This window comes from Micromonospora zamorensis (assembly GCF_900090275.1).
Classification (GTDB): domain Bacteria; phylum Actinomycetota; class Actinomycetes; order Mycobacteriales; family Micromonosporaceae; genus Micromonospora; species Micromonospora zamorensis.
This window is the reverse complement of sequence record NZ_LT607755.1, coordinates 978592-1036262: the sequence shown is the minus strand read 5'-3', so window position 1 is coordinate 1036262 and position 57671 is coordinate 978592. Positions and strand designations below refer to the sequence as shown.

44 protein-coding genes, 5 tRNA genes and 1 pseudogene (2 of these 50 only partly in view) are annotated in these 57671 nt (G+C 71.6%); 28 read left to right on the top strand and 22 right to left on the bottom strand.

Translation table 11 applies throughout. The annotated features are described in order from the left end of the window. Positions 1–2018, top strand: partial view of a glycerophosphodiester phosphodiesterase family protein gene (locus tag GA0070619_RS33265; RefSeq protein WP_231927265.1) — the 3' portion only. 25 nt of this gene lie to the left of the window's left edge; 2018 of the gene's 2043 nt are visible here — the last part of the coding sequence; the start codon falls outside the window, past its left edge; it ends in the stop codon at positions 2016–2018. Between the two features lie 178 nt (positions 2019–2196). Beyond that, the gene (locus tag GA0070619_RS04720) at positions 2197–2574 is read left to right on the top strand and encodes a hypothetical protein (protein WP_088946929.1); all 378 of its coding nucleotides are present in this window, start codon (positions 2197–2199) and stop codon (positions 2572–2574) included. 72 nt (positions 2575–2646) lie between these two features. On the opposite strand, the gene GA0070619_RS04715 is transcribed toward GA0070619_RS04720, so the two are convergent. From GA0070619_RS04715 to GA0070619_RS04705, 3 genes are all read right to left on the bottom strand, one after another. Continuing rightward, on the bottom strand, positions 2647–3591 hold the full coding sequence (locus tag GA0070619_RS04715; RefSeq protein ID WP_088946928.1) for a sporulation protein: 945 nt from the start codon (positions 3589–3591) through the stop codon (positions 2647–2649). 145 nt (positions 3592–3736) lie between these two features. Next, positions 3737–4513, bottom strand: coding sequence for a DeoR/GlpR family DNA-binding transcription regulator (locus GA0070619_RS04710; protein ID WP_088946927.1), 777 nt, complete (start codon positions 4511–4513; stop codon positions 3737–3739). Positions 4514–4550: 37 nt separating this feature from the next. Next, positions 4551–6554: a beta-galactosidase gene (locus tag GA0070619_RS04705; RefSeq protein WP_088946926.1), complete on the bottom strand. Its 2004-nt coding sequence runs from the start codon at positions 6552–6554 to the stop codon at positions 4551–4553. Between the two features lie 282 nt (positions 6555–6836). On the opposite strand from GA0070619_RS04705, the gene GA0070619_RS04700 reads away from it, so the two are divergent. The 7 genes and pseudogenes from GA0070619_RS04700 to GA0070619_RS04670 form a co-directional block, all read left to right on the top strand. Continuing rightward, a complete protein-coding gene (locus GA0070619_RS04700; RefSeq protein ID WP_088946925.1) occupies positions 6837–8165 on the top strand; it encodes an ABC transporter substrate-binding protein in 1329 nt (442 codons plus the stop codon). 21 nt (positions 8166–8186) lie between these two features. Continuing rightward, complete coding sequence (locus tag GA0070619_RS04695; protein WP_088946924.1) at positions 8187–9149, top strand: carbohydrate ABC transporter permease; 963 nt, start codon at positions 8187–8189, stop codon at positions 9147–9149. After that, a complete protein-coding gene (locus GA0070619_RS04690) occupies positions 9146–10060 on the top strand; it encodes a carbohydrate ABC transporter permease (RefSeq protein WP_088946923.1) in 915 nt (304 codons plus the stop codon). Before GA0070619_RS04695 ends, GA0070619_RS04690 begins: the two co-directional genes overlap by 4 nt. Further along, positions 10057–12192: an alpha-galactosidase gene (locus GA0070619_RS04685; protein WP_088946922.1), complete on the top strand. Its 2136-nt coding sequence runs from the start codon at positions 10057–10059 to the stop codon at positions 12190–12192. Before GA0070619_RS04690 ends, GA0070619_RS04685 begins: the two co-directional genes overlap by 4 nt. Before the next feature lie 104 nt (positions 12193–12296). After that, positions 12297–12698: a YciI family protein gene (locus GA0070619_RS04680; RefSeq protein WP_088946921.1), complete on the top strand. Its 402-nt coding sequence runs from the start codon at positions 12297–12299 to the stop codon at positions 12696–12698. A 3-nt stretch (positions 12699–12701) separates the two neighbouring features. Continuing rightward, on the top strand, positions 12702–14003 hold the full coding sequence (locus GA0070619_RS04675; protein WP_088946920.1) for an RNA polymerase sigma factor: 1302 nt from the start codon (positions 12702–12704) through the stop codon (positions 14001–14003). A gap of 105 nt (positions 14004–14108) precedes the next feature. After that, a pseudogene (locus tag GA0070619_RS04670) lies at positions 14109–14441 on the top strand (DMT family transporter); the annotation flags it as partial. Between the two features lie 72 nt (positions 14442–14513). Here the strand turns inward: GA0070619_RS04670 and GA0070619_RS04665 are convergent. Together GA0070619_RS04665 and GA0070619_RS04660 are read right to left on the bottom strand one after the other, a co-directional pair. Continuing rightward, positions 14514–16313 carry a trypsin-like serine protease gene (locus tag GA0070619_RS04665; RefSeq protein ID WP_157743900.1) on the bottom strand — a complete coding sequence of 600 codons (1800 nt, stop codon included), beginning with the start codon at positions 16311–16313 and terminating at the stop codon, positions 14514–14516. 418 nt (positions 16314–16731) lie between these two features. After that, on the bottom strand, positions 16732–18090 hold the full coding sequence (locus tag GA0070619_RS04660; protein WP_088946917.1) for a cellulase family glycosylhydrolase: 1359 nt from the start codon (positions 18088–18090) through the stop codon (positions 16732–16734). Positions 18091–18465: 375 nt separating this feature from the next. Between GA0070619_RS04660 and GA0070619_RS04655 the strand changes: the two genes are divergently transcribed. Together GA0070619_RS04655 and GA0070619_RS04650 are read left to right on the top strand one after the other, a co-directional pair. Further along, a complete protein-coding gene (locus tag GA0070619_RS04655; protein ID WP_088946916.1) occupies positions 18466–19428 on the top strand; it encodes a TIGR03557 family F420-dependent LLM class oxidoreductase in 963 nt (320 codons plus the stop codon). After that, the gene (locus GA0070619_RS04650; protein ID WP_231927263.1) at positions 19425–20294 is read left to right on the top strand and encodes an alpha/beta fold hydrolase; all 870 of its coding nucleotides are present in this window, start codon (positions 19425–19427) and stop codon (positions 20292–20294) included. Before GA0070619_RS04655 ends, GA0070619_RS04650 begins: the two co-directional genes overlap by 4 nt. 179 nt (positions 20295–20473) lie before the next feature. Here the strand turns inward: GA0070619_RS04650 and GA0070619_RS32145 are convergent, their stop codons facing one another. From GA0070619_RS32145 to GA0070619_RS04615, 7 genes are all read right to left on the bottom strand, one after another. Next, a complete protein-coding gene (locus GA0070619_RS32145) occupies positions 20474–21451 on the bottom strand; it encodes a hypothetical protein (RefSeq protein WP_157743899.1) in 978 nt (325 codons plus the stop codon). A gap of 31 nt (positions 21452–21482) precedes the next feature. After that, positions 21483–22304, bottom strand: a complete 822-nt coding sequence (locus tag GA0070619_RS04640) for an endonuclease/exonuclease/phosphatase family protein (RefSeq protein ID WP_088946915.1) — start codon at positions 22302–22304, stop codon at positions 21483–21485. A gap of 8 nt (positions 22305–22312) precedes the next feature. Continuing rightward, complete coding sequence (locus GA0070619_RS04635; protein ID WP_088946914.1) at positions 22313–23803, bottom strand: phosphatase PAP2 family protein; 1491 nt, start codon at positions 23801–23803, stop codon at positions 22313–22315. Positions 23804–23870: 67 nt separating this feature from the next. Continuing rightward, the gene (locus tag GA0070619_RS04630) at positions 23871–24872 is read right to left on the bottom strand and encodes a YihY/virulence factor BrkB family protein (protein WP_088946913.1); all 1002 of its coding nucleotides are present in this window, start codon (positions 24870–24872) and stop codon (positions 23871–23873) included. Beyond that, complete coding sequence (locus GA0070619_RS04625; RefSeq protein ID WP_088946912.1) at positions 24865–25869, bottom strand: diacylglycerol/lipid kinase family protein; 1005 nt, start codon at positions 25867–25869, stop codon at positions 24865–24867. Before GA0070619_RS04625 ends, GA0070619_RS04630 begins: the two co-directional genes overlap by 8 nt. A gap of 94 nt (positions 25870–25963) precedes the next feature. Beyond that, entirely contained in the window at positions 25964–26542 is a 579-nt protein-coding gene (locus tag GA0070619_RS04620; protein WP_088946911.1) for a Clp protease N-terminal domain-containing protein, read from the bottom strand. Further along, positions 26542–26778: an HTH domain-containing protein gene (locus tag GA0070619_RS04615; protein ID WP_088946910.1), complete on the bottom strand. Its 237-nt coding sequence runs from the start codon at positions 26776–26778 to the stop codon at positions 26542–26544. Before GA0070619_RS04615 ends, GA0070619_RS04620 begins: the two co-directional genes overlap by 1 nt. A 154-nt stretch (positions 26779–26932) precedes the next feature. Here GA0070619_RS04615 and GA0070619_RS04610 point away from each other — a divergent pair, with 154 nt between their 5' ends. Continuing rightward, positions 26933–27793 carry a universal stress protein gene (locus GA0070619_RS04610; protein ID WP_088946909.1) on the top strand — a complete coding sequence of 287 codons (861 nt, stop codon included), beginning with the start codon at positions 26933–26935 and terminating at the stop codon, positions 27791–27793. Between the two features lie 53 nt (positions 27794–27846). On the opposite strand, the gene GA0070619_RS04605 is transcribed toward GA0070619_RS04610, so the two are convergent. Further along, positions 27847–30453 carry a GDSL-type esterase/lipase family protein gene (locus GA0070619_RS04605; RefSeq protein WP_088946908.1) on the bottom strand — a complete coding sequence of 869 codons (2607 nt, stop codon included), beginning with the start codon at positions 30451–30453 and terminating at the stop codon, positions 27847–27849. Between the two features lie 581 nt (positions 30454–31034). On the opposite strand from GA0070619_RS04605, the gene GA0070619_RS04600 reads away from it, so the two are divergent. Continuing rightward, the gene (locus GA0070619_RS04600) at positions 31035–33428 is read left to right on the top strand and encodes a phosphoketolase family protein (RefSeq protein WP_088946907.1); all 2394 of its coding nucleotides are present in this window, start codon (positions 31035–31037) and stop codon (positions 33426–33428) included. An 11-nt stretch (positions 33429–33439) separates the two neighbouring features. Further along, a complete protein-coding gene (locus tag GA0070619_RS04595) occupies positions 33440–34297 on the top strand; it encodes a universal stress protein (protein ID WP_088951549.1) in 858 nt (285 codons plus the stop codon). Between the two features lie 48 nt (positions 34298–34345). Here GA0070619_RS04595 and GA0070619_RS04590 read toward each other — a convergent pair whose 3' ends face one another. Continuing rightward, complete coding sequence (locus tag GA0070619_RS04590) at positions 34346–36691, bottom strand: heavy metal translocating P-type ATPase (protein WP_088951548.1); 2346 nt, start codon at positions 36689–36691, stop codon at positions 34346–34348. 229 nt (positions 36692–36920) lie between these two features. Here GA0070619_RS04590 and GA0070619_RS04585 point away from each other — a divergent pair, with 229 nt between their 5' ends. Next, positions 36921–37916, top strand: coding sequence for an Acg family FMN-binding oxidoreductase (locus GA0070619_RS04585; RefSeq protein ID WP_406085371.1), 996 nt, complete (start codon positions 36921–36923; stop codon positions 37914–37916). A gap of 8 nt (positions 37917–37924) precedes the next feature. Here the strand turns inward: GA0070619_RS04585 and GA0070619_RS04580 are convergent, their stop codons facing one another. Beyond that, positions 37925–38917 (bottom strand): NAD-dependent epimerase/dehydratase family protein, encoded by a 993-nt coding sequence (locus tag GA0070619_RS04580; RefSeq protein ID WP_088946905.1) that lies wholly within the window; start codon positions 38915–38917, stop codon positions 37925–37927. Between the two features lie 261 nt (positions 38918–39178). Here GA0070619_RS04580 and GA0070619_RS04575 point away from each other — a divergent pair, with 261 nt between their 5' ends. The 4 genes from GA0070619_RS04575 to GA0070619_RS04560 are packed head-to-tail and all read left to right on the top strand — an operon-like array spanning position 39179 to position 46755. Beyond that, positions 39179–40111 carry an ABC transporter ATP-binding protein gene (locus GA0070619_RS04575; protein WP_088946904.1) on the top strand — a complete coding sequence of 311 codons (933 nt, stop codon included), beginning with the start codon at positions 39179–39181 and terminating at the stop codon, positions 40109–40111. Then, positions 40108–40830 (top strand): ABC transporter ATP-binding protein, encoded by a 723-nt coding sequence (locus GA0070619_RS04570; RefSeq protein WP_088946903.1) that lies wholly within the window; start codon positions 40108–40110, stop codon positions 40828–40830. Before GA0070619_RS04575 ends, GA0070619_RS04570 begins: the two co-directional genes overlap by 4 nt. Positions 40831–40837: 7 nt before the next feature. After that, entirely contained in the window at positions 40838–44005 is a 3168-nt protein-coding gene (locus GA0070619_RS04565) for an FtsX-like permease family protein (protein ID WP_088946902.1), read from the top strand. Further along, entirely contained in the window at positions 44002–46755 is a 2754-nt protein-coding gene (locus GA0070619_RS04560; protein ID WP_088946901.1) for an FtsX-like permease family protein, read from the top strand. The genes GA0070619_RS04565 and GA0070619_RS04560 overlap by 4 nt, the downstream gene beginning before the upstream one ends. A gap of 40 nt (positions 46756–46795) precedes the next feature. Here the strand turns inward: GA0070619_RS04560 and GA0070619_RS04555 are convergent. Next, positions 46796–46870 (bottom strand) — tRNA-Val (locus GA0070619_RS04555). Between the two features lie 26 nt (positions 46871–46896). Continuing rightward, positions 46897–46969 (bottom strand) — tRNA-Gly (locus GA0070619_RS04550). A 148-nt stretch (positions 46970–47117) separates the two neighbouring features. Between GA0070619_RS04550 and GA0070619_RS04545 the strand changes: the two genes are divergently transcribed. Further along, complete coding sequence (locus GA0070619_RS04545; protein ID WP_088946900.1) at positions 47118–47360, top strand: DUF6458 family protein; 243 nt, start codon at positions 47118–47120, stop codon at positions 47358–47360. A gap of 64 nt (positions 47361–47424) precedes the next feature. Here the strand turns inward: GA0070619_RS04545 and GA0070619_RS04540 are convergent, their stop codons facing one another. Further along, positions 47425–47676, bottom strand: coding sequence for a hypothetical protein (locus tag GA0070619_RS04540; RefSeq protein WP_197699589.1), 252 nt, complete (start codon positions 47674–47676; stop codon positions 47425–47427). Between the two features lie 350 nt (positions 47677–48026). On the opposite strand from GA0070619_RS04540, the gene GA0070619_RS04535 reads away from it, so the two are divergent. Beyond that, a complete protein-coding gene (locus GA0070619_RS04535; protein WP_088951547.1) occupies positions 48027–48485 on the top strand; it encodes a winged helix-turn-helix domain-containing protein in 459 nt (152 codons plus the stop codon). A 58-nt stretch (positions 48486–48543) separates the two neighbouring features. Here the strand turns inward: GA0070619_RS04535 and GA0070619_RS04530 are convergent. The 3 genes from GA0070619_RS04530 to GA0070619_RS04520 all read right to left on the bottom strand — a co-directional run bounded on the left by GA0070619_RS04530 (position 48544) and on the right by GA0070619_RS04520 (position 48809). Then, a tRNA-Val gene (locus tag GA0070619_RS04530) sits at positions 48544–48618 on the bottom strand. A 13-nt stretch (positions 48619–48631) separates the two neighbouring features. Beyond that, positions 48632–48702: transfer RNA gene (locus GA0070619_RS04525), tRNA-Cys, on the bottom strand. Between the two features lie 34 nt (positions 48703–48736). After that, positions 48737–48809, bottom strand: a tRNA-Gly gene (locus GA0070619_RS04520). A 388-nt stretch (positions 48810–49197) separates the two neighbouring features. On the opposite strand from GA0070619_RS04520, the gene GA0070619_RS04515 reads away from it, so the two are divergent. The 3 genes from GA0070619_RS04515 (at position 49198) to GA0070619_RS04505 (ending at position 53742) form a co-directional block, all read left to right on the top strand. Next, positions 49198–49800 carry a TetR/AcrR family transcriptional regulator gene (locus GA0070619_RS04515; RefSeq protein WP_088946899.1) on the top strand — a complete coding sequence of 201 codons (603 nt, stop codon included), beginning with the start codon at positions 49198–49200 and terminating at the stop codon, positions 49798–49800. A gap of 80 nt (positions 49801–49880) precedes the next feature. Next, the gene (locus tag GA0070619_RS04510) at positions 49881–50462 is read left to right on the top strand and encodes a TIGR03086 family metal-binding protein (RefSeq protein ID WP_088946898.1); all 582 of its coding nucleotides are present in this window, start codon (positions 49881–49883) and stop codon (positions 50460–50462) included. Between the two features lie 349 nt (positions 50463–50811). Continuing rightward, a complete protein-coding gene (locus tag GA0070619_RS04505) occupies positions 50812–53742 on the top strand; it encodes a M36 family metallopeptidase (RefSeq protein WP_172861975.1) in 2931 nt (976 codons plus the stop codon). 46 nt (positions 53743–53788) lie between these two features. Here the strand turns inward: GA0070619_RS04505 and GA0070619_RS04500 are convergent, their stop codons facing one another. After that, a complete protein-coding gene (locus tag GA0070619_RS04500; RefSeq protein ID WP_231927261.1) occupies positions 53789–54679 on the bottom strand; it encodes a hypothetical protein in 891 nt (296 codons plus the stop codon). A gap of 151 nt (positions 54680–54830) precedes the next feature. Here GA0070619_RS04500 and GA0070619_RS04495 point away from each other — a divergent pair, with 151 nt between their 5' ends. The 4 genes from GA0070619_RS04495 to GA0070619_RS04480 form a co-directional block, all read left to right on the top strand. Then, positions 54831–55499, top strand: coding sequence for a class I SAM-dependent methyltransferase (locus GA0070619_RS04495; protein ID WP_088946896.1), 669 nt, complete (start codon positions 54831–54833; stop codon positions 55497–55499). A gap of 9 nt (positions 55500–55508) precedes the next feature. Further along, positions 55509–56687: a cytochrome P450 gene (locus GA0070619_RS04490; RefSeq protein ID WP_088946895.1), complete on the top strand. Its 1179-nt coding sequence runs from the start codon at positions 55509–55511 to the stop codon at positions 56685–56687. A 35-nt stretch (positions 56688–56722) separates the two neighbouring features. After that, on the top strand, positions 56723–57565 hold the full coding sequence (locus GA0070619_RS04485) for a polysaccharide deacetylase family protein (protein ID WP_231927260.1): 843 nt from the start codon (positions 56723–56725) through the stop codon (positions 57563–57565). Positions 57566–57654: 89 nt separating this feature from the next. Further along, on the top strand, positions 57655–57671 hold the beginning of the coding sequence (locus tag GA0070619_RS04480) for an ATP-binding cassette domain-containing protein (RefSeq protein WP_088946893.1). The gene runs 916 nt beyond the window's last position; only the first 17 of its 933 coding nucleotides appear in the window; its start codon is at positions 57655–57657; the stop codon falls past the right edge of the window.

The following is a 57671-nucleotide window of genomic DNA, read 5'->3' as shown; positions in this document are numbered from 1 at the left end:
TCGCGGCCCTGGTGGCCGCGACGGTGACGACCGGGTTCGCGGTGCCCGCCCAGGCGAAACCGCGCCCGGACCGGACATTCGACGTGCAGGCCCACCGGGGCGGCCTCGGGCTGCGGGTGGAGAACACCCTCGCCTCCTTCGGCAACGCCCTCCAGCTCGGGGTGACCACCCTCGAACTGGACGTGCAGATCACCGAGGACGGTCAGGCCGTCGTCACCCACGACCGGAAGATCAGTGGCGCCAAGTGCGTCGACACCGCCGCGGTGACGCCCGGCGACCCGGAGTTCCCGTACGTCGGGAAGTACGTCAACACGCTCACCGTGGCCCAGGTGCGCTCGCTGGACTGCGGCTCGAAGAGCCTGCCGGACAAGCCCGGCCAGCTCGCCGTCCCGGGTGCCCGGATGCCGTTGCTACGTGAGGTCTTCGCGCTCGTCAACCGCTATCGGGCGAAGGACGTGAAGCTCAACGTCGAGACCAAGGTGGAGGCGGGCGCGCCGACCGAGACCGCGCCCCGCGACCAGTTCGTCCGGGTCACCGCAGCCGAGATCCGCGCCGCCGGGCTGCTCAAGCAGGTCACCATCCAGAGCTTCGACTGGGGCGCGTTGATGCGCATGCGCCAGGTCGAACCGAAGTTGCCGCTGGTCGCCCTGACCAACTACGACTTCCTCCAGACCGGACAGCCGGGCGCCTCGCCGTGGCTGGGCGGGCTGGACATCGACGACTTCGGCGGCGACCCGATCAGGGCGATCCGCAGCTTCGGCGCGAGCGCCTTCTCACCGGTGCACGGCTTCCCGCAGAACGGCACTGTCACCGACCCCGGCTACCAGCCGTACGTCACCAGGGAGATGGTCGCCCAGGCGCACCGCTACGGGATCAAGGTGATCCCGTGGACCGTCGACGACGTGCCGACCATGGCGAAGCTGATCGACGACGGCGTGGACGGCATGATCACCGACTACCCGGACCGGTTGCGTGGCCTGCTGGCGCAGCGCGGCTACCGGCTGCCGAAGGCGTACACGGCGCCGTTCGACATCCAGGCGCACCGGGGCGGTCGGGCCACCCGTCCGGAGAACACCCTGCCGGCCTTCTCGAACGCGTTGTCCAACCGGGCCATCTCCACGCTGGAATTGGACACCGGCGTGACCGCCGACGGCAGGCTCGTGGTGCTGCACGACCGCACCGTCAACGGGTCGCACTGCGTCGACACCGCCCCGGTGCGCCCGGGAGACCGGAAATTCCCGTACGTCGGCAAGCCGGTGCACGAACTGACCCTGGCGCAGCTCAAGACCGTCGACTGCGGCACGAGGACGCTGCCCGAACTGCCCGCGCAGGTGCCCGCACCGGGTGCCCGGATCCCGACCCTGGACGAGGTCTTCGCCCTGGTGAAGGCGAGTGGTCGCACCGACATCGGAATGAACATCGAAACGAAGATCAGCCCGGTGGTGAACGACACCGAGCCGTACCGCAGCTTCACCCGCAAGCTCGTCGACGCCATCCAGCTCGCCGGCTTCACCAACCGGGCCACCATCCAGTCGTTCGACTGGCGCACCATCACGTACGCGCGGCAGCTCGACCGGCGGATCGGTACGGTCGCGCTGGTCTGGCAGTACGGCCCGGCCGAGTGCACGTCCCTCGCCGACGAGTGCTCGTTGCAGGCGGTGTACGGGAACCCGTCGGTGAAGAGCCCGTGGACCGGTGGACTGGACTGGTGGAAGCACCAGGACCTGGGCAAGCTGACCCTGGCCGCCGGTGCGGGCACGGTCTCGGCCAACTGGCAGGTGCACGACCCCAAGCAGGGCACTGTCGCCTCGGCGGACTGGTACCTGCGGGAGAACCCGGCGTACTTCCACGGACCGGACGTCCGGACCCTTCAGACGCGGGACGGCCTGAAGGTGATCCCGTACACCGTTGATGACGCCGCGGTCATGCAGCGGGTGATCGACCTGGGTGTCGACGGCATCATCACCGACGACCCGGACCTGTTGGTGAGCGTCGCGATCCGCAACGGCCTGCGCTGACCCGCCGTCCTACCTGATCGCCGGCCGGATTTTCCGGCCGGCGATCGGTGTTACCTGCTCCCGGGCCTCGGGTAGTCGGGGGTTGTCCCCGCCACGAAAGCGAACCGTGCCGTGGCCGAAACGCGGTAGCGGGGCGAGGGAATGCAGGTACGACTCATCGCATCCTGAGGAGGACCAGATGAGCACGCAGGCTGCTTCCACCCGGCCGATGAACCGGCCGATGAACGACCCGCAGAACCCCGCCTCGATGCGGGACATGCCCACCCAGCAGATGCCGGCCATGCGCGACGGACGTCGCAACGACATGCAGGCACCTGGTACGGAGACCAAGCAGGCGTTCAAGACCACCGAGTTCTGGATCTACCTGATCGCGGTGGCCGCCGTACTGGGCGCGTCGCAGGTCGTCGGAAAGAACTCCGCCGGGGTGGACATCTTCCGGGCCGACAACGCCTGGTTCCTGATCACCCTGCTGACGCTCGGCTACCTCGGTAGCCGGGGCCTGGCCAAGGCCGGCAGCAACTGGCGCAGCAGCGAGGAGCGCAAGGCCCGCCACTAAGCGGGTAGCGCGAGCACAGCGCACGATGGCCTCCGGGAGTACTTCCCGGAGGCCATCGTCGTGTCTGGACGACTACTCGTCGCCGCCGAAGTCGCCGCCGAAGTCACCCTCGAACGCATCCTCGATCATCTCGCCGGCGATCATGCCGCCCGCGACGCCGAGGGCCGCACCGGCCACCATGCCGCCCATCCCGTGCCCCCGGCTGTGACCGTGGCTAGGGCCGTACTGGGAGCGGAGGCTGCCGTAGCGGGAGGTGGTCTCGCGCAGCCAGCCGTCGACGACCTGCGCCCAGTCCACCCGGTCGGCGTCGGTGTGCGACACCTGGTAGCGGCCGAAGGCGTCGTGCCCGGCGCTGAGGAAACCGCCGCGCTTGTCGCACTCCAGGATGACCTCCACGCCGCGCTGACTGGTCACGAAGGTCAGCTCGGCCTCCCTGATCGTGCTCGCGTACTGCGGGGAGGCAAAGAACTCGATCTCCTGGTAGAACGGCAACGTCTGCTGGACACCACGGATGTGGCCCCGCTCCAGGTCGGCGTGCTTGAACCGGAAGCCGAGCCGCTGGAACGCCTCCAGGATCCGCTCGTGCACCGGCAAGGGGTGCACGGCCACCTGGTCCAGGTCGCTCTTGTCGACGGCGCGGGCGATCGCCAGCTCGGTGCGCAGGCCCATCGTCATCCCGTGCAGGCGCTGGCCGTACACATCGGTGATCGGGGTCTCCCACGGCACCGGCAGTTGGAACGGGATGGAGAGCTGCTGCTTCGGGGCGAGCTTGAGCGCTCCGCTGACCGCCATCCGGTGGAACTCCATCGTGCCCGCGTACTCGGTGTCGTGTCCTTCGACCTCGACCCGGGTGACCAGCCCGATGACCACCTGCTCGATGGCTGCCTCGGCGTCGCCGCCGACGAGGTTGACCTGCCCGTCGAGGGTCAGGCCGGGCCGGGTGTTGGGGTTGGTCAGCACGGTGTCCACACTGGGACCGCCGACACCGAACGCGCTCAACATCTTCTTGAAGACCATCGAAACTCCTGTGCGACGCCGACCGCTCCAGGCTGGAGTCGGACGTTGACTCGAACGGCACCCTATCCAGCACCCCTGTGAGGTGGCTGTGAAGCGCGGGCCCCTCGCGACGTCCGATGCCCGGACGACCCTGCCTGCGCGCGGCCTAGTCGGGTTCCACGATCACCAGCTCACCGACCTGCTCGCCGATCGCGGCACGCGCCTCCGCCGGCAGGCCACGGTCGGTGATCAGCACGTCGGCGGCCTCCAGCGGGGCGATGGTGGCGATACCGATGATCTCCCACTTGGTGTGGTCGGCGAGCACCACGAGCCGACGCGCCGCGCCGATCAGGCAGCGGTTGACACCGGCCTCCAGCAGGTTCGGCGTGGTGAGTCCGGTGCGGGGGCTGAGCCCGTGCACACCGAGGAAGAGCAGGTCGACGTTGAGCGCGCTGATCGCCGCCTCGGCCACCGGCCCGGTCAACGCGTCCGACGGGGTGCGGATGCCACCGGTCAACACGACGGTCTGGTCCGCGCGCGGGTTCTGGTAGAGCGCGTCGGCCACCGGGATGGAGTTGGTCACCACGGTCAGCCCGCGTACGTCGGAGAGCAGGGTGGCCAGCGCGGCGGTGGTGGTGCCGGCGGAGAGCGCGATGGCCATCCCCGGCTCCACCATTCTTGCCGCGCGCTCGGCGATGGCCCGCTTCTCCGCCTGCTGGCGGATCGACTTCGCCGCGAAGCCTGGCTCCTCGGCCGAACCCGGCCCGGCGAGCGTCGCCCCGCCGTGCACCTTGTCCACCAGACCGCGCTCGGCCAGCACCTCCAGGTCGCGCCGGATCGTCATGTCGGAGACACCGAACCGGCTGACCAGGTGGCTGACCCGCACGCCGCCGCGTTGGCGGATCAGATCGAGGATGGCGGTCTGCCGCTGCTGGGCGAGCATCTGGGGAACCTCCTTCGTGCCGTGGCTGTCGCCGGGGTCAGGCCGGGTCGTCGGCCCGATCCTCCCGGACGACCGCCACCTCACCGGCCGGCAGGGTCAGCTCACCGGCGCAGTGCGCCCCGGTCAGCAACTCCGTGCCGCGCACCGGGAGCCGCACCTCGGCATCGGTGTGGTTGATGACGAACAGCCAGCTCCGGTCGCCGTCGCGTCGACGGACAACCTCCACACCGGACGGCGCCGACGCGGCCGGGCGGACACCTGCCTCGTCGACGAGTCGGGCGACCAACCGGTCGGTGGCCGGCTCGTCCAGCCGGGTGCCGACATACCAGGCGGCGCCGTCGCCGACCCGGTGGCGGGTCAGCGCCGGCACACCCGGCAAGGGCCCATCGGTGTACGACGCCAGCACCTCGGCGCCCTCGGGGTGCAGCCACTCGGTCCACACGTCCGCGGTGCTCCCGTCGTCGAGCCGGACCTGTTCGCCCTCCCGCAGCGGGAAGAACTCCTCGGTCCGTACGCCGAGCAGCTCACGGAACGCGCCCGGGTAACCGCCCAGCCGGATGTGGTCGTTCGCGTCGACGATGCCGCTGAAGTAGGTGACGGCGGCGGTGCCACCGCCCTCGACGTAGCGGTGCAGCGCCTCGACGTCGGCGTCCCGCACCAGGTAGAGGGTCGGTGCCAGGACCAGTCGGTAGCCGCTGAGGTCCGCCGACGGGTGCACGATGTCGGCGGTCACGCCGGCCCGCCACAGCGCCCCGTGGAGGGCGCCCAGCCGGTCGGCGTAGGTGACGTCGGCGCTGGGGTGTGAATCCAACTCGACCGCCCACCACGCGTCCCAGTCGAACAGGACCGCCACCTCGGCGTCCACCCGACTGCCGCGCACCTCGGCCAGCGCCTTCAGGTCCGCGCCGAGCTGGCAGACCTCGCGGAACACCTTGGTGTCCGGCCCGGCGTGCGGCACCAGCGCGGAGTGGAACTTCTCGGCGCCGGCCCGGGAGGCGCGCCACTGGAAGAACAGCACGCCGTCCGCGCCCCGGGCGACGTGCGCCAGGCTGTTGCGGCGCAGCTGTCCGGGAAGTTTGGCCACGTTGCGCGGCTGCCAGTTGACCGCGCTGGTGGAGTGCTCCATGAGCAGCCACGGGTCACCGCCGGCGACGCCCCGGGTGTGGTCGGCGGCGAGCGCCAGCCCGAGATGTCCCTGCGGGTCGGCTGCGGTCAGGTAGTGGTCGTTGGAGACGAGGTCCACGTCGTCGGCCCACGAGTGGTAGTCCATGTGCTTGACGCCCATGCCGATCATGAAGTTGGTGGTGACCGGCTGCTGGACCAACGTCCGCAGCACCTCCCGTTCGGCGCGGAGCTGGGCGCGCTGCTCGTCGGAGGAGAAGCGCAGGAAGTCGAGTTGCTGCGTGGGGTTGGCGAAGGTCGGCGCGGTACGCGGCGGGTTGATCTCGGCCCAGTCGCCGTAGCGCTGGCTCCAGAACGCGGTGCCCCAGGCGTCGTTGAGCTGGTCCAGGTCGCCGTAGCGCGCCCGCAGCCAGCCGCGGAACGCCTCGGCGCTGACGTCGCAGTAGCAGTGCACGTTGTGGCAGCCCAACTCGTTGGAGACGTGCCACATCACCACGGCCGGGTGCTCGGCGTACCGGCCGGCGACCGCTCGCACCAGCTCCAGCGACCGCTCCCGGAACACCGCTGAGCTGGGGCAGTACGCCTGTCGTCCGCCGGGCCAGAGGATCGCGCCGTCGGCGCGGCGGGGCAACGTCTCCGGGTGCGCGCGAGCCAGCCACGGCGGTGGGCTGGCGGTGGCGGTGGCGAGGTCGACCTGGATGCCGCCGTCGTGCAGCAGGTCCAGCACCCGGTCCAACCATCCGAACTCGAACCGGCCCGGTGTGGGCTCCAGCAGGGCCCAGGAGAAGATGCCGACCGAGACCAGGTTGACCCCGGCCCGGCGCATCAGCTCGATGTCCTCGGACCAGGTCTGCCGGGGCCACTGCTCGGGGTTGTAGTCGCCGCCGAAATAGATGCCGTCACCCTGCCATCGCCGCATGAGAGCTGAGGGTGCACCGGCCCGGACACGCAAGTCAACAGGTTCCAACATGGATTTTTTTCCAACGTTTACCTCGTAACAGCCATGTCACAACTGGGTTAGCGGAGGCGGAACGCCCTCTTGACAGCGCCCCTCGGAGCGGTACTTTGAGCCCCCAATGGCCGTTCGTGTTCGTCAATGTGGGTTCTCGGTGAATCCCGATCGCTGACCACGACGGCCGCTCTGCCTTCACCACCCTGATGACGCTTGGGCGTAGCACCTCTTCACCCGCAGGAGGCACAGATGTCCCGTCCCCAATCCCAAGCCGAGTACCTGGCTCGGCTCGTACCACCCTCGGTCGCCGGCCTCAACCGACGCTCACTGCTGGCCGGCGCTGCCGGCACCGGTGCGCTGCTCGGCACCGGCCTGCTCGCCGGCTGCGGCGACGACTCCGGTTCCGGGTCGGACTCGAAGGACGTGTCAGTCGGCTCGAACCAGTCCGACCCGAAGCCCAAGGACGTCACCGCCAAGGTCATGGACGGGTTCAAGACCGCGTCCGGCATCACGCCAGCGATCAACACGGTCGACCACAACACGTACCAGGAGAACATCAACAACTACCTGCAGGGCAAGCCGGACGACGTCTACATGTGGTTCGCCGGATACCGGATGCGCTTCTTCGCCGCCAAGGGCCTGGCCAGCGACATCAGCGACGTGTGGGGCAAGCTCTCCGGCTTCTCCGACGCCTTCAAGAAGGCGTCCACGGGGGACGACGACAAGCAGTACTTCGTGCCCTCGTCGTACTACCCGTGGGCGATGTTCTACCGCAAGTCGGTGTGGCAGCAGTACGGCTACCAGGTGCCCACGACCCTGGACCAGCTCACCGCGCTCAGCGCGCAGATGAAGAGGGACGGCCTCACCCCGATCGCGTTCGCCGACAAGGACGGCTGGCCGGCGATGGGCACCTTCGACATCCTCAACCTGCGGATCAACGGCTACCAGTTCCACATCGACCTGATGGCCGGCAAGGAGGCCTGGACCTCCGACAAGGTCAAGAAGGTCTTCGACACCTGGGCCGGTCTGCTCCCCCTGCACCAGCCGGACAGCCTCGGCCGCACCTGGCAGGAGGCGGCGCAGTCGCTTCAGCAGAAGAAGAGCGGCATGTACCTGCTCGGCCTCTTCGTCGGCCAGCAGTTCAGCAACGAGGAGCAGAGCGACCTCGACTTCTTCACCTTCCCGGAGATCGACCCGGCGATCGGGGCCAAGGCGCTGGACGCGCCGATCGACGGCTACATGATGGCCCGCAAGCCCAAGAACGAGGCCAACGCCAGGAAGCTGCTGGAGTACGTGGGCGGCAAGGACGCCGCGAACATCACGGTGAAGAACGACCCGGCCACCCTCGTCGCCAACAGCAGCGCCGACGTCAGCGGCTACACCGCCTTGCAGAAGAAGGCCGCCGAGCTGGTCGGCTCGGCCACCGAGATCGCCCAGTTCCTCGACCGCGACACCCGGCCGGACTTCGCCTCGACGGTGATCATCCCGGCGATCCAGCAGTTCATCAAGAACCCCAAGGACATCAGCGGGCTCACCTCGTCCATCGAGAACCAGAAAAAGTCGATCTTCACTGACTGACGGCGGAAAGGGGAGGACATCGTGTCCGACCTGCCCCTGATCCAAGCGGATCGCGCCGTGCCGCCGCCGGCCGCGACCACCTCCACGGGTGGTCGTGGCCGTCGTCGGCGGCTACGGCTCCTGTCCCGCACCGACCGCGTGGTCATCACGCTGATGGTGCTCGTCCCGCTGCTGCTCGTCACCGGGTTCGTCTGGCTGCCGGCGGCGGCCACCGTGCTGCTCTCCGGCACCAACTGGGACGGCATCGGCCCCCTCAACGAAATCGAGTTCATCGGCGCCCGCAACTACAGCGACGTGGTGAACAACTATCCGCCGTTCGTGCCGGCGGTCCAGCACAACCTGCTGTGGTTGGCGGTCCTGTTCGTGATCGCCACCCCGTTCGGCATGTTCCTGGCCGTCCTGCTCGACAAGGAGCTGAAAGGCAGCCGCTTCTACCAGACCGCGCTCTACCTGCCGGTGGTGCTCTCGCTGGCGCTCATCGGCTTCGTCTGGCAGCTGCTGTACTCCCGCGACCAGGGCCTAATCAACGCGGTGTTCGGCAGCAACGTCGACTGGTACGGCGACTCCAGCGTCAACATCTGGGCGGTCATGGTCGCCTCCGGCTGGCGGCACGTCGGGTACATCATGCTGCTCTACCTGGCCGGGCTGAAGGGCGTCGACCCGTCGTTGCGGGAGGCCGCGGCGGTCGACGGCGCCTCGGAGAGCCGCACCTTCTTCCGGGTCGTCTTCCCGGTGCTGCGGCCGATCAACATCATCGTGCTGGTGGTGACGGTGATCGAGTCGCTGCGCGCGTTCGACCTGGTCTGGGTGGTCAACAAGGGCCGCAACGGGTTGGAGCTGATCTCGGCGCTGGTCACCCAGAACGTGGTGGGTGAGGCGAGCCGGATCGGGTTCGGCTCGGCGCTGGCGACGATCATGCTGATCGTCTCGCTGGTCTTCATCACCATCTACCTGGCGACCGTGATGAGGGAGAACCGGGAATGAGCACCGCGACCGTCACCCGGCCCACCGAGGGCGAGCCCGAGGCGCCGGCGCGCCGCCGCAAGCTGACCCCGCTGCGGCTGTTGCTGCACGGCTTCCTCATCGTCGTCGCGCTGGTCTGGCTCTTCCCGATCGCCTGGGCGGTGCTGACCTCGCTGCGCTCGTACGACTACACCGCCGCCAACGGCTACGTCTCGTTCGGCGGCTGGACCTTCGACAACTACGTCACCGCATGGCAGACGGCGGAGTTCGGCCAGCACTTCCTCAACTCGGTCTACATCACCGTGCCAGCCGTGCTGCTGACCCTCTTCCTCGCCTCCTGCGTGGCGTTCGTGATCGCCCGGTTCAGTTGGAAGCTCAACATCGTGCTGCTCGGGGTGTTCACCGCGGCCAACCTGCTGCCCCAGCAGGCGCTGCTCATCCCACTGTTCCGGGTGTTCACCGAGGTGCCACTGCCGGAGTTCATGAGCGACTCGGAGCTGCTGTACGACAGCTACTGGGGCCTGATCCTGATCAACGTCGCCTTCCAGTGTGGATTCTGCGTCTTCGTGCTCAGCAACTACATGAAGGCGCTACCGCGCGACCTGTACGAGGCGGCGATGGTCGACGGGGCGAGCATCTGGCGGCAGTACTGGCAGGTCACCATGCCGCTGTGCCGACCGGCCCTGGCCGCGCTGGCGACCCTTGAGGTGACCTGGATCTACAACGAGTTCTTCTGGGCCACCGTCCTGATGCGCACCGGCGACAAGTTCCCGGTGACCAGCTCGCTGAACAACCTGCGCGGCGAGTTCTTCACCGACAACAACCTGGTCTCGGCGGGCAGCGTGCTCGTCGCGATCCCCACCCTGGTGATCTTCTTTATGCTCCAGCGGCACTTCGTCCGGGGCCTGACCTTGGGAGCCTCGAAGGGATGACGATCCTGCACCTGCGCCGCGCGCGGACCAGCCTGGTGCTCGACGCGCGCGGCCCGGGGCTGCCCCGGGTCGTGCACTGGGGCGGCGACGTCGGCGACCTCGACGACGACGGCCTGCGCGAGCTCGTGGACGCGACAGTGCCGCCGGTGGTGCCGAGCAGCTTCGACGAGCCGCCCGTGCTGTCGCTGCTGCCGGAAGCGAGTGCGGGCTGGAGTGGCCGCCCGGGGCTGGCCGGGCACCGCGACGGACGGGACTGGTCCACCTCCTTCCGCCTCGACGGGTTGGACGTGCGCAACGACGGGCCCGGAGCGGCGCTGCTGACCGTGCGGGCGTCGGACCCGGCCGCCGGGCTGACCCTGACCAGCGAGATCATGCTCGACCCGCACGGCCTGCTGACCGTTCGGCACCGGCTGCGCAACGACGGCGACACGGCCTACGAGCTACGGGAGCTGACCCCGGTGCTGCCGGTGCCGGCGGTCGCCACCGAGCTGCTCGACCTGACCGGCCGATGGTGCCGGGAGCGGTCCCCGCAGCGGCACCGGTGGCAGCAGGGCGCCTGGGTGCGCGAGGGTCGACACGGTCGCACCGGTCACGACGCCACACTGCTGCTGGTGGCGGGCACCGCCGGGTTCGGCTTCGGCCACGGCGAGGTGTGGGGGGTGCACACCGCGTGGAGCGGCGACCACGTCACCTTCGCCGAGCGCCGGCCCACCGGCGAGTCGACCCTCGGTGGCGGCGAGCTGCTCACCCCCGGTGAGATCCGGCTCGGCCCCGGCGAGTCGTACGAGTCTCCGTTGCTCTACGCGGTCTGGTCCGACATCGGGCTGGACGGGCTCAGCGACGTGCTGCACACGCACCTGCGGGCCCGGCCCGGGCACCCGCGCTCCCCCCGCCCGGTGACCCTCAACGTCTGGGAGGCGGTCTACTTCGACCACGACCTGGACCGTCTGCGGGCCCTCGCCGACCGGGCCGCGCAGATCGGCGTGGAGCGGTTCGTGCTCGACGACGGTTGGTTCCGCGGTCGGCGCGACGACACCGCCGGCCTCGGCGACTGGTACGTCGACGAGGGCGTCTGGCCCGACGGCCTGCAACCGCTGATCGACCACGTGACCGGTCGGGGCCTTCAGTTCGGTCTCTGGGTGGAGCCGGAGATGGTCAACCCCGACTCCGACCTGTTCCGCGCGCACCCCGACTGGGTGTTGGCCGTACCGGGGCGGCTGCCGCCGTCCTGGCGCAACCAGCAGGTGCTCGACCTGGGCCGCCCGGAGGCGTACGACCACGTGCGGGATCGGCTCCACGCGCTGCTCACCGAACACCCCGGCATCAGCTATCTCAAGTGGGACCAGAACCGGGACCTCACCGAGGCTGGGCACCACGGCCACCCGGGGGTGCACGGGCAGACCCTTGCGGTCTACCGGCTCTTCGACGAGCTGCGCAGCCTCCACCCGGATCTGGAGATCGAGAGCTGTTCGTCCGGCGGGGCGCGGGTGGACCTGGCCATCCTGGCGCGCACCGACCGGGTCTGGGCCAGCGACTGCAACGACGCCCTGGAACGGCTCAGCATCCAGCGCTGGACGGGCCTGCTGCTGCCGCCGGAGCTGATCGGCACGCACATCGGCCCGCAACGCTCGCACACCACCAACCGCGTGCACGACCTCGGATTCCGGGCGGCCACCGCGCTCTTCGGCCACCACGGCATCGAGTGGGACATCGCCTCGATCAGCACCGACGAGCAGACCGAACTGGCTGCCTGGGTGGCACTGCACAAGCGGCTGCGCCCGCTGCTGCACGCTGGCCGGGTGGTCCGGGTCGACCACCCAGACCCGGCCGTCTGGGCGCACGGCGTCATCGAGCACGACGGCACCCGAGCCGTGTACGCGGTGGCGCGGCTGGCCACCTCCGCGACGCCGTACCCCGGCCCGGTCCGGCTGCCGGGCCTGGACCCGGACCGCCGTTACCGGGTGCGGCCGGCATCCGACGTGCCAGCGCCGGCGGCCATCGACCGGTCCGCACCGGGCCGGCTCGCGGGCGGCGTCGTCCTGAGCGGGGCGGCACTGGCCCGGATGGGTGTCCAACTGCCCGCGCTGCACCCGGAGCAGAGCCTGGTGCTGGAGGTCGACGCCGTCGACTGAAAAGATTCTGGAGATTCTTCGGGCGGGGTGTCGAGAACGGCTCTGGCTGCTTCTACCTCAGGGTGAGAGCACCGAGGACGGTGCACAGCTGTGAGGAGCAAACCATGAAGTACATGCTGCTGATGCAGTTCAGCGCCGCCGGGACCGACTTCCCGAGCATCGACACCTGGACCCCGGCGGAGGTCCAGGCGCACATCGCGTTCATGGGCGAGGTCAACGAGAAGCTCACCGCCGCCGGGGAGTGGGTCGACGGGCAGGGCCTCGGCGGCCCGCAGCAGGCCCGGATCGTCCGCGCCGGGGAGGGCGGCGCGCCGGTGGTCACCGAGGGGCCGTTCGCCGAGACGAAGGAGTTCCTCGCCGGCTTCTGGATCGTGGACTGCGACAGCCCGCAGCGGGCGGTGGAGCTGGCCGCGCACATCTCCACCGCGCCCGGCCCCGGCGGACGGCCGCTGAACATGCCGATCGAGGTGCACCCGGTGATGTCCGCCCCACCGCAGGAGCTGTGAACGCTGGCCACCGATCCCCGCGTCGAGGACCTGCTGCGCGAGCTGGCGCCGCAGGTCCTCGGCGTGCTCGCCCGTCGTTTCGGTGACTTCGCCACCGCCGAGGACGCGGTGCAGGAGGCACTGCTGGCCGCCGCAACCCAGTGGCCGGTCGATGGGCTGCCGGCGAATCCACGCGGGTGGCTGATCCAGGTCGGTTACCGCCGGATGATCGAGCTGATCCGGGGCGAGCAGGCCCGGCGCCGACGGGAGGACCTGGTCGCCCGCCGGGACCCGGACGACCAGCGGTACGCACCCGCCGCGGACGACGAATTGACCGCCGAGCGGGACGACACCCTGGTCCTGCTCTTCCTCTGCTGCCACCCGGCGCTCGCCCCGACGTCGGCCGTGGCGCTGACCCTGCGCGCCGTCGGCGGTCTGAGCACCGCCGAGATCGCCCGCGCGTTCCTGGTGCCCGAGGCGACCATGGCCCAGCGGATCAGCCGTGCCAAGCAGCGCATCCGCGCGTCCGGGCTGTCGTTCCGGATGCCCGAGCCGGAGGAGCGGTCCGACCGGCTGGCGGCCGTACGGCAGGTGCTCTACCTGGTCTTCACCGAGGGGCACACCAGCACCACCGGCCCGGACCTGCGCCGGATCGACCTCGCGGCCGAGGCGATCCGGCTGACCCGCGCACTGCACGCGTTGCTGCCCGACGACAGCGAGTCGGCCGGCCTACTGGCGTTGATGCTGCTCACCGAGGCGCGCGGCCCGGCACGGACCGGTCCCTCCGGCGAGCTGATCTCACTGGCCGACCAGGACCGCAGCCGCTGGGACGCGACGGCGATCGCCGAGGGCGTCGCCCTCGTGACCCGGGCGTTGCCGCGTGGGCCGGTCGGCCCGTACCAGGTGCAGGCCGCCATCGCCGCCCTGCACGACGAGGCAACGAGCACCGAGCAGACCGACTGGCCGCAGATCCTGGCGCTCTACGAGGTGCTGGAACGGCTCGTCGGCAGCCCGGTGGTGGCACTCAACCGGGCCGTGGCAACGGCGATGGTGCACGGGCCGGCAGCGGGTCTCGCCGCCCTCGACGCCCTGGCCGACGACCCCCGGTTGGCCGGGCACCACCGGCTGCCCGCCGCCCGCGCCCACCTGCACGAGATGGCCGGTCACCGCGAGCAGGCGATCGTCGACTACCGGGCCGCCGCCGCGCGGACGAGCAGCCTGCCCGAGCAGCGCTACCTCACCATGCGAGCGGCCCGGCTCGCGGCCGAACCCGCACCAGTCGCGCCGCGCGGAGGCCGTGAATCGTCTACGACATCAGCTCCATAGAGGCCGGATGACTCGTGCCCGAAAGGACCAGGCGCCGTCCTGGCACCGGTGCCGCCCGCCCGCCGGCGTTAGCCTGACCACCGACGACTTCGGCCGAGCAGTCAGAACTGGGGACGCATGGCGTACGTATTGCTGGGGGTTGCCATCCTCGCCGAGGTGCTGGCGACCAGTCTGCTCAAGAGCACCGCCGGGTTCAGCCGCCTCTGGCCGACTCTGGGTTGCGTCACCGGTTACCTGTTGGCGTTTCTCCTGCTGGCCCAGGCCGTCAAGGAGATCCCGGTGGGCGTCGCGTACGCCCTCTGGTCGGGTTTGGGCACCGCGACCATCGTGGCGATCGGGGCGGTGTTCCTGGACGAGCCGGTCGGGCTGGCCAAGCTCGCCGGCATCGCGTTGATCATCGCCGGGGTGGTCATCGTGAACCTGACCGGGGAGCACTGACCCGCCACACGACGGGTAGGTCCCCCCGCCTCCCATCGGAGAGGCGGGGGGACCGTCATCAGGCAGAGGCGATCACTCGCCGTCGAACCTCATGTTCACCCACCAGCCGAAGGTGCGCGGCCGGTTCAGCCACGATCCGAACGGCGCGTTGAAGCCGCCACTCGTGGTCGAGGTGAGGGTGTTCATGCTGAGGCCCTCATCGGCGTACTTGTAGAGGACGGCCAGGTCGTCGCGCTTGTCGCCGTTGTAGTCACCGGCGGCCAGCTTCATGCTGGCGAAGTGACCGAAGTCGGTCGACGACCAGGAATCCACGGGCGCGTTGAAGTTCCCGTCCGCCTTGGCCGTGAAGGTGTGCAGGCTGGTGCTGCTGAAACCGCGATACTTGAGGACCGCCACGTCACCGCGACCGTCGCCGTTGAAGTCGCCGTCCATCACCTTCATCTCGGAGAGTACGGCGAACGGCTTGTCCGCTGGGGTGGACCAGGAGGTGTACGGGGTGCCGAACTTGCCGTCTGCCTGACCCGGCCAGGTGAAGATCGACATCGCCCCGTTGCTGTAGCGGTAGAAGAGCGAGGCGTCGGCCCGGCCGTCCCCGTTGACGTCGCCGGCGAAGACCGAGGTGAACCCCCAGGTGCCGAAGGTGGACTCCTGCCACACCGTGCTCGGGGCGTCGAAGCCGCCGTCCGGTCGGGCGATCCAGTTGATCCACGCCTCGTCGCCGGTGCCGGACTTGTAACCGTAGAAGGCGGTCAGGTCGGCCCGGCCGTCACCGTTGAAGTCGCCAGAGGCCATCTTCATGGCACCGAGATGACCCCAGCCGGCAGCGGCCGTCCAGGAACGGAGCGGCGCGCCGTACTTGCCGTCCGCCTGGGTGATGAACGTGTCGATGGCGAAGCTGCCATCGGCAGCGGTCGACAACGCCACGACGTCCTTGATGCCGTCGCCGTCGAAGTCGTCGTTGAACACCTTGATCCGGTCCCGGTTGTACCTCGTCTCGGTGCTCTTCCACGAGCCGATCGGGTCGGCGAACCCGCCGGTCGAGGTCGCCGGGAAGGTGGTCGGGGCGGCCTGCCCCGGGTCGAACGTGTACAGGAAGTTGAGGTCCTCGTAGACGTCGGTCGCCACGCCCTGCGGCATCGTCGCGGCGAACCACGGCGCGAGGTCGTCGACCCGGCTGTCGACCGCGTCGCGGCGAGTCTCCGTCTCGGCGAAGCACCCACCCTGCCATGAGCTGTAGTGCACGCCGACGAGCTGCGGCTTGCCGCTCACCACACGAACGGTGGGGCCGCCGAGGTCGCCGCGGCAGATTCCGGTCTGCCCGCTCCCCAGGATGTTGAGGGTGGACGCCCCGACCGTCTGGACACCGAACGAGCCACTGTGCAACTGATCGGGAACCCAGGCACTGGCGGTACGACCGAAGCCGGCACCGGTGAGCTGCTCGCCGACCTTCGGTGCGGCCCCCAGTGCCACCGGGGTCACGTCGACCCGGCGGGCCATCCGCACCAGGACGAGGTCACGATCGGGGTGCGGCACGATCCGGAAGGCCGGAACGACCGCCCCCGTGGACGCGGTGAGGTTGGGGCGCCCGACGGTGACCGTCGTCGGCTTGGTCGGCTTGCCCGCGACCACGGCCTGACCGTTGAAGCTGAAGCAACTCTTGGCGGTGAGCACCCACCAGGGGTCGACCAGCGAACCGCTGCACGAGCGTTCCAGCGACCCGACGTCGACCTTGGCGACGAAGCCGAACGACCCGTCGGTGACGGGCGTTCCTCCGGTAACGGCCTGAGCGGATGAGGCCTGGAGAAGCCCCGCCACCAGGGTTGCCGCGAGCAGGCCTGCCTGGGCTGCTCGCCGTCGATAAGACGATGACACTAATGATCCTTCCTGGATCAGAAGGCAGGGACGCTGCGCGGCGCGCACCGGTGTCAGTGACGACGAGCGTCGGAGCGCGGCAAGGACACGCCGTGCCGCGCTCACTGGCCTGCTCCTGAGAGCGGCGCGCTGGCTCCGGGCGTGGTGAAGCGGGTCGCGCCCGTCGATCGTGGGCACGACTGTGCACAGTCGTACATGAAGGACCCCCGTGGCCCCTGCGGGCTGAGCGGTTACCGGAAAGCAACCGCAGGCTCACCTTAGGGATCAATCTCGTGAGCCACTGTCCCCCATCAATGTGGAGAATCCCACAGCCCGGCGTCTTGCGAGATCCATCCATCATGAGCTATACGTACGCCTCTGCGGTAGGCATCGGTGGCCGGGTCCGCGCGGGACCCGGCCACCGATGCGTGGTGCCTGGTCAGCTGGCGGTGCAGCTCACCGCCGGCAGACTGTTGGTGCCAGTCCAGCCGCCGATGAATCCGAAGGTGGTGCTGGCACCGGCGGCCAGTCGGCCGTTGTAGTCCACGTTGCGGGCGGTCACGGTGGCCCCGCTGCTGGTCACTGTCGCGCTCCAGGTCTGGCTGACGCTCTGGCCGTTGGCGAACGTCCACCGGGTGGTCCAGCCCGTGATCGCGGCGCTGCCGGCGGTCACCCGCACCTCACCCTGGAAGCCGCCCTGCCACTGGCCGGTCACCGTGTAGGTCGCCGTGCAGCCACCCGCAGGTGGAGGTGTGGTCGGGGGCGGTGTGGTCGGCGGAGGCGTCGTGGGCGGCGGGGTGGTCGGCGGCAAACTGCTGAAGACGCTGGCCTCCCGGGCCGTCTGCCGGATGCCGTTGGCGCCGTTGAAGAGCCGCTGACCCCACGTGGTCAGGTTGGCCGGGTTGAACGAGGTGGCCAGGTCGAGATATTCCACGCCGCCGCCGTTGCCACTCCACGACCAACCGAGCCAGCCGATCCCGTTCGCCTGGCTGTAGGCGAGGATGGTGTCCTCGTCCGGGTCACCGTCAGAGTGGTTGAAGCCGAACTCACCGACCACGATGGGCAGCCCCGCCGAACGGAAACGGCCCAGATAGTCGCTGATCTCCGCGGCGGTGTCGAAGACCCCGTACATGTGGATGGAGAAGACGGTGTTGCGGGCCGGGTCCGCAGCGAAGACCGACGCGGCGTTGTCGCGCATGGTGAACGACCAGTCCTGTCCCCAGTTCGGGGCGTCCACCATGATCGTGTGGGTCAGCCCACCGGCACGCAGGCGCTTGATCGCGTTGGCGTTGTCGGTGGCCCAGGAAGCGTAGTTCTGATTGCCGTACGGCTCGTTGCCGATGTTGACGATGACGAATCGTTCCTGGCCGGCGAGGACGTCGGCGAGACTGAGCCAGTAGTCGACCGCGCGGTCGAGAGTGATGGCGCCGCTCTGTTCGCCGTACCCGGTGGTGTCGTGCACCTCCAGCACGCAGATCAGCCGGTTGCCCTTGCACGTCGAGATGACGTTGGCGACGTCGGCGTTGGTGTTGCGCGTCCACCGGTCGCCGCTGGAGAGCACCACCCGCACGGTGTTCGCGCCGAGCGCCTTGACGTCGGCGAACGAGCTGGTCTGCTGCGGATACCAGGTGTGGGCGTGGTTGACGCCGCGCATGACGAATTCGGTGCCGTTGGCGTCGTACAACCTGCCGTTCGCGACGGAGAAACCAGCCGCGGCGTGCGCCGGCTGGCCGAATGCCAGCACGGCGACGAGCAACGCGAGCAGGGCCGCCGCGACGGCGGAGAGTCGAGTCTTCATGGCCTTCCTCAGGGAGGACCCCCGGTGCCCGACAGGGGTGGGACGTGACAGGGGAAGGCGGCTGCAGCCCGGCAGCCGCGCCCGGATCCCGGCGCGCAGGCATCAGCGTAGGACGATGGCTTGACCACCGCAACCGGTTCAGTTGGCAGGCTCCGAGCCCAGACAGCCGCAACGGCCCACGCGAACGCGGGCCGTCACGGGGCGATCATCCCCACCACAGGATGTGCGCCACAGCCGGCTCTTAACCGGTTAAGAGCGACGGTAGGCAGGTCGCCGCGATCCGTCAAGCAGCACCGGCGTCGAACCGGACGGGAGGGTTGACGGCCGCCGACCTGGGTATCCCGGGAACGATCCGTCGGTGAAAGGGGATACAGGATGGTCAGCGTCGGTTACACCCTGATGGGCGAGCAGGCCGGTCCCAAGCAACTGGTGGACCACGCGGTACGCGCCGAGGCCGCCGGCTTCGACCAGCTCGTGATGTCCGACCACTACTACCCCTGGCTGGATTCGCAGGGCCACTCGCCGTACGCCTGGTCGGTGCTCGGCGCGGTCGCCCACGCCACCTCCCGCGCGGAGCTGATGTCCTTCGTGACCTGCCCGATCCGCCGCTACCACCCGGCCGTCGTGGCGCAGAAGGCCAGCACGATCGGCGCGCTCTCCGACGGCCGGTTCACCCTCGGCCTCGGTGCGGGCGAGAACCTGAACGAGCACGTGGTCGGCGGGTGGCCGCACGTGCAGCAACGCCACGAGATGTTCGAGGAGGCGTTGCAGATCATCCGGCCGTTGCTCAACGGGGAGACGCTGACCTTCTCCGGCAACCACTTCGACGTGCCCGACGCCTACATCTGGGACCGGCCGGAGCGGCCGGTGCCGATGGCCGTTGCCGCCTCCGGTCGACAGTCCGCGACGCTGGCCGCCGAGTACGGCAACGGCATCATCTCCACCGAACCCGACCGGCACATCATCGAGATGTACGACGACGCCGGCGGCGCCGGTCAGCCCCGCTACGGGCAGGTGGCCATCTGCTACGGCCCCGACGAGGCGGAGTGTCGCAAGATCGTGCACGACCAGTTCCGCTGGTTCGGGATGGGTTGGAAGGTCAACGCCGACCTGCCCGGGCCGGACTCCTTCGCCGCCGCCACCCAGTTCGTCCGGGAGGAGGACGTCGCCGAGGGCGTCCCCTGCGGCCCGGACGTCAACGCGCACGTGGAGGCGTTCCGCAAGTTCGTCGACGCCGGCTTCACGCACGTGGCGATCATCCAGGTCGGTGGGGAGACCCAGCCCATGTTCCTCGACTGGGCGCAGGAGCAACTGCTGCCCCGGTTGCGCGAGCTGTGAACCCGACCGGTGAGTCGGAGGAGTCGACCCGTCTCACGCCCGCCGGCCGGTTCGGCCCGGCCGAGCTGCGGCTCGCCATGGCCGCTCCCCGGTCGGCCGCCGGGCTGACCAGCGAGTGGCGGCTCGTCGACGGACTGCGCACCCACACCCGGCGCGGGGCCGACCCGGGCACCGGGGCACCTCCCGTGGTGCTGCTGCACGGCCTGGCGGTCTCGCACCGGTACCTCACCGCGCTGGCCGTCGCGCTCTCCCCCACCCACCCGGTGTACGTGCCGGACCTGCCCGGCTTCGGGCTGAGCGAGCACCCGCGGGGCGCGTACGACGTGGTCGCTCACGCCGAGCACGTGGCCGCCTGGCTGGCCGCGTACCGGTTGCCGCCGGTCTGCCTGCTCGGTCACTCGTTCGGCGCGGAGGTGGCCGCCGCGCTCGCAGCGAACCACCCGGACGCGGTACGCGCTCTGGTGTTGGCCGGACCGACCAGTGACCCGTCCGCGCGGTCCCGCACGGCCCTGTTCGGCCGGTGGCTGGTGGACTGCCTGCGCGAAGCGCCGTTGCAGGCGCCGATCCTGGTCCGGGACGTCTGGAACGCCCGGCCCTGGCGGGTCTTCGCGACGCTGTCGCACTCGGTGCACAACGCGATCGAGGCGGACCTCGTCCGCGTCACCGCGCCCACTCTCGTCGTGACCGGTGCGCGCGACCCGGTCGTACCGGCGCCGTGGCGGGACGAGGCCGCCCGGCTGGTGCCGGACGCCGACCTGGTGGTCGTCCCCGGCGCCGCGCACAACGTGGTCACGACGGCCCCGACGCAGGTGGCGGACGCGTGCCGCCGCCTGCTCACCCCTCATCCCGCACTCCTGGACAGGTGACGCTCATGCGCTTCGGCAACGTGGAGATCCGCCCGCTCGGTGGTGGCATCGGCTGCCTCCTGATGATCCTCTTCTCGATCCTCGCCTCGGTGGTGCTCACCGTCCTGCTCAACCTGGTGCTCTGAGGCGTCTGCGCCTCGGCGCTGCCACTGTCAGCGGCGTCGCTCGGCGCGTGAGGGTCAGCGGCGCAGGCCCAGGGCGCTGAGCACCTCCCGGTAGGCCAACCGGGCCGGGTCGAGCACCGCGCGGCGGGTCCACCGGGCCGCCGGTACGACGGTGGCCCGCCAGGCCACCCCGAGCCCGTGCGCCACCGGCACGACAGTCACCGACCAGACCCACCGGACACCCCGCACCAGCGGGAGCACTGTGTGCCGCCACACCCAGCGCAGCCCACGCCCGAGCGGGCGCAGCAGCAGGCGGTGGAGCAGCCGCAGCACCCGGCCGGCCGCCCGCCACGCGCCGACCACCGCGGCGACGACCAGCCGGCCGAAGCCCACGACGACCCACCAGGTCCCCCGGACCAACCCGACGAGCGCGGCGCGCACCGCCCCGGCGAGCACGCCGACGCCCCGCCACAGCAGCCGTCCGACGGGGGTGAGAGCCGCGCCCAGCCAGCGCAGCGGCGGCAGGACCAGTCGTTCGACAAGCCAGACCAGCGGCGCCCAGACCAGCGTGCCGGCAACCCAGGCGATGCCGTACGCCATCCACACAAGCGGTTGCCAGATCAGGGTGCGGGCCGCCCACGCGAGGCCCCGCCCCAGCCAGACCAGTGGGAGCCAGACGAGGGTCAGGGCCACCCAGCGCGACGGAAGCCAGAGCAGGTTGCGGGCGCACCAGACCAGCGGGACCCAGAGGAGTCGGTGCAGCGCCCAGGACAGCGGGGACAGCAGCCACCGGTGCAGGAACCGGCCGACGGGGCTGAGCAGGCTCCGGTACACCAGCCGGCCGGCAGCCGCGATCAACTCCCAGAGCAGGCGTACCGGCAGCACCACGACCAGCGCCACACCCCGCGCGACGGCCGCGACGAGCGGGAGCGCGACGGCGGCCGGCTCTGCCGTGTCCACAGTCGACGGTGTCGGACGCACCGCCGTTGGTGCGCCACGGTTTTCGCTCGGCGGCCCGGGCAGCGGCGAGTGGACGATGGGACGGTCGGTCACGGTGGGCACGGTAACCGGTCCGTGCCATGCCTCAGGTGTCGGTTGCGGCCGGGCCGAGGTCGAGCGTGGTCAGCAGCGGATAGTGGTCCGAGGCGGTGTCCGCCGTCGCGCCCCTGATCACCCGGCACTCCCCCGCCCGCTGCGCCACCGCCCGGGTGCCGAGCAGGTAGTCCAGCCGCATCCCGGCGAACTCGGCCCCGCCGAACCGGGTCGGAACGGTGCGGCCGTCAGCCTCCGGTGCTCCGACGTTGCACGACGGCCACAGGTCGACCAGGTCGGCGGCGAGCAGCCGGGCGATCGCGCGGGTGTCCACGCCGCCACCGCCCCGGCGCAGGTGCCGCCGCCGGTACAGGGCGGGCATGCCGGCCAGGCGAGCGGTGTGGTCGACAGTCGGGTCGAGCGAGTTGAGGTCACCGGCGATCAGCGCCAACTGCCCGGGGGTACGCCGCAGCGCGGCGACCAGCCAGTCGACCTCCATCCGCCGCCGTCCCCCCGAATACGGGTAGAGGTGGGTGCCGAACACGGTGAACGGGCCGGCGGAGGTGGCCACCACGACGCGGGCCGCGCCGTGGTGGAACGGCCGGCGCAGCGACCCCGCGTCGACGACCCGGTACGGCGCCCGGACCAGCACCGCCACCGGCTGCCCGAAGCAGGACCGGGCCAGGTGGGGCGTCATCCCCACCCGGGCCGCCAGGGTGGCCATCAGCCCGTCACGGTCAAAACCGCGCAACTCCTGGAGGGCCAGCACATCAGGTGCCTGCTCGTTGACGACCTGGGCCACCTGATCCAGCCGGCCGGGGCCGCCACGATCCCGACCGCCGGTGCGGATGTTCCACGTCATCACCCGCAGCACGGCGGCGCTCAGTCGGCTCGGCCGGCCCGCGCCAGCTCGTCGTCGAGGGTGTCCACGTCCTCCGACTCGATGGCCGGCTGGTTGCCTTCCAACAGGTCAGCGTTGGGGCGGACCACGAGGTAGAGCAGCCCGATCCAGAGCGCGGAGAGCAGGATCGCGCCCATGAAGTCGGTGGGGTGGTGCATCCCCCGGTACATCCGGGACGTGGCCACCCCGACCGGCATGATCACGGCCACCGCCACGAAGATCCAACGCCACCAACGGTCGGTACGCGGGAACACGATGAGGGTGATCGCCAGCCAGACGCAGATCGTGGCCGCGATGTGCCCGGACGGGAACGACGAGGTGGGCATCTGCCCGTCGAGGTTCTCCACGGCCGGGCGGGGCCGGTCGACCGCCCGCGCCGACGCGAGGAACAGGGTCAGCTCGCCCACCATCGCCAGCGCCACGAACAGCACCGGCCGCCAGCGCCGCCACACCGCCAGCACCAGCGGGCAGAACACCAGCGAGATCAGCAGGATCGCGTGGGTGTCACCGAACTTGCTCCACCACCAGCTCACCTCGGTCAGCACGTCGGTGTGCCGCTCGGCGAACCAGCGCGGCACGTCGGTGTCGAGGGTGTCGAAGAAGGTGCCCTTGGCGTGGTAGCTGACGTACGTGCCGAAGCCGTACAACGCCCCGAACACGAGCACCCAGCCGACCAGCAGCTCGGCCACCGCCGAGCGGGGGTGGGCCAGCACGTGCTCCTCGTCGGGGGCGGCGGCGATGTCGTGCCCCGCCTCCGGCTCCAAGCCCTCGCTCAACGGCGGCACCGGTCGCCCGCGCTCGCGCCGCCACAGCTGGAAGGCGTACGCGGTGACGCCCAGCCAGGCGGCGCCGAGCAACCAGCCGGCCAGCACGTCGGAGATGAAGTGCACGCCCAGCGCGATCCGGGTCAGACCGATCAGCGCCACCAGCACGCCGACCCCGACGATCACCGGCTTGCGCCAGCGCGGCGCCATCGCCGGCAGGAACACCAGCAGCAGGGCCCCGTACGCGACGAACGAGCCGAGCGCGTGCCCGCTGGGGAAGCTGTTGCCCGGGGCGCTGGCGATCGGCACGTCCACGACCGGGCGGAGCCGGCCGACCAGCGTCTTCAGCGACGGATCGAGGATCAGACCACCGACCCCGGTGATGATCAGATAGACGGCGAGTCGGGGCTGGCGCCGGATCAGCAGCCCGACCACGGCGATGGTGACCAACCAGATGAGGATCGGTCGGCCGCCCAGGTCGGTCACCGCCTGCAGGACGGTGACGAGTGCGTGGTGCGGGGCGACGAGTCCGTTGAACCATTCGGCGACGGCGTGGTCGGCGTCCTGCAGAGGGCTCCACCGCACCCGGACGAGCATCAACAGCAGCCCGAAGGCCACCCCGGCGCCGGTGACGGCCACCAGGCCGGCGATGCTCCGTTCGGCGAAATGACCGATCGGACGCCGTGCCACCTCTTTGACCGCGGTCACCCCGCACCTCCCTTGTTGTCTGGCGAGGCGCTTTACCCGATCCGCGTCACGCGTACACGCCGGGCAGCTAAAGCGCGGTCATGTCCCCCGTGTCGACCAGCTCGGCCCGGTCCGCCTCGGGCTCCCACAGGTCCGGTTGGGCGGGCTCCCGCACACCGATGCGCAGCGCCTCCAACTGGGCGGCGAAGGCCAGCCCACCGAAGAGGGCCATCCCGGTCAGGTTGGCCCAGAGCAGCAACGCCATCATGCCGGTCAACGCACCGTAGGTCTGCCCGAAATCGTCACTGAACCGCACGTACGCGGCGAGCAGCAGGCTGGCCAGCCACCACAGAGCCGTGGCGATGCCAGCACCGAAGAACAGCCAGGAGAGGCCGGGCTGGTTGCGGCGTGGCGCCTGCCGGAACAGCACGGCAACGGCGAGGACGGTCAACGCGAGGCTCAGCGGGAAGCGGACCACGTTCCAGACGCCGTTGGCGACCTCACCCCACTCGTAGTGCTCACGTACCGAGTCGCCGATCGCTCCGCCGCCGACCAGGATCAGGAAGCCGGCGAGCGCGGGCAGACCGGCGGTGACGGCCAGCACGGCGGCGCGAAGGTATTTCCGCAGCGCCGGGCGGTCCCGTTCGACCCCGTAGATGCGGTTGGCGCCCCGCTCGATCTGGGCCATCGTGGTGGTCAGCGCGAACAGGCCGGTGAGCAGACCGAGGGTGAGTGCCAGCTCCCCGGCGTCCTCCACCCTTTCGCCCTCGCCGAGCAGCTCGCCGACCATCTGCGCGCTCTGGCCGGGGGTGACCGCCAGGACGGTGTCGGCGACAACCTGGCCGCCCTCCTGGACACCCAGCTCGCTGATCAGGCCGGTGAGGGCGATCAGGAAGGGCACCACGGCGAGGCACAGCTGCAGCGCGAAGGCCCTGGAGTGGCTGAACCCGTCGCCGTAGCGGAAGCGGATGAAGGCGTCGCGCAGCAGGTGCCAGCCGCCCTCGCGACGCAGTGTGTGCCAGGCGTCGTCGGCGGACAGCTCCTCGTCGGCCATCAGCCGGGTCTCCGGCACGATCCGGGTGCTACTCACGGCGCGCTTCCTCGATCAGCTGCTCGCCCCGCTCCCCGGCGCCCTGCGCGTCGACGGCCAGGTCGGGGGCGTCCTCGGGTTGCGGGACGCAGAGCCAGAGCGCCTGGGGGCGAACCTCGGCGTGCAGCTGCCGGCCCGGAGTGATGAGGTCGCCGTCCAGCTCCCGGGGCTGGGCACGGTTGCTGGTGACCACGACACGCCGACCGCGGTAGACCTCCATCCGCGGCACCTGGCCGCTGCGGCGGATCACCGCCCAGCCGAGCGCGAGCCAGTGCCGCAGGCTGCGCGGGGTGAGCACTGCGACGTCCAGCCAGCCGTCGTCCGGCTCGGCCTCGGTGAGCAGGCGAACACCGCCCTGGAGTCGGCCGACGTTGGCGATCAGAACCGAGCGGGCCCGGCGCCGCAGCGGCGGACGGTCGTCGATGCGGATCTGCACCCGCATCGGCCGGTCCCGCAGGTGCCGGGCGGCACCCACCACGTACGCGGGCCAGCCGATGCGGGCCTTGGTGGTCTCGTTGGTGGCCTCGAGCATCTGGGCGTCGAAGCCCATGCCGGCCATCACGGTGAAGTATTTGTCCTCGACCGCGCCGACGTCGAGCAGCCGTCGGCCCCGCTCGACGGCGACCTGCAACCCGGCGGCCAGGTCGGTGGAGAGGCCGAGGTTGGCGGCGAGCAGGTTGCCGGTGCCCTGCGGCAGCACGGCGAGGGCGACGTCGGTGCCGACCAGTCCGCTGACGCAGGACATCACGGTGCCGTCGCCACCGCAGGCGAAGACCAGGTCGACACCGTCCTTGACGGCCTGCTCGGTCTGACCGCGGCCCGGGTCGTCGACTGTCGTCTCGAACCACTGCGGCGCGGGCCAGCCGGCCGCCGCCAGGGCGTCGTCGACGGTGCGGCGCAACTCGTCGAGATCGTCGACCTTCACGGGGTTGACCACCACGGCGGAGCGCAGCCCGCCGTCGCCGCCCGAGGGCCGCCTGTCCTGTCCAGCATCCACGGGCGCCAGTGTGCATCACCGGGGCATCTTCAGCGACCCAGCGTGGGGCTCGCGTCGAAAGTGCCACAGACAGGTTTCAACGCGAGCCCACCTGTCAGGCCGCCGCCCGTAGTGCGCTCTCCACCCGGCGGCACAGATCGTCAAGGTCGACGCCGGACTCGGTGAGCACCTGCGCGCCCAGCCCGTGACCTTCACGGAGGACGCCCAGCAGGATGTGCTCGGTGCCGATGTGCTTGTGGCGCAGGCGCAGCGCCTCGCGTAGGGACAGCTCCAGCACCTTCTTGGACCGGGGCGAGAAGGGGCCGCCGAGGAACCGCTTGCGCCCCCAGCGACGACGCGGCGCCGGCACGGCCTCGCGCAGCGCGTCCGGGCCGAAGGACTGCTCGATGCGGGCCACGATCGCGGCCAGGTCGATGCCGATCTCCCGCAGGGCCGCCGCGTCCGCGTCGCCGAGGCCCGCGCCGCCGGTGGCGGTGTGCCGGCGGACGCGCTCGCGCAGGTCGTCGGCGCGCACGCCCGCGTCGGCGAGCACCCGGCTGGCCAGCCCGGCCTCGTCGGCGAGCAGGGCGAGCAGCAGGTGCTCGGTGCCGACCGGGCGCTGGCCCTCGACCCGTGCCTCCTCCAGCGCCCGGCGCACCACGTCGCGCGCCCGGTCGGTGAACCGTTCGAACATCACGCCTCCCAGGATGGGTTGACCGCCGGTCGCCCGGCGTGCTTCTTGTGCACCGCCTGCCGGCTGACCTCGAGCGCGTCGGCGATCTCCTGCCAGGACCAGCCCTGTCGACGGGCGTTGTCCACCTGGACCACCTCGAGCCGCTCGAGCAGCCGGCGCAGCGCGCGGACGGCGCGCAGCCCGACCCGGGGGTCGGTGCTGCCGGCTGCCGCCGCGAGTTCTGTCGCCTGACTCATGCCGTCAACATACGTTGACAGCGCCACTATTGTCAACCCTGGTTGACGGACAACGGTGACGTAACGAGAACCGCCCCGCCGCCGAACCCATCCGACTAGCCTCGGTCAGGACAGGCTGGTCGTGCCGGGCGCGACGCCCGGGAGGTGATATCGGATGGCCGCACCCGCCGACGCACCGGTGCTGGTCGGCCTCGGGTCGGACCTCGACCTTCCGGTCGTCGCACAGGCCGCGCAGGAGGCCGCCGGGCACGGCCGGCCACTGCACCTGCTGCACACCTTCGACTGGCATGCAGCCTTCGCGGCGGACACCGTCGCCGCGCCCCGCGACCGGGCCGAGCAACTGATCACACAGGCGGCCCAACTCGCCCACCAGACCGAGCCGGGGCTGACCGTTGGCGCTGAGATCGTCGAGAGCGCGCTCCTGCCCACCCTCATCCGGCGGTCCGAGACGGCATTCCTGCTGGCCGTCGGCGACAGCGGTATGGCCGGCAGCGGCCAGTGCATTCCGGCCGAGACGTCTGCCGTGCAGTTGGCCGCGCGGGCCGGCTGCCCGCTGATGGTCGTCCGCCGCGAACCGCCCCCGCAGGGGCCGGTGCTGGTCGGCGTGGACGGCTCACCCAGCTCACATCTGGCCCTGCAGTGGGCCGTGGAGTGCGCGGCCCGCAGGGACGCCCGACTGCTGGCCCTGCGGGTGGTGGAGTACGACGAGGACACCGACGCGGTCGCCGAGCAGCTCAGCGAGGCGCTCGCCCGGCACACCGATCTCCACGGCTCGGTGCCCACCGAGTGCCGCGTCGTCCGGGGCGATCCCGCCGAGGTGCTGATCGACATGTCCCGCTCGGCACAGGTGGCGGTGGTCGCCGCCCGTGGCGACGAACCGGGGCGCGCCATGCTGGGTGCCGTGGCCCAGTCCCTGCTCTACCACTCCCCGGCCCCGGTGGTCGTCGTCCGTGGTCTGGCCGAGATGCCGCTGACCGGGCCCGACGCCCATCCGACCCCGGACCAACGGCCGTGACCCGGGGCCGCATGGCTGTGGCGCGGTCACCCGACCGCGCCACAGCACAACGGTCAGGACGATCCCACGGGCTTCACGCAGTTGGACATTCCGCTTTCCAACGCACCGTTGACGGCGGTGACGCAGAATTCGTAGTTCAAGGCACCGTAGATCAGGAACCCGACGCCCCAGGTCGTTTCCATGATGATCTGATCACTGGCTGTCATCTCACTGCCATCAATGGGGTTGCGGACCCAGACGCGATAGCCGGCCGCACCGGTGGATTTGTTCCAGGTGAGATAGACGCTTGAGGCGTCGAGGGCATTGGCCTTCAGGCCGCTCGGCGCCGCGGGGGTTCCGCCGCCGACCAGGACAGGGCGGCCGGGATTTGGCACCCCTCCACCGCCGCTGGTGTCCCAACTCGATACCGAGACGAGATAACGGTGGCCGACTTTCAGACCGTCGATATGGGCCGCGTGACCCCTGATTCCGACGGCACCGAGGAATGCGCCCGGATCGTCCTGGTCCCAGTAGATGACCCCGTAACGTTCGACCGCCCCGACGGTTTCGCCCCAGGTGATGTCGAAGCCGGTGCTGGTGGCCCGGGTGACGATCTGCGCCGGACCCGGAGGAGCCGTCGGGCTCGCCACCATGGGCGCCGTCGGGGACGTCCAAGCGGATTTCTGGTCATCGGTGTCGCCGTTGTCGGTGCGGACCTGGTATTCCCACTTCAGGCCGTGGGGAGAGAGCGTGTCGTGGCGGTTGGTCGCCGCCCTGGACTCGCCCCACTCCGCGGAGCCGACAAGACGGGACCGAACGGTGTATCCGTGGGCACCGAAGACCGCATCCCACGTCACCTTGAGGCCCTGGGGGCCGGGCTCGACGACGACGTTTCTCGGCACGGGGGTCGGCCGCGCCGGAATGGTGTTGGGGATGGCGGGCACGCTGGTCCCGATGCGGAAGTTGTTGACGAGGGTGCGTTCGAACGCCTGGGCGATCTTGAACTCGCCGCGGGCGTTGGGGTGCAGCCCGTCGTAGCCGTCCGGACAGCTGTCGGGCCCGCAGGCGTAGTTCGCCCGCCAGTCGACCAATGCCACAGGGGACTGGCTGGTGCTCCACGACGGGATCGAGGTGGCCAGCAGTGTGTTGTAGCGGTCGGTGTTGACTGGAAGGTTCGGGTTGACACCGAGCCGGGTGCGCTGAGGGATGTTGGCCAGGGCCAACTTGATGTTGGGATTGGCGGCACGGGCCTCGCTCACCAGCGTCCTCATGCTGGCGATGGTCCCGTCGGGGTTGTCGACAAACCAGCCCAGGTCGTTGAACCCTAGGCCGACCAGGAGCAGGTCGGGCTTGTGCTCCGCTACCTGCGTACGGATTTCGTTCTTGACCTGGGCCGCTTGGCGGCCCCATACCGCGAAGTGGTCGGAGTCGAAGGCCGGCGCTCCTGCGGCGTACTGCCCCCAGACGCGAGGAATGCCCTCCCCAGGGGCGGGAACCCCTTGCAAACGCGGCGGAGTCGGACCGGTTGCTTCCGCAGGGGGCGTGGTGCCGTAGTAGGGACCGACGAAGTTGACAGCGACATTCTGAGCTCTGAACCAGTCCCACAGCCGGTAGCGCCAAGTCCAGTCACCCTCGGCACCCTGGGACATCGAATCGCCGACCACCATGACCCTGAGAGCCCCGACCTGGCCTTCCGTCGATGGGCTGACGGCCCGGAGCAACCGCGCGACCGCGTTGAAAAAAATGTCGGCGAGCTCCGGTGTAAACGCATTAGCAAGGAAAGTCAGAGGAGCTCGCCAGGGAATGTATTTATCCGCGAATTCTCGCAGGATCTTTTGGGCCTCGGCAATGATCGGCCGTGTGGTCTGGGCGAGTTTCTCCAGTGCTCTCCCGGCGCCATAGCCCAAGAGAGCGCCAGCCACTGTGGCCGCCAGTATCTCAGCCCAAGCGTCGAAGTCAAACGGCTCCTGCTTCAGGGCTACATGCACTATCCCGCCCACACCTCCGCCAATGGCCCCACCGAGAGAAAGGCAGAACGGTGCAGCGAGCGGAGCCCCCACATTGAAGGCGGCTAGGCAAATGCCACCGATCGTGATCGATACTGCCGCCGTGACGAGGCTGGCCACCAGCGCCTTCCAGAAGGAATCCCAGAAGCCCGTAGTGCCGATGTCCGCTACCGGCACCACGATCACTATGCTGTTGCCGAGAGCCTGGATGCTTCCGCCGAACGTGGTGTCGGTCGGCCCCGAGTAGTAGCCCATCCCGCTCTCTCGGGCTTGCCGAGCGAAAGACTCACCTAGGGAGAGCCCTCCTTGGGTCTGGTCGCGATGGAAGACCGCGACCTTCTGCAGCAGGAGCTCGTGAAATTGCTCAGGGCGCTGCACAGGATTGAAGTCCAGGATCGCCACGACATCGTCGTCATTGTTGGCCAACTGCCGGAATTGCCCGGAGTCGCGCGCGCAGCCCACGCGCAGCCCCATACCATCCGCCTCGACCGGCTTGACGTCGAAGGACGAGCCGTGCACGGAGCACGCGGCATCCGCTGGGGCGGCGGCCGCCTGGGTCACGCCAATATTGGTGGAGCCGGCCACAACCAGCACCAACGCAAGGAAGAACGCCGTGAGACGGGTGCCGTGCCGCCTATTTTTGTGCACCCATGATCGACTATGGGAATGAGACATGGAGGACTTCTTTCTGTCCGATCATGGTGCGCTGGGTGGAATCGGGAAGTCGACTTCGACGGATCATCGCGCCGGACTTCCAGGCCCACCCGCTGCCTGACCTGGGACAAGTAGGGGATCCGACGCTCGCCTCGACGTACGCCGTCGATGGTCCGTCGTCAGTTGTCGGTCGTCAGTTCTTTACATCGATGATCTTTGTGTAAAATTCATAGATCTACAAGTCTCGAATCGATCACAGTCGTTGGTCTCCCCGGCCCAGCCACCCCACGTAGCGAAAGCCGAGGTGGGCCCACGGGCGGGTCCGGCCAGAGCGGACCACGTCCCCGACGGCCTTCACGCAGCGCCGATCCGACCCCGTCGACGCACCGACGCGACTACCCTCGGTCAGGGAAGATGTGGCGGCGCGGGGAGGTGGGGCCGTTCGCGGACCGGCCTCCATCGCGCCAGGCGGGACACACGTCCGCACCAGCGGGGACCAACGGCCCTGCCCCATCCTCTCGGCGGCGACGAAGCTGGACGTGGCCGGGACAACCCGGGACACCGGATGCGACGTCCCCGATTTCGCGAGAGGCTTACGCAGCATGGACTCCGCTGTTGACCTGCACAGCCCTCTGACCGAAGACGAGCTGCGCCGGCTGGACGCCTACTGGCGCGCCGCGAACTACCTCACCGTCGGGCAGATCTACCTGCTGGACAACCCGCTGCTGCGGGAGCCGTTGACAGTCGACGACATCAAGCCGAGGCTGCTCGGCCACTGGGGCACCAGCCCCGGCCTCAACCTGATCTACGCCCACCTCAACCGGGTGATCGTCGCCCGCGACCTCAACGCCATGCTGGTCACCGGCCCCGGCCACGGCGGCCCGGCCATCGTGGCCAACACCTGGCTGGAGGGCACCTGGTCCGAGCGCTACCACGACGTGGCGCGCGACGAGGCCGGGATGTCCAAGCTGTTCCGCCAGTTCTCCTTCCCGGGCGGCATCCCCAGCCACGTGGCGGCGGACGTGCCAGGTTCGATCCACGAGGGCGGTGAGTTGGGGTACGCGCTGAGCCACGCCTACGGCGCCGCGTTCGACCACCCGGACCTCGTGGTGGCCTGTGTGATCGGCGACGGTGAGGCGGAGACCGGGCCACTGGCCGGCAGCTGGCTCTCCAACGTGTTCCTCAACCCGGCCCGCGACGGGGCGGTGCTGCCCATCCTGCACCTCAACGGCTACAAGATCGCCAACCCGACCGTGCTGTCCCGGATCCCCGAGGCCGACCTGCTCGACCTCATGCGCGGCTCGGGCTACCAGCCGTACGTGGTGGCCGGCGACGACCCGGCGCAGGTGCATGGCACGCTCGCCGCGACGATGGACCGGGCACTGGACGAGATCGCCGAGATCCAGCGGCGGGCCCGCTCCGGTGGCGTCGTCGAACGCCCCCGCTGGCCGATGATCATCCTGCGGACGCCGAAGGGCTGGACCGGTCCCGCCGAGGTCGACGGCACCCAGGTGGAGGGCACCTACCGCGCCCACCAGGTGCCGCTGTCGGGCGTACGCGACAACCCGGCGCACCTGGCCGAGCTGGAGCAGTGGCTGCGCAGCTACCGGCCGGAGGAGCTGTTCGACGCCACCGGCGCACCGGTCGACGAGCTGCGGACGCTGCCGCCGCGCGGTGACCGGCGGATGAGCGCCAACCCGGTCACCAACGGCGGCCTGGTGCTGCGTGACCTGGCCCTGCCCGACTTCCGCGACTACGGCGTGGAGGTCCCCGAGCCGGGCACCCCGATGGCCGGCGCGACCGGCGTTCTCGGCCCGTGGATCCGCGACGTGATCAGCGCCAACCCGCAGACGTTCCGACTGTTCGGCCCGGACGAGGTCGCCTCCAACCGACTGGGCGCCGCCTTCGAGGTGACCGACCGGGCGTGGGTGGCCGCGACCGTGCCCGGCGACGACCACCTCTCGCCCGACGGCCGGGTCATGGAGGTGCTCTCCGAGCACCTGTGCCAGGGCTGGTTGGAGGGTTATCTCCTGACCGGCCGGCACGGCGTGTTCACCAGCTACGAGGCGTTCATCCACATCGTCGACTCGATGCTCAACCAGCACGCCAAGTGGCTGAAGGTGACCCGGGCCATCCCCTGGCGGCAGCCGCTCGCCTCGCTGAACTACCTGCTGTCCAGCCATGTCTGGCGGCAGGACCACAACGGCTTCTCGCACCAGGACCCGGGCTTCATCGACCACGTGGTCAACAAGAAGGCCGAGGTGGTCCGGGTCTACCTGCCGCCGGACGCCAACACCCTGCTCGCCACGATGGACCACTGCCTACGCAGCCGGCACTACATCAACGTGGTGGTGGCCGGCAAGCAGCCGTCGCCGAACTGGCTGACGATGACCGAGGCGATCCAGCACACCCGCCGCGGCCTGGGCATCTGGGACTGGGCCAGCAACGACGACGGCAGCGAGCCGGACGTGGTGCTCGCCTGCTGCGGGGACGTGCCCACCCTGGAGACGCTGGCCGCCGCCGAACTGCTGCGCCAGCACCTGCCGGAGCTGAAGGTGCGACTGGTCAACGTCGTCGACCTGATGCGACTCCAGCCGGACACCGAACACCCGCACGGCCTGCCGGACAAGGAATTCGACACCATCTTCACCCCGGACCGGCCGATCATCTTCGCGTACCACGGTTACCCGTGGCTGATCCACCGACTCACCTACCGGCGTACCAACCACGACAACCTGCACGTGCGCGGCTACAAGGAGGAGGGCACCACCACCACACCGTTCGACATGGTGATGCTCAACGACCTGGACCGCTTCCACCTGGTCATCGACGTCATCGACCGGGTGCCCGGGTTGGGCGCCCGGGCCGCGCACCTGCGCCAACGGATGGTCGATGCCCGACAGGCTGCCCGCGACTACACCCGCCAGTACGGCGAGGACGACCCGCAGGTCGCCGAGTGGCGCTGGGTCCGCGAAACCGACCCGACCAACCCCTGAAGGAGAACGACGTGCGCGACGCGGAGATCCTGGTCGGCTACGACGGCTCGACCGACGCCTCGGTGGCTCTCGACTGGGCGCTGGAGGAGGCGCGGCACAGCGGCCAACCGGTGCGGCTGGCGTACGTCTTCGAGTGGTTGACCGTGGCCAGCTGGGTCGGCCCCGGCGTGGCGCCCGGGGTCTGGCCGGACGACACCGCCCGCCGGCAGGTCGAGGAGCTGGTCCGCAAGGCGGCGGCCGACGCCGCCGCCGCGAACCCGGGCCTGCGGATCACCGGCGAGGTGTACGACGGGCCGCCCGCCCTGGTGTTGCAGGAACGCTCAGCGGAGGCGGGCATGCTGGTGCTCGGCAGCCGGGGTCACGGTGGCTTCGGTGGTCTGCTGGCCGGGTCGACGGCGATATCGGTCGCCGCGCACGCCCACTGCCCGGTCGTCGTGGTCCGGGACGGGGTCGGCAGCGCTCCGGTCGACGCGTCGACCGGCCGGGTGGCCGTCGGTGTGGACGGCTCGGGACCGTCGCTGGTGGCGCTCGGCTTCGCGGCCGAACGGGCGGCGCAACGCCAGGTGCCGCTGCGCGTCCTGCACGCCTGGACACCGGGCCCCGGCGGGGCGGCCGGTGTGCCCGACGAGCAGGCCGCTGTGGAGCAGTCGCTGGAGCCGTGGCGGCGGACGTTCCCCGATCTGGCCGTGACTGTCGACCTGGTCCCGACCAGCCCGGCGGCGATGCTGATCGAGGCGAGTCGCGACGCGCGGCTGGTGGTGGTCGGCAGCCGGGGCCGGGGCGGGCTGGCCGGGATGCTGCTCGGCTCGGTCAGCCAACAGCTCATCCAGCACGCCAACTGCCCGGTGGCGGTGGTCCGGGAACGCTGAGATCCATCGGCCTGGGCCGCGCCCGTGGGCAGAGCGGCCCGGCCGGGGTTACCGGCGCACGGGCGCCGGGTCGGACGGGTCGAGGGAGAAGAACTCCTCCTCTTCCTGAGCCAGGTGCAGGCGGAGCACCGCGTCCAAGCCGTAGAGGGTGGCCAGCAGGTCGGCGACCTGGTCCGGGCGTAGCCGGCCGTCGGCGGTCTGGGCGAGCTGGGCGTCGAGCAGGTCCACCTGGCGGTGGATCTCCACGTGCGCCCGGCTCATCGTCGAGGTCGCCTCGCCGCTGCCCAGCGGGTCGGCCAGCGCCGGGTACAGCTGTCGCTCCTCGGCAGCCTCGTGCGGCAGCACCCGCTCGGTCAGCCGGCGGTGCGTCTCGCGTACCGCCGGCAGGCACCTCGGCGAAGCCGGGTCGGTGGCGACCAGGTCCGCGGTGTCCCGCAACCCGGCCAGCACGTCGCGGACCGCCTGGTGTTCCGCCGCGTAGTGGGCGAGCAACTCCCGGGTACGCGGCGGGACGTCGCGCCGGCGCAGCCCTCCGCGCAGTGCCCGCAGCGCGTTGAGGATCACCAGCACGTCGATACCCTCCTGGAGGAACGCGCCAGCTACCGGGGGCAGCCGACCGACCGCCGCCACGACCATCGCCAGCACCGCCAAGCCCATCCCGACGGTGGCGCTCTGCACGGCGATCCGCCGGGCGTACCGGGCGATCTCCACCGCGTCGGCGAGCCGGTCCAGCCGGTCCACGGTGAGCACCGCGTCCGCCACGTCCGCCGAGGCGCTCGCGCCGGTCGCACCCATCGCCACGCCCACGTGCGCCTCAGCCAGCGCCGGAGCGTCGTTCACCCCGTCACCGACCATCACGGTGACCGCCCGGTCGGCCTCCGCCCGGACCCGGGCCACCTTCTCCTGCGGCGTGCAGCGGGCAAGCACGTCGTCCACCCCGACCATCGCCGCGACCTGCGCGGCGGTGGCTGCTTGGTCGCCCGTGACCAGCACGATCCGCCGCAGCCCCGCCGCACGCAGCCGGCGTACGGTCCGGCGAGCGTCGGGGCGCACCGGATCCTCCAGCAGAATCGCGCCGAGCGGTCCACCCTCGTCGCTGACCCACACCGCGGACCAACCGGCCAGCTCGGTGCGGGCCCGCGCCCGGTCCGCCCACTCGGGCAGCTCCCCGGTGAACTGACCGACCCGGACCAGGCGCCCGTCGACCCGGCCGCTGACTCCCCGTCCCGGTTCCTCGGTGACGCCAGTCGGCTCGGTCAGTGTCAGCCCACGATCGCGAGCCTGCCGAACCAGCGCGGTGGCCAGCACGTGCGGAGACAACTGCTCGACCGAGGCCGCGAGGCGCAGGACCTCGTCACGGTCACCACCCGGTGCGACGACCGTGTCGGCGGCGCGCGGACGGCCGGCGGTCAGCGTGCCGGTCTTGTCCACCAGCAGCGTCCGTGCCCGGCCGAGCAGCTCCAGCGCGCCACCGTCGCGGACCAGGACCCCGCGCCGGGCCACCCGGGACAGGCCGGACACGATCGCGATCGGGGTGGCCAGCAGCAGCGGGCAGGGGGTGGCCACCACCAGCACCGCCACCGCCCGGACCACGTCGCCGGAGAGCAGCCAGCCCAACCCGGCCAGGACCAGCGTGAACGGCACGAACGCGGCGGCGTACCGGTCGGCCAGCCGCACCATCGGGGCCTTGCGGGCGGTCGCCTCCTGGGCCAATCGAACGATCCCGGCGTACGTGCTCTGCGCCGCGTTCTTCGTCGCCCGCATGCCGAACCCAGCGCCAGCGTTGACCACACCGCTGGCCACCGCCTCCCCGGCGGCGCGCTGGACCAGCCGCGACTCCCCGGTCACCACCGACTCGTCCAGCGTGGCCGCCTCGTCGACGGTCCCGTCGACCGGCACCACGTCCCCCGGGCCGACCAGCAACCGGTCCGCCACCGCCACCTGGTCCAGCGGCACCACCTCGATCGCGCCGTCGGGCCCCCGCCGACGGGCGGTACGCGGAGCGCGCGCCAGCAACGCCCGCAGGTCGCGGGTCGCCCGGCGCTGCGCGTACGACTCCAACGACCGCCCGGTCGCCAGCATCACGGCGATGACCGCTCCCGCCAGGTACTCTCCGACGCCGAGCGCACCGGCCAGGGCCAGCACGGCGATCACGTCCACGCCGAAGTGCCGGTGCCACAGCGAGCGCAGCATCGACCAGGCGGCCGGCAGCAGCGCGGCCACCGTGACGGCCGCCCAGATCAGGTTGGCCGCATCCGGTCGGCCGGCGATCCGCAGCGCCGCCCCGGCCAGCACCCCGATGCCGAGCCCGAACAGTGGCACCCACGCCCACCACCGCCGGACGCGGGCGCGGGCCGGCTGCTCCGGTACGCACTCGGTCGGCTCGGCCCCCACCTGCGCATCCTCGCAGCCAGTGGGCTGCCAGCGGTCGGACACCGTGCGTTCCGCCCGGTGGACGGACGTCGTGGCGGTGCGCCGGACTGGTTCGGAGGGCATAACGGTCCGACGAGGTCGGGACCTGTGGCCCCTGCCGACACACACCGAATGACACAGGATGAGGCGGCAACCCCGACACAGCGACGCGACGTGCGGCACGATGAGCAGAGACGGAAAGGTCGTGACCATGAGTCAGGAGAACCAGCTGACCACCGCGCTGGCGGAGGCCGCCGCCACCGCCGGCCACGCCCCCTCGGTGCACAACACCCAGCCGTGGCGTTGGCGGGTGCTGCCCGACGCGCTGGAGCTGCGCTCGGTCGCCGACCGGCAGCTCGCCGCCTCCGACCCGGAGGGCCGGCTGCTCGCGATCAGCTGTGGCACCGCCCTGCACCACGCACGGCTCGCGCTGGCGGCCGAGGGGTGGCGCGCCGTGGTGGAGCGACTGCCCGACCCGGGCGACAGCGAGCTGCTGGCCCGACTGACCGACCTGAGCCAGACAAAGGCAGACCCGGACGCCATGCACATGGTGCAGTGCATGCAGGTCCGGCACACCGACCGGCGGCCGGTCAGCGACGAGCCGGTGCCGTCCACGGCGATCGAGCAGATCACCCGGGCGGTCAACGCGGAGGGCTGCCGGTTGCAGATCCTCGACCGCGACCAGGTGCTGGAGCTGGCCGCGACCGCCAGTCACGCCGACACGATCGAGGCCGAGGACCCGGAGCTGCGCGCAGAGCTGCGTTACTGGACCAGCCGCGCCGGCGAGGGCACCGGCCTGCCGGCGGAGGTGCTGCCCGAGCAGCCGCCGCAGACCACAGTGCCGGGTCGCGACTTCGGCCGCCCCGGCAGCCTGCCCGTGAGTCCCGGCCACGACCGTATGGCGGTGTACGCGATCCTGCACGGCGACGAGGACGAGCGGGACAGCTGGTTGCGTGCAGGGGAGGCGCTGTCCGCCGGTTGGCTGACCGCCACTCGGCTCGGCGTGTCGGTGGTGCCGCTCAGCGCCGTGGTGGAGGTGCCAGGCACCCGGCAGACCCTGCGGCAGATGCTCTCCGTGATCGGCTACCCGTACATCGTGCTGCGGTTGGGCATCGCGGACCCGGCACAGTCGGGCCCACCGCACACGCCGCGACTGACCGCCGCGCAGGTGGTCGACACCTCCGCGGTGCGCGGCGGGCAGGGCTGACGGGACGGTCAGCCGGCGAGCACCGCGGCCTCCCGGGCCGGGTCCAGCCCGATCGAGCTGTGCAGCGGTCGCCCGGCGCGGGACGGCACGGTGCCGACCTCGCGTAGCCACCGCCAGGTGTCGTCGACCGTCTCGGTCACCGGCCGGCAGGTCAACCCGGCGGCGAGAGCGCGGGTCACGTCCCGCTCCAGCAGCCCCCGGTAGGGGTGACCGGTCGGCAGCCAGATCGGCAGATCGCTCCACGCCTGCACACCGGCGGCGAGGATCGTCGCCGGATCGGTCCAGCGCAGCCGGGCGTCGGCACCGGTGGCAGCCACACACGCGTCGAGCAGCTCACCCATCGTGGTCTGCCCGGGACGACCGGTCGCGTTGAACGTGCCGCCCAACCGCCGGGCGCCCGCGTCCAGCATCCACGCCGCCAGATCGCGAACGTCGACGTACTGCACCGGCAGGTCGACCGGCCCGGGCGCGAGCACGTCGCCGCCGCGCTCGACGCGACGCAACCACCAGGGCAACCGGCCGATGTCCTCCCCCGGGCCCAGGATCAACCCGGCCCGGGCGACCAGCGCGCGGTCGCCGAAGACCTCCCGCACCGCACGCTCGGCACCGGACTTGAGCTGCGGGTAGTCGCCGTCGACGGCGCCCGGGTCGGCGTCCACCACCAGGGAGTCCTCGCTCAACCCGCGCGCGGCCGGGTCGGTGTAGACCGACCCGCTGGACACGTACACGAAGTGGCCGACCGCGTCGACCAGGACGCGGGCGGCGTCGCGGGCCGCGCGAGGCGCGCCATCCCAGGTGTCCACCACCAGGTCCCACTCGCCGCCCGCCAGCGCCGCCAGACCGTCCGGCGAGGTGCGGTCACCCCGCAACCGGTGTACGCCCGGGGGCACCGAGCCGTGCAGACCTCTGTTGAACACGGTCACCGACCAACCCCGCCGCACGGCCTCGGTGACCGTCGCCCCGCCCACGAAACCCGTACCACCCAGCACCAGCAGTCTCATGCGCCCCACAGTGCCGGCGCGGCCCGGTGGGCGGCACCCCGTTTCACCGGTAGCGGATCTGCCCGTGGCAGAACCAGGGTTCCGGTGGTTGGGAGATTCCGGTCGGGTCGCGGGGGTGGGTGGTCCGTAGCCGTCGCGGTCAGCGCGATCCCGCGGCACCCTCGTCCAGAAAGCAGGAAAGCCGCCCAGGGCATGGTCAACGGAGCCGCCGATTGCGAAACTGCTTCAATCTGCGTGAGCACAACCCGGACGGAGCAGGGAATGTCCAGCACACCGCTGTCCCTGCCGCAGCCATCCGCACGGGCACCCGAGTTCGGCCGGGACGCGCTCATCGTCTGCGAGAACCTGGTGCGGATCTACCAGACCGGTTCGATCGAGGTGCAGGCACTGCAAGGACTGGACCTGGCCGTGGAGAGCGGTGAGCTGGTCGCCGTCGTCGGCGCCTCCGGGTCGGGCAAGTCGACGCTGCTCTCCATCCTGGCCGGCATCGACGCCCCCACCGCCGGGCGGGTCCGGGTCGAGGAGTGGAATCTGCTGGCGATGTCCCGCGCGGACCGGGTGGACTACCGGCGGCACACCGTCGGGTTCGTACGGCAACAGACGGCGAGCAACCTGATCCCCTACCTGACCGCACGGGAGATGGTGGACCTGCCGATGACGGCGGCCCGTACCGCGAAGGATGAGCGCCGGGAGCGCGCGGCCGAACTGCTGGACAGCCTCGGTGTCGCCGACTGCGCCGATCGGCGCCCCGGGCAACTCTCCGGAGGGCAGCAGATGCGCGTCGCGATCGCTGTGGCGCTGGCCAACCAGCCGCGGGTCCTGCTCGCCGACGAGCCGACCGGCGAGCTGGACGCCGCCACGTCCGCAGAGGTCTTCGGCGTCCTGCGGGACGTCAACCGACGCTACGGCGTCACCGTTGTCGTGGTGACCCACGATCCGGAGGTCAGCAGCCAGGTCGAACGGACCGTCGCGATCCGGGATGGACGCACCAGCAGTGAGGTGCTCCGCCGCACCACCACCGACGCCGAGGGCGACACGCATGTGATCGCCGAGGAGTACGCCGTGATGGACCGGGCCGGGCGGGTCCAGGTGCCCCGTGAGTTCCGCCAGGCGCTGGCGCTGACCCGACGGGTCCGGCTGGCCCTGGAACCCGACCACATCACGATCCGCCCCGACTCGGGAAGCGGCGAATGAGCCGCGAGCCGTTGCTCAGCGTGCGTGGCCTACACCGGCGCTTCCGCACCGGGCCGACCGTCGTACACGCCCTGCGCGGCGTGTCGTTCGACGTGGCCGCCGGTTCGATGGTGGCGCTCGTCGGCCGGTCCGGCTCGGGCAAGACCACCCTGATCAACGTCATCGGCGGCCTGGACCGCCCGGACGCCGGCACCGTGCACGTCGACGGCACCGACGTCACCGCGCTCGACGAGGACGGCCTGTCCCGGCTGCGGCGCGAGAAGGTGTCGTACGTCTTCCAGAGCTTCGGGTTGATCCCGGTGCTGTCGGCCGCGGAGAACGTCGCCGCCCCGCTGCGGATGGCCCGCGTCGCCCCGACCGAGCGCGAGCGGCGGGTCGAGCTGCTGCTGGAACTGGTCGGCCTGGCCGACCACGCCCAGCAGCGGCCGGCCGAGCTGTCCGGCGGCCAGCAGCAGCGGGTGGCGATCGCCCGCGCGCTGGCCGCCTCGCCCCGGCTCCTGCTCGCCGACGAGCCCACCGGGCAACTGGACGCCGAGACGGGCCTGTCGGTGATGGCCCTGCTGCGCGGGATATCCGAATCCGAAGGCGTCACCGTGTTGGTGTCGACGCACGACGCGGTGATGATGGCCCTGGCCGACCGGGTGATCCGCATCCACGACGGGCACCTCGACGAACAGGCAGCCGGGCAGCCGTACGAGTCCGTGCCGGACGCCAGGTGACGCGACGATGCTGAGGCTGGTCAGCCGGCGCGCCCGCGCGCAGTGGCCGTTGCTGGCAGCCCTCCTCGGGGTCGTCACGATCGGCGCGACACTGCTGGGCACCTGCACCCTGCTGGTCACCCGCACCGCCGAGCGGGCGCTGGAGGTCGCCATGGCCCGCGCTGCCCCCGCCGCCGTCGACGTGACCGTCTACACCGGCACCGTCGAGGGCGGGGACACGCGGTCCGTCGCCGCCGACACCCGCACCGTGGTGGCCTCCGCGCTCGCACCGTTCCCGGTGACGACGACCGCGCGGGCGTCGACGGTGCTGCGAGCGCTGCCGCCCACGCTCGCCAAGGGCACCACCGTCGGAGCCCAGGCGTACCTGTCCGGGCTGGACGACCTGCCGGCCCGAGCCGAACTGGTCACCGGGCGCTGGCCACAGCACCCTGGCGACGCGGTGCTGCTGGAGTCCACCGCCCACCTGCTCGGCCTCACCCCCGGTCACCGGGTGCGCCTGGGCGCCGAGCTGGCCCACCCGCCCGTCCCGGCCATCGACGTGACAGTCGTCGGTGTCGTACGCCCGCTGGCGGGGCGCGGCTGGGAACGCGACCCGCTGGCCGCGGCCGGCTCCGCCACCGGCTACCGGGACGGCCGCTTCCTGCAGCCGGTCAACGCCTACGGCCCGTTCCTCGTCGACCTCGCCGACCTGGTCACCACCGGTGCCACAGTCGACCGGATGGAGGTCACCGCCCATCCGGACCTGTCCCACGCCAACCGCCACGACCTGGAGACGGTGGCCGGGGCCGTCGGCGGTGCCGACCGCCGGTTGGCTGGCACCCTCGGCGACCGTGTCACGCTCGCCCGTGTCGCCTCCGACCTGCCGCTGACCCTGCGGGCCGCCGACGACCAACGGCACGTCACCGCCGCCGTCGTGCTCGCCATCGCCGCCCTCGGCGGTGTCCTGGCCGCGACGGCACTCGTCCTCGCCGGCCGGCTGACAGCGGGCATACGCGCCGAAGAGACCGCCCTGCGGTCCGCCCTGGGCACCAACCGTCGCCAACTCGCCGCCACCGCGACACTCGAGGCCGGGCTCGTCGCCGCCGTCGCCGCCGCGCTCGCGACACCGGCCTCGTCGGCCCTGCACGCCGGCCTGACCCACCTGCCGCCGCTGGACGGCGCCGGCCTGACCGTCCGGCCGGGCATCGCCGGCGCCCAGGTCCTCGCGGTCACCGGCGGCGCGCTGGTGCTCGCCGCCGTCCTCACCGTCCTGGCGATCCGGCCCGTCCCGGCAGCCGGCGATCGGGGCACCCGCCGCGAACTGCTGGCCCGATCCGGCGCCGACCTGATGCTCGCGGTGTTCGCCGCCGCCGGATGGTGGCAGCTGTACGCGCAGCCCACCGCCGCCAGCCCACGCGCCGATGCCGTCCGGGTGCTCGCGCCCGCGCTGCTGCTCACCGCAGGCGCCGCCCTGGCTCTCCGCGTGGTGATGCCCGCCCTGCGCGGCGCCGAACGGTTGGCGTACCGCGCCCGTGGGCTGGCGCTTCCGCTGGCGGCTTCCGAGGCCGCCCGCCGGCCACAGGCGGTCGCCGCCGGGCTGCTCGTCGGACTGGCCTGCGCGGCCGGGACCTTCGGTCTCGCCTTCGACAGCACGTGGCACCAGTCGCAGCGCGACCAGGCCGCGCTCTCCGTCGGCACCGACCTGGCACTCACCCTCAGCACGGCGCCGGTCGCCGGAGAGGGCGCGGTCGTCAGCGCGGTCACCGCGGGGGTGGTCAGTCCGGCCCTCGACCGTGGTACCTCCGTCGGTCAGTGGCTCGGCACCGCCGGCGATGCGCCGCGCCTGATCGCCGTCGACACCACCCGCGCCGACGCGCTGCTGCGCGGGCGGCTGGACAGTGACCGCGGATGGGCGGGCGTCGGCGCCACGCTGGCGCCGCGCACCCGGGTCACCGGCCTCGCCATCGGGAAAGGCGCCCCGCTCGTCCTGAGCGGGACCGCCGACGACGACGCACCGCTCACCGTGACGCCCCGGCTGCTGCTGCAGGACGCCAGCGGTCTGCGCACGTCCTGCACCGGTCCCGCCCTACCGCTCGACGGCCAGGAGCATCGGCTGCCCGCCTGCGCGACGGCCGACGGGCAGCGCCTCGTCGCTGTCGCCCTGCCGGTCACCGCCGACGGGGTTGGCGGACCCGTCGCCGTAGCCGTCACACTCACCGTGCCGCCCGCCGGGTCGACGGAGAGATCCACTGACGGATCGGACTGGACCGCCACGTCCGCACCGCCGGTCCCGAGCAAGTTGAGAGACCCGACCGTCATGGTGTCCGCCACGCCGACGGGATCCGCGCTACGGATGGCCGCGACCGTCGACCTCGACGGCGCCGAGGACGCCGCCCGAACCCTCGTCGCCACCGCCTTCCCGGACCCCGGCCCGGTGCCCGTCGCCGTCTCCGCCCGCTTTGCCAGCGAGGTCGGTGCCGAGAACGGCAGCCAGCTCAGCGTCACGGTCGGCATCACGCCCGTCCCGGTCGTCGTCACCGAGGTCGTGCCGACCGTACCGTCCGCCCCCGGCGCCGTAGCCGTCCTGGCCGACCTGGACACGCTGTCCCGCGCACGCGCCGTCACCGGCGACCTGACGTTCCCGGTCGACGCCTGGTGGGTCGGCCACCCGGCCGGTCCCGGCGCCGCCGAGCGGGCCACCGCCCTGCACCTGGGCACCGTCGCGACCCGCGAGGCGGAGACCGCCCGCCTCACCGGCGGCCCACTGCGCGCCGGGCTGCCGGCCGCGCTCCGGCTCATCGTCCCGGCCACGGCCCTGCTGCTGCTCGCCGGCGTCGTCCTGCACGTCACCTGTGATCTGCAGGTCCGCGCCGTCGAGGTGGCGCGGCTGCGCGGCCTGGGGATGTCCCGGCGCGGCATCCGGGCCGTGCTGCTCGGCCAGCACGCCGGCGTTCTGCTGCCCCTGCTCGCGGCGGGCGCCGTCGTCGGCGCGCTCGCCACCCGCGTCGTCGCTCCCCTGCTCGTGCGCTCCGACACCGGCGCCGCGCCCGTCCCGGCCACCCAGCCACACTGGCCGTGGCCAGCCGAGGCCGCACTGCTCGCCGTACTGCTGGCCGGATGCATGCTGGCGGTCGCCGTCGTGGTCACCGTCCAGGTCCGCCGGGCCGACGCCGCGCACCTGCGGGTGTCGCCGTGAACCGGTGGCTGACCCGCCGGTGGCCGGCGCTGCACTGGCCCAGCATCCGCGGCCGTGGCCGTACCGACGCGGGGCCACTGCTGCTCACCGCCGCCGTCATCGCGGCCGTCACGCTGCTCGCCGGGGCCGCGCCGGCGCTGCTGCGCGCCGCCGCCGACGACGCCGTCCAGGACACGGTTCGCCGCGCCGGCCACGACTCGAACGTCCTCGTGCACGCCAACTGGGAACGCGACGACGGGCCGACCGGCGGACGGGTCCGGATGCCCCGCCTCGGGGAGGAGCTCGACGACTTCCGCGCCCAGGCGACCTACGCGCTCGGCCCCGACCTGGACGCCGCGCTGCTCCCACCCGTCGCCGCTGTCAACGGCCCGGTCCTCAACATCACCGGCGGCAGCCTGCCGCGTACCTTCCAGTTCACCTACCTGGCCGGTGACCTCGGCGGCCCGGACGTGACCTGGATCGCCGGCAGCCCACCCGGCCCCACCGTCTCCGACGAGTACGTCGAGACCCCCTACGACGGACCGCCCTGGCCGGTGCAGGTCGGCCTCTCCGAGGAGGACGCCACCGCACTCGATCTCGGCCCCGGCGACCGAATCCCGGTCAGGGACGGCCAGGGTCGCGACAAGGACATCCGGGTCAGCGGGATCTACCGACCCGCGGACAGCGCCGACCCCGCCTGGCTCCTGGCTCCTGCACTCCTGCGCCCCGTGGCCGGCGCCGACGGCGTGGGCATCACCCGGTTCGCCGGCCTGCTGTCGCGCGAGTCGTTGCCGGACGCCCGGCTCGCCATCGACGAGGACCAACTGCGACGTACCGTCCACTTCGCACCCGCTCCCGACGCGCTCAGCTGGGACGCCACCGCGGCGCTCGCCAGCCAGGTGGTCAAGCTCAAGGCAGCCTCCGGCTCATCAAGCGACCGCGGCCAGACCCTGAAGTGGGAGTCGCAGCTCGACACCGCCCTACGCGACGCCCGTACACGGAACAGCGCTGCTTTCGCACAGGCCGCCGTCCTGCTCACCGGAGTGCTGACCGCCACGGCACTGGTCCTGCTGCTCGCCGCCGACCTGCTGGTCCGCCGCCGTACCCCGGTGCTGAGCGCCGCCCGGCAGCGTGGGGCGGCGCTACCCGACCTCGGTGCGGAACTGATCACAGAGTCCACAGTGGTGTCCCTGTCGGCCGCCGCCGTCGGGCTCGCACTCGCCCGCGCGGCCGCTCCGGGCGTCTCCTGGACCTGGGCCGTCCCCGTGGTCCTGGCCGGCGCCGTCGCCGGGCCGGCATTCGGCACCCTCGCCGCCGCCCGCGCCAGCCGCGACCGGCGCCAACCCGCCAACCCGGCCGCCCGGCGCTGGATCCGGGCCACCGGTCAACTGCGGCGCGCCGCAGTGGAGGCCGCGGTCCTGATCGCCGCGGTCGCCGCCTTCGTCACACTGCACCAGCGTGGGCTCCTGCCCGTCGCCTCCGACGGCGACACCGCTGAGCTGACCGGCGACCTGATCCTGCCGATCAGCGCCCTCACTCTGGGCGCGCTCGTCGGCGCGCTTGTCCTGCTCCGGCTGCTGCCGCTCGGGGCACGGTTCGCGCTCCGAGGGGCCCTGCGTTCGCGCCGCCCGCTGGCCGTGTTCGGTGCCGCCCAGGCGGCCACAACGGCCGGGCGCGCGCTGCCGTTGCTGGTTCTGGTCAGCACCACGGCGCTCGCGTCGTTCGCGCTCATCCTCGGCACGACCGTCACCCGGGGTCTGGACGACGGCGCGTGGAGCAGCGTCGGTGGCGACGCCCGCCTCGACGTCGGCGCCGACGCCGAGGCGGCCACGCCCGCACTCGCCGAGCGCATCGCCGCCGCACCCGGGGTAGGGCAGGTCGTCGTCGCGCAGGTGACCGACTCGGCACGCGTCTTCACCGAATCGACATTGCTCACCCCACGTCTGGTCATCGTGGACGCCGCCGCGTTCCAGCGCCTGCTGGCCACCACTCCGCTGCCCGACGCGCCGGCGCTGGCCCGCCTCACGGCACCCGGCCCCGGGGACGTCCCAGCGCTGGTCCGATCGAGCGACGGCAACCTGCGGACCGGCACGCAGCTGCAGCTACCCCGCGACGGTGCCCCGGCGATTCGTCTCGCCGCGGTCGGTACCGCTCCCTCCGTCGGCGGTGCCGACGACATCGTCATAGTGGACGCCGAGGCCCTCGCCGACGCCGGGCTGCCCGCCGTTCCGAACACCGTCTGGGTGACCGGCCCCGGCGCGTCGCGGGCCATGTCGAACACCGGCTTAGCCGCCGACGTCGTGCTGCGCACGGACGTCCTGCGGGCGCAGCGAGTGGCTCCGCTGACCGCTGGGCTGCTACGGCTGGCGTGGACGGCCGCCGCGGTGCTGCTGGCGCTGGGGTTGCTCGGCCTCACGCTCGCCGCCGCCGCCGGTGCGTCGGAGCGGTGGCAGACCCTGACCCGGCTGCGGACCCTCGGCCTGCGGCCGCGCGACGCCCGCTGGGTCGCCGCCGGAGAGCTGCTGCCGCCGGTCGTGGTCGTTGCGGTGTGCGGCCCGCCGCTCGGGGCCCTGCTCGCACGCCTGACTCTCGGCCCGCTCGACCTGCGGCTGCTCACCGGCCAAGCCACCGAACCGGCGGCGGTGCTGCCGTGGTGGCTGCTGGGCCTGGTGAGCGTGGCGCTGCTGGCGACGGCCGCCGCGGTCATACCTGTCGAGTCTGCGCTGCGGCGACGGGACCGGCTGAGCGAGGTTCTCCGTGCCGGTGAGTAGCCGGTTACTGGCAGAACCGGGCGGAGCCCGGCTGCCAGGGTGGTGGGCGATACTGGGTTTGAACCAGTGACCTCTTCCGTGTCAAGGAAGCGCGCTCCCACTGCGCCAATCGCCCGTGGTGGCCCCGTGGGGCACATCGCGAGCGGACGACGGGATTCGAACCCGCGACCCTCACCTTGGCAAGGTGATGCGCTACCAGCTGCGCTACGTCCGCACGTCCCCGACAACCGCCGGCGACAGGTGAACTCTACCTGATACCAAGATCGCTTGGCGCGGCACCCTGGGCGGTTGCGGTTGCACTGGTCGGCAGCGGGGTATTGAGGAATCTCGACAGCACACCACACCCCCTTAAGGAGGCTGTCGTGGGTATCGGCACCAGCATCTTCCTCATCGCGCTCGGCGCGATTCTCACCTTCGCGCTGGATGCGAGCGTCGGCGGCATCGACCTGGACGTGGTCGGCTGGATCCTGATGGGAGCCGGCGTGCTCGGCCTGATCATGACCACGCTGATCTTCAGTCGTCGCCGCCAGGTCGTCACCACCACCGAGCAGCCGGTGGAGTACCGCCAGGTCGAGGAGCGGCGGGACATCGCGCCTCCGCTGTGAGGGCTCAACGTCACGGGCCGGCCGCCTCGATCGAGGTGGTCGGCCCGTGCGCGCGACACCCCACTCAGTCCAGGCAGGTGAGCGCGACCTCGGCGTAGCGCGTCAGCGCCGCCCGGTCCGGGTTGATGGCGCCCATCACCCGAAGACCCTGGAGGCTGGTCACCAGGAAGCCGGCCAGATCGGTGGCGCTGCGAGCGGACGTGATCTGGCCCCGCAGCTGCGCCTCGGCCAGCAGGTCGTAGAGCGCCGACTCCAGGGACTGCGTCGTCGACCGGAGCCGGTCGGCGACCCGCTGGTCCTGGTGTGCGCGCTCCATCGACGCGCCGACGATGAGACCTGGTCGTCCTCGGCGCCGAAACCACCGAGCTGGCCTCGTTCGTGCCGGCCTGTGCCCGGGTGTCCGGAATCCCGGCGGAGGGCGTGGCCGCGGCGATCGAACGGGAGATTCTGAGCCAGCCTGATCCGCTCGGCTTCGCGCAGAACGCGGTGTGCGGGCGAAGCGGAGAGCGCGTAGTCAGCGAACCCGAACGGGTCACGGGGTGCGGAAACCATTGACTACGGGGTTCAGACAGCGTTGTCTTTCACTGGCCCTGGGGAGGTACAACAGTGATCGACGATGTGTCCCTCGTATTCTGCGTGACCGCCGACGTGTCGGTGCGCGAGCGGATGGTGCGGCGCCTGAACGGCCTCGGCACCCTGGTGATCTGCACCGACCTCGCGGAGTTGCAGGCGATGATCGGCCCGCCGGCCAGCAGCCGGCCGGCGCGGCTCTCCACCTCCGCAGCCGTTCCCACTCCCGCCGCAGCCGCTCCCGCCGGCACCGCCGGCCGGACCAGTCTCGGTGACCTCACGATCGACCCGCTCGGCCATCTGGTGACGTGGCGTGGACAACCGCTGGCCCTGACCCGACTCGAGCGCCGCCTGCTCACCCAGCTCGCCACCGCACCGCTCGGAGTCTGGACGTACGAGAGGCTCTTCGAGTCGGTCTGGGGCTGCGCGTACCTCGGCGACACGTCGATCCTGCACTCGGCCGTCAAGCGGTTACGCCGCAAACTGCGCGCCGCCGACGACACCCTGCGCGTGCACACCGTTCGCGGGATCGGTTACCGGCTCAGCGTCGGATGAGCCGCAGGGATAAGCAGAACGGCTCGTCACCGGGCTTTCGGTGACGAGCCGTTCTCTGTGGTGGGCGATACTGGGTTTGAACCAGTGACCTCTTCCGTGTCAAGGAAGCGCGCTCCCACTGCGCCAATCGCCCGTGCTTGTTGCCGAGGTGGGGACGGGATTTGAACCCGCGTAGACGGCTTTGCAGGCCGTTGCCTCGCCTCTCGGCCACCCCACCGAGGTTGCCCCCGTCATGCGTGGCGGCAGCTCCGAGCGGACGACGGGATTCGAACCCGCGACCCTCACCTTGGCAAGGTGATGCGCTACCAGCTGCGCTACGTCCGCACGCCCCCGGACGTTCCCGGGTGACGGATGAGAACTTTAGCCGAGCCGGTGAACGACTGCCAACTCGGGGTCGCCTCGGCGCGTCCCACCCTCGGCGCGGGTGGGATCAGCGCCGTCCCGCAGGGCTTCCTAGGGGGCTGGCCTGATGCCGCCATTCGTTGCGGACGGTCACCCTCCGAAACCATTAGGCAATCATCGTCATCATCGTGTCGCAGGTCGCGAGAAGGGTGTACGCGCGCATCAGCTCGTGCCGGCGGACCTCGACGGACACTCCTTGGAGAACGACCGAAGAGGGCCTGAGAAAGTGTCCGGCTTCCGACTGTCGCAGCGCGGATCAGGGTGCGGTGGTAACTGTTCGTGTTCACTCGGATGGGCTACGGTAACGGTCGTGACGAGACGTGCGGCCGAGATCCGCCTGGATGCCCTGCTGCGCACCGCCTGTGACGTGATCGTGGAGCGCGGGCTGGCCAATACCCGAACGGCGGATGTGGCGCAGGCCGCCGGCGTGAGTCAGGCACTGGTTTTCTACCACTTCGCCACCAAGGAGCGGTTGCTCTCACAGGCGTTCGCGTACGCGGTCGAGCAGGATCTCGCCAGACTGGACGTGGTGACCCGGTCCTCGGCCCCACCGCTGACCAAGCTCCGCCGGATCCTCAAGCTCTACACACCGGCCGGCCGTGGTGCCTCGTGGTCGATGTGGATCGACGGCTGGTCCGAGTCGCTGCGTACGCCGGAGTTGGAGAAGGTCTCCCGCCGACTCGACCTGCGCTGGCGTCAGGACCTGGCGGCGGTGATCTCGGCGGGCGTGGCCGACGGCACCTTCCAGTGCGCCGACCCGGACGGGGCCGCCTGGCGGATCAGCGCGGTCATGGACGGCCTCGCCGTCCAACTCGCCGTGCACGACCGGGTGATCTCCCGCCGGCAGTTCGGCGAGTGGGTCCGGCTGGTCACCGCCCGGGAGCTCGGCCTGGACCCCACCGACCTGGACTGAGCCGGGCGGCCAGCGCAATCACCCACACCAGGCCGGGCAAAACGGCTCGGCCCGCCCCGTGGACCGGAACAATCGGCAGCATGGATCTGCTGGAGGCGTACCGCCGGAGCCTGGCCGAGTTCGTCGACCGGGTGGACCAGGTCGAGCCCGGCCAGTGGTCCGACCCGACACCCTGCTCGGACTGGGACGTGCGCACGCTGGTAAACCACGTGGTGAACGAGGACCGGTGGAGCGTTCCGCTGCTCGCCGGCCGGACCATCGAGGAGGTCGGCGACCGACTCGACGGTGACCAGCTCGGCGCCGACCCGATCACGGCGGCGCGGGAGGCGGCCGCGCAGGCCGAGATCGCCGCCACCCATCCCGGCACGATCGACCGCACCGTGCACCTCTCCGGTGGCGACACCCCCGCCGCGGAATACCTCCAGCAACTCCTCGCCGAGCACCTCATCCACGGCTGGGACGTGGCGGTGGCGATCGGCGTACAGCCTCGGCTCGACCCGGACGCCGTGCGCGTGGCCGCCCGGTGGTTCGCCAACGAGATCGACGACTACCGGCGCAACAACCTGGTCCGGACCGGGGTGCGGGTGCCCGACGACGCCGACGAGCAGGACCACCTCCTGGCCGCCTTCGGCCGCGACCCCGACTGGGCACCGAGCGACTGACCCCTCCCGCGGCGTCACGCTCCGGCGGTGGACGCCCCCGTGTGCCGTCGCCACCGTTGGGGCGGGCACCCGCCCATCCTTCACCCGCCGCCACAGCGGCGGCACCAGCGCGACGGCCGCCACCGTAGGTGGTGGCCGTCGTCGTGCGCGACGTGGAATGCCCGTAGCCGGTCGTCGCCGAGCAGCATGTCGATCACCGGAACCCGGGCGAAGACTTCGAACTCCTGGCCCGTGGGCGCCCCCAGCCCTTGCCGCCATCACGATCGACTGATATCCACAGATGCACATGCGTCATCGCGCACTGACGGTCGGCGATTCGCCGACCATCCCGCTCCCACGAGGAGGTCCCGTGCCACAACCGGAGTGGTTACCCCCGATGAGCCGGCGTCGACGCCGGCTCATCGCCGTCCTGGCAACGACGGCGACGGTCGCCGCGCTGCTCCCCACCGGCGTGAGCACCGCGGCCCCCACCGGCAACGCGGCGTCCGCCGCGCGCAGTTCCGGACCGTTCGCCGAGGGCCACGAGCCCGCAGACGTCGACAACCGCACCGGTACGGCGGCACCCGACGCCCGCCAGCGCGGCCTGGCCCGCGCCGCCGACCCCGACGTCCGGTGGAACCGACTCGGCACCCCGCAGGCGCTCGGCCCCGGTCGTACCCCTCTCGCCACCGGGCTGCCCGCCGACCCGGAGGCCGCCGCACGGGCCTACCTGACCGCGAACCGCGACCTGTTCGGGCTGGACGCCGCCTCGGTGGCCGCCATGGAACGCGTGCTGGTCCGGCCGATCGGCAGCGGTGCCGTGGTCACCCTCCGGCAACGGTTCGGCGACCTGCCCGCCGGGCCGGACGGCCTCGTCACCCTCGCGGTCGCCAAGGGCACTGTGCTCTCGGTCAGCTCCTCGCTGGCCCGCAACACCGGAACACCGGCACCCGCGACCCGCACCGCCGAGCAGGCGTACGCCGCCGCGCTCGCCGACGCCAAGCTGACCCCCGGCGCGGTGGCCAGCCACACCATCCGGTCGGTGGCCGTACCCACCCCGCTGGACGGGCCACGGGCCGCCTACGAGGTGACCATGATCGGCGCGGACACCGAGCACCCGGCCGCGTTCACCAGCTACGTGGACGGCAGCACCGGGCAGGTGCTGGTCCGTGAGGACCTCGTCGACTTCGACTCCGACAACCCGAGCTGGGCGGTCTTCCCGGCCACCCCGCCCCGCGACCTCGGCCCGGGGCAGGACCCCCGGGTGCGCTGGTGCGGCGACCCGGCACCCGGCTGCCAGGCCGCCTGGCGCGACCCGGCCACCGGCCAGCCGTGGGACGTCGACGCGGCCACCGGCACGCCGACCTTCACCTCGCGTGGCAACTCGGCCAACACGGTGCTCTCCTGGGGTGCCGGCACCCCGGTCGTCCCGGCGCCCACCAGCCCGGACCGTCGCTACGAATACCCCTTCACCGACCAGTGGCACCAGTCGAAGTGCAACCCGGAGGTGTTCACCTCCGCCCAGCGCAACGACGCAGACGCGTCGATCGCCAACCTGTTCGCCATGCACAACCGGATGCACGACTGGTCGTACCAGTTGGGCTTCACCGAGTCGGCGTGGAACCTCCAGGCGGTCAACCTCACCCCGGCCGGGCTGGGCGGTGACGCCGAGCAGGGCCGTGCCCAGCAGGGCGCGCTGACCGGCAACCGGAACAACGCCAACCAGGGCACCGGGCGCGACGGCGTGCCGCCGACCACCAACATGTACCTGTGGCAGCCGCAGGCGGGCGGGCCGTACCCGCCGTGTGTGGACGGCGACTACGACATGACGGTGATCGGCCACGAATACACCCACGCGATCACCAACCGGATGATCGCCGGCCCGGACAGCGGGATCAGCGGCCACCAGGGCGGGTCGATGGGTGAGTCGTGGGGCGACCTGCTCGCCGCCGAGTACCTCTTCCAGCACGGGCTGCGCGCGCCCGGCGAGACGCCCTTCATCACCGGCGGCTACGTCACCGGCAACCTGGTCAGCGGCATCCGCAACTACGACCTCAGCCGCAGCCCGCTCAACTACTCCGACATCGGCTACAACACCGGCGGCCCGGCCGTGCACGCCGACGGGGAGATCTGGGGCGCCACCAACTTCCGGGTCCGCTCCGCACTGGTCAAGCGGTACGGCCTCGGCACCCCGCAGCGGCAGCTCGACTGCGCACAGGGGAAGGTCGCCGCCGACCAGTGCCCGGGCAACCGGCGCTGGTCGCAACTGGTGTTCGACTCGTTCCTGCTCCAGGCCGCCAGCCAGGTCAGCATGCTCGACATGCGGGACAACATGCTCACCGCCGACCTGCTCCGCTTCGGTGGTGCCAACCAGGACCTGATCTGGGCCGAGTTCGCCCGCTCCGGGATGGGCCGGGACGCCGCCACCAACGGCGCCACCGACACCGACCCGACGCCGAGCTTCGCCTCGCCGCGTGGTGGCAACGCCACGCTGACCCTCCGTCCACGCGGGGACAGCGCCGACGCGCCGATCCGGGTGTACGTCGGGACGTACGAGGCGCGGGCGACGCCGATCGCCGACACCGACCCGGCGACGCCGATCCCGGACACCGTGGAGATGGTGGCCGGCACGTACGACCTGCTGGCCGTCGCGCCCGGCTTCGGGCACCAGCGGCTCAGCGTGGTCGCCCGGGCCGGTCAGGACGGGTACGTGGACCTGCGGATGAGCCGTAACCTCGCGTCCACCGCGTCCGGGGCGACGATCACCGGCGACGGGGTCAACCTGGACCGGGTCGCCGACGACACCGAGGCGACGAACTGGGCCTCCCTGGACGGGGTGGCCGGCCGGCAGCTCACCGTGGCGCTGCCCGGGGGCGCCCCGCAGACGGTCAAGCGGGTGAACGTCAGCGCGATGCTGCGCCCGGCGATCGCCGGCGACGCCGACACCGGCAGTCAGAACGCGCTCAGCGCGCTGCGCTCGTTCGCGGTTTCCGCCTGCAACGCGACGACCACCGACTGCGCCGACCCGGCGCGGTGGCAGCGCATCTACACGAGCGCGGGCGACGCGTTCCCCGGCGGGGCGTACCGGGCGTACAGCCGGGACATCAACCTCCGGACGTTCGCGGTGCCCAGCACCGTCGCCACCCACCTGCGACTGGAGGTGCTGGCGAGTCAGTGCACCGGTGGCCCGCACTACGCGGGCGAGCAGGACGACGACCCGGCCACCACGACGGACTGCGCGACGGCCAGTCCGGCCCGGTCGCAGGTCAGGATCGCCGAGTTCCAGGCGTTCTCCAACTGAGAAACCGTGGGGGTCGGCAGGTCCGCCGGCCCCCACGGCCCTGAGGTCAGCGGCGGGCCGGTCGCCAACGGTCGGCGGTGGTGGGGCGCTCCCAGCGCCGGTCCACCGGTGAGTCGTCGGGCTCCGTGGCATCTGCGCCCGCGGCCCGGGTCAGGTGCCGTAGCCGCATCAGCAACCCCATTCCGAGGAAGAGCAGCAGCCCGCCGAGCAGGAACGCGGCCTGCACCACCCCGAACCCGCCGGTCTGCGAGACCGGGCGTCCGGGTGCCGGTGGCGCGGCGTCGACCGGGTAGTCCCCCACCGGCTCATCCACGGACGTGCTCTCCTCCTCCGCCGGCGCGCTCGGTGTCTCGCTGGGCTCCGACGGGGTGGCGGTCGGCTTCGGCGTGCTGGTCGGGGTGCCACCCGCACCCACCACCGAGCGGGTGGCCGTCTGTCGGGCCAGCAGGCGCGCGTTGGCGTCGTACGCCTCGGCGGCGAGAGTGATCCGTCCCTGGGTGACGTCCTCGGCGAAGGCCACCCGGTAGCGGGCGGTGACCGTGCGCCCCGGGCAGAGCGTGCCCGGGTCGAGCTGCCGGTCGGTCAACCGGGCCACGTCACCGTCGGTCTGAATCTGCAGCGGGAAGTCACCGGCCTCCTCCACCCGGTCCATCTTCACCTGGTCGAGCCGGAGGCCCTGCACGCTCAGCACCATCGACCAGCGCACCTTCACGCAGCCCCCGCGCCGGTCCGTCCGGGAGACGACGGCGGACACCGTGCGCACCTGCTCGCCGGCGGTGAACCGGGCCGGCAGCCCACTCAGTTCGGTGCTGAACGCCGCCTGCGCCGGAGCGGCCAATGCCAGCTCCGCCCCGCTCAGACAGGCCAGCACCACCCCTACCCGCACCGCATTCCGCCACACCGTCACCACCGCCGCCCTCCGTTCGGTCGTCTCCACTGAGCAACGCTAGGAGCGGCCCGTCGGCCGGACCAGACGGGTGTGTTCGCACCGACCGGCAAGGACGGGGTGGGTTTTCACCGACGGTGGTGAACCGGTCACCGCTCCCCCGCGACACGCCGGACACCGGGCCGCTGGGACAATCGGCGACGTGTCCGAGCTCTCCAGCACGTTCGTCCGGCTGCACGCCCGGCTGGCCCCGGTCCCGTTCGTCCCCGAGGTGCGGCTGCACCAGGCGGACGAACCGATCGGGCTGTGGGAGCTGACCGAAGGCGAGTTCTCCACCGACCGGCCGCCGCCGTTCTGGGCGTTCGCCTGGGCCGGCGGGCAGGCGCTCGCCCGCTACGTGACCGACCACCCGGAGCTGGTCGCCGGCCGCCGGGTGCTCGACCTCGCCTCCGGCTCCGGCCTGGTGGCCATCGCCGCCGCCCGCGCCGGCGCGGCGTCGGTGCGAGCCGTCGAGGTGGACGAGCTGGCGGTGGCGGCGGTCGCCCTCAACGCGGAAGCCAACGGGGTACGCGTCGACGCCGAGTTCGGCGACATCCTCGACGGCGACGCCGGGGACGCCGAGGTGGTGCTCGCCGGTGACGTCTTCTACAGCGACGCGATGGCCCGCCGGGTGCTGCGGTTCCTGCTGCGCGCCACCCGGGCCGGCGCACCGGCGCTGGTCGGTGACCCCGGCCGGGCGTTCCTGCCCCGGGACCGCTTCGACGAGCTGGCGGCGTACGACGTGCCGGTGCCGGAGGCTCTGGAGAGCGTCCGGGTGAAGCGCACCACCGTCTGGAGGTTGCGCGCCGGGCTGCCGGGCGCCCCCGGCTAGCGTGTCCGGGTGTTGTTCCGCAGCTGGGCGCAGGTGACCGACCCCGCATGGCCGGACGTGGCCCGGGTGCCGGACCACGTCGGCGGCACGCACCTGGTCGTCACCCGGCACGCGCTGGTCCGTCAGGTCCTCGCCGACCCGGTCACCTATCGGCCGGACAACGCGCTGGACGCGGTGACGCCGATGCCGGTGACCGCGCTGCGGGTGCTGGCCGGGCACCGGTTCCGGCTGCCACCGACCCTCGCCAACAACTCGGGTGCGAGCCACCCGCAGATCCGGGCGATCGTCGCGGACGCGCTGCACCCCACCCGGGTCGCCGCGCAGCGGCCCTGGCTGACCGCGCTGGTCCGGGACCGGGTCGCTCGGCTCGGCGCGGCCCTCGACGCCGGCGAACCGGTCGACCTGTACGCGGACCTCGCCGCCGACCTGCCGCTGCTGGTGCTGGCCCGGCTGGTGGAACTGCCGGACGCCCCGGTCGGCGCGGTCAAGGAGTTCGCCCGTGCCGCGCTGGAGTTGTTCTGGGCCCCGCTGGACGTCGACCGGCAGGTGACCCTCGCCGCCGAGGTGGGGCGGTTCCACCGCGTACTGCGCGACTTCGCGACCACCGGCGGCGGGTTGGCCGCCGAGCTGCGCGCGGCCGGGCACCCGCCGGACGTGGTGGTCGGCGCGCTCTTCTTCCTACTGGTCGCCGGCCAGGAGACCACCTCGCAGTTCCTCACCCTGCTGCTGCACCGGCTGGCCGGCGAGCCCGCGGTCCGGGCCGGCCTGCGCACGGGCGAGGTCGCGGTGGCCGACGTGGTGGAGGAGGGACTGCGGCTGGAACCTCCGATCGTCACCTGGCGGCGCCTGGCGGCCACGGACAGCACGCTGGGCGGCACGGCGGTGCCGGCCGGCAGCAGCCTCGTGCTGTGGCTGGGTCGCGCCGGCCGGGACCCGGCTGTCGTGCAGTCCCCCGACGAGTTCCGCCCGGGTCAGCGCGGGTCCCGCCGGCACCTGGCGTTCGGGGCGGGCGCGCACCGCTGCGTCGGTGACGTGCTGGCCCGCATGGAGGCGGCCGTGGTGGTGGCCGAGGCAGCGCCGCTGCTGGACGGGGTGCGGGTGGTACGTCCGCCCTGGTGCCCGGACAATCTCACCTTCCGGATGCCCGACGCCTTCGTCGTCCGGCGCTCGTCCGGGGCACCGGCCTGAGGAGATCCTGATCTCTGTTCGGTAGGTTTCCGGGCGTGTCAGCGACCCCTGCGCGTCGGATCCTCGCCGTCGTAACACTTCTGGCCCTGCTGGTGCTGAGTGCCTGCACAGCCGGACCGGCGTTGCACGTCCGACGGATCGCCACGGACCAGCCGGCCCTGTCCGCCTCGCCTGCCGCGCCGTCGACCTCGCCGTCCCCGACGACGAAGCCCGTGCCCGGGAGCCTGGACTGGTACGTGTCCCAAGTGCCGACCTTCCCCGAGGCGCCACCGCCGCAACCGGTGCCGCTGCCCGAGACCGGCGCGGCCCAGTTCTGGCACCGCCTGCCCACCGACCAGAGGGTCGCCTTCATCACCATCGACGACGGTGGGCTGGCCCGTCCGCCCGAGGTGGCCGACTTCATCTGGCGGGCGCACATCCCGGTCACGATGTTCCTGAACTCACCGGCCGCCGAGGAGCACGACGTCTACTTCCGGCAGATCATGGTGGCGGGCGGGGTCGTCGAGAACCACACCATCACGCACACCTCGCTGGCCGGCCGGTCGTACGACCGGCAGAGGCACGAGATCTGCGGTGCCGCGGACAAGCTGGAGGCGCTGTTCGGCAAGCGACCGACCCTGTTCCGGCCACCGTTCGGCGAGCACGACGCCACCACGCTGAGGGCCGCGCACGACTGCGGCGCGAAGGCGGTCTTCCACTGGACCGAGACCGTGCACGAGGGCAAGGTGCGCTACCAGACCCCGGAGAAGGTGGTCCAGCCCGGCGACGTGCTGCTCATGCACTTCCGGCCGGCGCTGATGGACGACCTGCTCGCGGCGCTGAAGGCGATCCACCGGGCCGGGCTCACACCGGCTCTGCTGGAGGACTACGTCGGCTGACCGACCCGCCCGCGACCTGACGAAAGTCAGGGTCGGGTGCTGCCGTTCGGGCGCGGTGCGGCAGGGGGCCGCGCGCCTAGCGTCAGCGCATGATCACATTACGTGG

Coding starts and splice junctions, on each gene's coding strand:
- GA0070619_RS04535 (WP_088951547.1), top strand. CDS start 48,027: ATGGTGCGGCGCCTGAACGGCCTCGGCACCCTGGTGATCTGCACCGAC.
- GA0070619_RS04605 (WP_088946908.1), bottom strand. CDS start 30,453: ATGTCTCATTCCCATAGTCGATCATGGGTGCACAAAAATAGGCGGCAC.
- GA0070619_RS04720 (WP_088946929.1), top strand. CDS start 2,197: ATGAGCACGCAGGCTGCTTCCACCCGGCCGATGAACCGGCCGATGAAC.
- GA0070619_RS04585 (WP_406085371.1), top strand. CDS start 36,921: ATGAGTCAGGAGAACCAGCTGACCACCGCGCTGGCGGAGGCCGCCGCC.
- GA0070619_RS04615 (WP_088946910.1), bottom strand. CDS start 26,778: ATGAGTCAGGCGACAGAACTCGCGGCGGCAGCCGGCAGCACCGACCCC.
- GA0070619_RS04575 (WP_088946904.1), top strand. CDS start 39,179: ATGTCCAGCACACCGCTGTCCCTGCCGCAGCCATCCGCACGGGCACCC.
- GA0070619_RS04655 (WP_088946916.1), top strand. CDS start 18,466: ATGGTCAGCGTCGGTTACACCCTGATGGGCGAGCAGGCCGGTCCCAAG.
- GA0070619_RS04580 (WP_088946905.1), bottom strand. CDS start 38,917: ATGAGACTGCTGGTGCTGGGTGGTACGGGTTTCGTGGGCGGGGCGACG.
- GA0070619_RS04690 (WP_088946923.1), top strand. CDS start 9,146: ATGAGCACCGCGACCGTCACCCGGCCCACCGAGGGCGAGCCCGAGGCG.
- GA0070619_RS04620 (WP_088946911.1), bottom strand. CDS start 26,542: ATGTTCGAACGGTTCACCGACCGGGCGCGCGACGTGGTGCGCCGGGCG.
- GA0070619_RS04610 (WP_088946909.1), top strand. CDS start 26,933: ATGGCCGCACCCGCCGACGCACCGGTGCTGGTCGGCCTCGGGTCGGAC.
- GA0070619_RS04680 (WP_088946921.1), top strand. CDS start 12,297: ATGAAGTACATGCTGCTGATGCAGTTCAGCGCCGCCGGGACCGACTTC.
- GA0070619_RS04510 (WP_088946898.1), top strand. CDS start 49,881: ATGGATCTGCTGGAGGCGTACCGCCGGAGCCTGGCCGAGTTCGTCGAC.
- GA0070619_RS04700 (WP_088946925.1), top strand. CDS start 6,837: ATGTCCCGTCCCCAATCCCAAGCCGAGTACCTGGCTCGGCTCGTACCA.
- GA0070619_RS04685 (WP_088946922.1), top strand. CDS start 10,057: ATGACGATCCTGCACCTGCGCCGCGCGCGGACCAGCCTGGTGCTCGAC.
- GA0070619_RS04660 (WP_088946917.1), bottom strand. CDS start 18,090: ATGAAGACTCGACTCTCCGCCGTCGCGGCGGCCCTGCTCGCGTTGCTC.
- GA0070619_RS04565 (WP_088946902.1), top strand. CDS start 40,838: ATGCTGAGGCTGGTCAGCCGGCGCGCCCGCGCGCAGTGGCCGTTGCTG.
- GA0070619_RS04570 (WP_088946903.1), top strand. CDS start 40,108: ATGAGCCGCGAGCCGTTGCTCAGCGTGCGTGGCCTACACCGGCGCTTC.
- GA0070619_RS04715 (WP_088946928.1), bottom strand. CDS start 3,591: ATGGTCTTCAAGAAGATGTTGAGCGCGTTCGGTGTCGGCGGTCCCAGT.
- GA0070619_RS04600 (WP_088946907.1), top strand. CDS start 31,035: ATGGACTCCGCTGTTGACCTGCACAGCCCTCTGACCGAAGACGAGCTG.
- GA0070619_RS04705 (WP_088946926.1), bottom strand. CDS start 6,554: ATGCGGCGATGGCAGGGTGACGGCATCTATTTCGGCGGCGACTACAAC.
- GA0070619_RS04540 (WP_197699589.1), bottom strand. CDS start 47,676: ATGGAGCGCGCACACCAGGACCAGCGGGTCGCCGACCGGCTCCGGTCG.
- GA0070619_RS04710 (WP_088946927.1), bottom strand. CDS start 4,513: ATGCTCGCCCAGCAGCGGCAGACCGCCATCCTCGATCTGATCCGCCAA.